We start from the raw sequence: 56293 nt of genomic DNA, 5'->3' as shown, positions 1-56293 counted from the left end.
TGCACGGCCACGAGGGCGCCCTCCCTGCCGAGCCGTTCGGCGGTGGCCCGCCCGATGCCGCGGCTGCCGCCGGTCACCAGAGCCGTCTTGCCCGTGAGTGAACGCATGACCTTCCAATCTGTAGCGATGGCTATGGAAAAAGCTTACACGCAATACGTAGCGATCGCTGTAAAATTCATGCCATGACGACGACGAGGCGGGGACGACCGCGAAGTTTCGACCGCGAGGCGGCGCTCGTGCAGGCCACTCGGCTGTTCTGGGAGCACGGCTACGAAGGCACGTCCATCGCCGATCTGACCCGGGGCATGGGGATCTCTCCGCCCAGCCTGTACGCGGCCTTCGGCGACAAGCGCACCCTGTTCACCGAGGTCGTCGACCGCTACGGCGGAACGTTCGGCGCCTTCATGGGCAGGGCGCTGGAGGAGGAGAGCGACGCCCGTGCGGGGTTCGCCAGAATGCTGCGCGAGGCGGCGACGTCGTACACCGATCCCGACCACCCGGCAGGCTGTCTGGTCATCACGGCGGCGATCAACTACTCGGCGCAGACGGCCGATGTCGAGCGGGACCTGCGGGAACGCAGGGTGGCGAACGTCCGCGACTTCGAGGAGCGACTGGCCGACGCCGAGAAGGTCGGGGCGCTGCCCGAAGGTGTCGAACCGCGCGCCCTGGCCGTCTACTTCGCGGCGGTGGTCCAGGGCATGTCCCAACAGGCGCGGGACGGGGCGAGCGCGGGGGAACTGGAGCGGGTGGCCGAGCTCGCCATGTCGGTGTGGCCCGTGCAGAAGGGGGCGTGAGCACATCTGCTCACGCCCCCTTCTGTACGGGCCGTTGGATCCCCGGCGAGGGTTCACGCATGGCGCCCTGCGGGTTCTCACGAAGAGGCCGGCTCCTCTTCGCGTGGAACGGCTTCGGTGCCCCGGCACAGCCGGGCCACGACGTGGGCGTACCTCTCGTCGAAGGCCAGCACGTTGAAGGCCGCGTCCAATTCGCGATCGAGCGTGGGACTGGCCTGTTCCCAGAAGGCGTGGCCCGCTTCGGTCATCCGGATACGGCTGACCCGCCGGTCGCCGGACCAGGAGCCGCGGCTCACCCAGCCCGAGCGCTCCAGCTGTGCGAGCATTCGGCTCGCCGAGGAAGCCGTCACGCCCAGCCGCCGGGCCACGGCCCCGACCGTCATCGGCTCCGGATGCCCACCGGCCACCGCACCGAGTGCCATGAGCGAGGCCAGGCTGACGTCATGACTGCGCTGGAGCGTGCGGTCCAGTTGGTACCCGATGGTGGTGAACAGGGGAAGGACTCTTTCCCAGAGCCGGGAGCCTGCGTTGGTGACGGTTTCGGGACTTTCGCCGCCGTACGGCTCGGCCACAGGCTGCTTCCTCGTTCGTTCTGGCACGGGTCCGGCGCTCGGTGACGGTTCGGCGCGGGCGGGTCACGGCACGAGCAGGAGCTTGCCCCGCACGCCGCCCTCGGCCAGCGACCGATGAGCCTCGGCCGCGTCGTCGAAGCCGTACTCCCTGGCGGACCGCAGCCGAAGGGCGCCGCGGTCGACGGCTTCGGTGAGCCCGGCGAGACCCGCGCCGTCCTGTTCGACGTGGTTCACCGTCACCGTGATGCCGCGTTCCGCGACCGGACGCCTGGTCGGCACGATGGAGACGACGCGCCCGCCGTCTCGTACGGCACCGATCGCCTGCGGCAGACCCGCGGTTTCCAGCAGCCCGTCGACGTCGGGTTCGCCGGCGGTGGGTGGCTCGGTCGCCCCGACCCTCACCTCCGTCGCGCCCAGCGCCAGCGCCTCCTCGGCGTCGGCCGCGTGGCGGACCTGCGCCACGACCCGCCATCCCCGCAGCCGCGCCAGCTGCACCGCAAGCCCGCCGACCGAGCCGACGGCGCCGGTGACCAGCAGCGTGGCACCCTCCGGCAGGCCGAGGGCGTCGAGTGCCTGCTGCGCGGTGAGTCCGGCGAGCGGCAGTCCCGCGGCCGTGGTGAGCGGGACGGAGGCGGGGGCGGGCGCGGCGATGTCCGCGGGCAGGGCCACCATCTCGGCGTACGTCCCCCGTCCCGTCGCCATTTGTGCCGACATCGCGATGACACGGTCGCCCGGGTGGAAAGCGGTGACGTCATCGCCCACGGCCGTGACGGTCCCCGCCACGTCCCAGCCGAGGACCATGGGCGGTTGAAGGGCGCTGTGTCCCGCGTGCCGTCCGGCCCGCGTCTGGAGGTCGACCGGGTTGACCCCGGCCGCCGAGACGCGGATCAGGACCGCGGACGCATCCGGTGCGGCGGGCTCCGGAAGGTGCGACACGGTGAGCTTTTCCGGACCGCCGTACGCGGAGAGGACGACAGCACGCATGGTGCTCCCTTCTGTAGGTGGGCTTCGAGGCCGCGGTCAGGGCGTGAGCAGTTCGGGGATGCGGGGCGGCAACCGGTCCGACACGGCGGCGGCCAGAGTGCGGACGGTGATGAGGCGCACCGGATCGTCGCCCGCTCGGACCCGTCCTTCGGCCCCGTGCGGCACCAGTGCGATCTGACCGGCTCGTACAGGCCGGTCGCCGGTGGCCGCGGCGACGACGAGTTCCCCGTCGAGGACCAGCAGTGCCTCCTCCACACCGTGGCCGGAGGTCAACTCCAGGGTGGCGCCCGGGGGCAGCGTCCAGTGTTCGACCGCCTCGCACTCGCTGTGCAGCATGCCCCTGCGGACCAGGCACTGCCAGTCGGCCGTGGTGGCGGCGGGAGTGGTGCCTGTCGCCGCCCGGACCGTCGCGTCCAGCGCCGAGATGATCACTTCGCCTCCGACACGTGCTGTGGCACGGCCAGCGTCACGATCAGCAGCCGCAGCGCGCTGTCCGCCTCGACCGTGGTCGTCGTACCGGCGCCGAGGGTGACGCAGGTGTCCGCCGCCAGCTCGGCCGACGTGCTGTCCGCGGCCGTGGCCCGGCCCCGGCCGCTGTGCACGAACACCGCCAACTCGGCGTCCGGGCGGCCCAGTACGCACTGTTCGCCGGCGTCGAGGTCGGTGACGTCGACGCTCCTCAGCGGGCCGTTGAAGACACCCGCGGTCGATACCGTGCGTTCCTCGAAGAGGTCGTGGATGGCGATCTCGCCCATGGCGGGAACCTCCGGTGTGTGATCGGCTCCGGACAGAACGGCGCCTGTGCCCGGCGCGAGGGTTTCGATCACCCACCAGTCGAGGTCGGTGTCGGAGGAGTTGCGCAGCCCGTGCACATTGCCCACGGCCGTCAGGGCGAGTGAGCCCGGGGCGACCGGGTGGGGCCGGCCGTTGAACAGGAACTCCCCGTGGCCGCGCAGGATGAGATAGATCTCCTCGGTCCTGGTGTGCCGGTGCTCACCGCTGACCCCACCGGGAGGGATGGACGCCCATTCGACCGCCTCCGTGGGAGACGCGAGCTGGCGTCGGCCGGCGAAGCACTTCCAGCGGGTGCGCCCGGCCGCACCGTGCACGCCGTAGACCGTCGCCGCATCGGTCACCGTCCCGACCGATGAGAAGGCGGGCGCGTCCCACGCAGTGCCCGCGGGAGCGCGGGGCGGCTGCGGGCGGGCCACACCGGTCGAGCGGCTCAACGGGCCACTCCTACCGACAGCTTGGCGAGCTGCTCCGCTGCCGCGGCGAGCTCGTCCTCGGTGACGTCGTTGACGAAGACCGCGCTGCCGATCCCGACGGGCAGCGGCAGCCGCTGCTTTCCGTCGCGGTGGCGGACGGTGTCACGCAGCGCGGGCACCAGCACCTCCGACGTGCACAGCGGGTGCCAGGCCGGCAGTCCGAGCCGGTCCATCACGCCCAGGATGCGCTCGCGCTGGTAGGCGCTGACCAGGCCGCGGCGCTCGGCCATCACCGTGGTCAGCGCCATGTCCACCGTCACGGCCTCGCCGTGCAGCAGGGCGGGCAGCGCGCGCATCTCGATGGTCGGGCTGAAGGTGTGGCCGTAGTCGACGACCCGTTCCAGCACCTTCTCCCACAGGTTCGGCTGGAGCTCCTCCAGCATTCCGTGGATGGCGCGCTCGACCACCTCGGTCGCGGGGTCGAGGTGCAGTCCGTGGGCCGCGAGCCGCTGGTCGACCGGGGCGTCCGCCGGGGTGAGCCCGATGCCGGACGCCGGGCTCTGCAGCTTGTCGCGCAGGAGATCGGTGCCGTGCTGCTCCAGCAGGTCGAAGAGCCGGGCGTCCTTGATCAGGGCGATCTTGAGTATCTCGGCGAGGCCGTTGCTGATGTGCCGGTCGCCGAGGGTGGTGAGGAACGTGCGGTCCAGCAGGGTGCGGTCGGCCGGGAAGTACGTGCCGAGCCGGTTCTTGTGCCCGTTGTGGTTGACGCCGGTCTTCGCGCCGACGCCCGCGTCGACGAGGCCGATCAGCGTGGTGGGAATCCGGATGAACGGAGTGGAGCGACGGTAGAGGCTGGCCGCGAAGCCGACGGTGTCCATGAGGACCCCGCCGCCGATGGCGATCACCGGCTCCCGCCTGCGGTCGATGCCGAAGTCGTCCAGGGCCTCGGTGACGCGCAGCACCGCGTCCACCGACTTGTGCGTCTCGCCGTCGTCCAGGACCAGGATCCGGTGCTCGACCGCGTGGTGTGCGAAGTACGTGCGTATGCGCTCGCCGTAGAGCGCATCGACCACGGAGTCGGTGACGACGAAGCGGCGCAGGCCGGTCGTGCCCACGGCGTCTTCCAGAATCGTGGGGTTCTGCGGATCCAGGAGGTTCTCGCTGGCCCGGATCTCGTACTGAACCGGATTGCTGGTCTGCACCGACCAGTGCGTCACCGGGCTGCCCACCGCGAAGAGGCCGTCGTTGCCGCGGGTGGTCTGAGTGTCTTGCTGCATCAGGCGTCTGTCCTTCGACGAAGAGTTTCGGTTCTTGTCCGTCGTGGATCGATTCGGGGCAGCACGAATGAATGTCGCATGGCGAAGGCCGAAGCCTTCGGCTGCTGGACCTGGCCACTGTCCGTGGCGCGGTCCCCCCGTTGCGGATGACCCTGCCACAAGGTTCATTGCGCACGCAAGCACCATCATGATCTGTTGACGCTTCAAGTCACGGAAAGCGCCAGCTGGTTCGCCCAGGGGAGGCTGGGTCAGGAAGCATGCTTCCGCAAGGAGTCGCGTTCCTTGCGGGTTGCGCTCCGAGGAGGGTCACGGCACGCGAAAGCCCCTGCCGGTCACGGCAGAGGCTTCGGGGGGAGGGGGTCAGTGGTCGAGTGTCGGGGCGTAGCGCAACCGGGCCACCACCGAACTGGTCCTGCTGTCCAGAGCCGCCACTTCGAGGGCCAGGCCCACCTCCTCGCGGAAGAGCCTGCCTATGTCCGCGACGATCGCGCGACCGGCGTCGGTGATGCGTACGACCACGCCTCGGCGGTCCGTCTCGTGGGCGACGCGTTCCGCGAGCTCGCGCTTCTCCAGGCGTGCCACGGCCCGGGTGGCCGACGACTGGTTGAGCCCGAGCTGCTGGGCCAGTTCGTTCATGCGTATGCCGGCCGGGTCGCCCGTGCTCATGGCCTGAAGGGACAGAAAGTCCGTAAGCCCCAGCCCGAAGTCCTCGGACAACCTTCTGTCCAGCTGGGTCCCGACTTCCGCGACCAGTACCGACAACTGGCTCCAGAGCTCGATGCTGTCTTCTTTGCGCGATCGCATGACTGCTGCCTTCTTCATGTGCCCGAAGGGCATCGGCGTCTGCTCCGGGAGCGGAGGGTGTGAGGGGAGGAGGCAGGTCGGGGCTTTCCCGTGGCAACCGGGGCGGCCGAACCTCGCGGACAGGATACGAGTTGCAGCTTCTCGAGAAAACCCGCGGTAAACCTGATTTTTTCCATGCCCACACAATGAACTTGGCGGTTCCTTGATGGCGGGATGGCTTTGGATCACTCGGTGTGAAGCTTGAATATGCAGGTCAGCAGCTATGTGTAGGTGTGCTGGCGCATCGGTCCTGTCGGCTTTTTCCTTGCGCGCGCAATGATGGTGCTCTACTGTCGCCATCGGTCGGACGCCCTGCCCCAGCTGTGGGCAGCGGGCGGCCCGCCGAGGGCACTCGTCGTGCCCGCGCCGGGGCCACGGGCACCCGGCGCACTTTCGAAGGGGGACTGCATGCTCAGTACTGCGACGACGTCATCTTCCGTACCGGTGCTCGCCGGTCTGCCGACGGCGCGTGCGGTGGACCACTACGCGTTCACCGTGCCCGACCTGAACGAGGCAGTCGGCTTCTTCACCGAGGTGTTCGGCGGTGAACTCTGTTACCGGGAGGGGCCGGTCGAGGACCCGTCCGGCGACTGGATGACACGCAAACTGGGCGTGCACCCGCAGGCCCGGGCCCATGTCGCCGTGGTCCGGCTCGGCCCCTACAGCAATCTGGAACTCTTCGAGTACACGGCACCCGGTCAGGTCACCTCGCTGCCCGGCCCGAACGACGTGGGGGGTCACCACCTGACCCTGCGGGTGGCGGACCTGGACACCGCCGAGGAGCAGCTGCGGGCGAGCAACGTGGTCCGCCTCGGTCCCACCGGCCATGACGGACGCCCGGAAGAGGAACGCCGCTGGTTCCTCAGCCCCTGGGGCATGATGCTCGCCCTGTGCGGACCTGCGCGTCCCGAGACCCGCGAGGGCGCGCGCACGACGGGCCGATTCGTACCCGAGCCGCTGTCGCACACCACCCAGGGGCGAGGGCCGCTGGGCTTGCTGGGCGTCGACTCCGTCGGATACACAGTGGCCGATCTGGACGCGGCGACGGCGTTCTTCACCCACGTCCTGGGCGCCGAGGTCGTCGAGACGTCCGACGAGACCTCGGCGGACCACACCGGCCACTGGCCGCCCGGGGCCGAGCGGACCCGACGGGTGGTGCTGCGCACCGGCCCCACGGCCAACTGCGAACTGTCGCAGTGCGGAACGAACGCCCTCCACCGGCGCCCGCCCCTCAACAGCGACATCGGTGGCCACCATCTCGCCTTCTACGTCGACGACGTGGACACGGCCGCCGCCTACCTGAGCCGGCAGCCCGGCGTGACGTTGATGGGGGAACCGGAAACGATCACCGCCGGGCCGATCGCCGGGGACCGCTGGCTGTACTTCGGCACGCCCATCGGCATCCAGATGGAGCTGATCCACATGCCGGACGGGTCACTGCCCTACGAGGCGCAAACGGCGGCCCGCCGTGCCGCACCCGGACATCTGCGCTGGCACGACCGTCCCTGAAGCGGACGGCCGTCGGCACGCACACCACATCACGGGGGACTTTCTTGAGCACGCTCACACAGTTACCGACCCGCCCCGCCGACGCGCTTCGCAAGGCCGACGAAGCGGGAGTGGCCGTCTGGCTCGACTGCCGCCACAGCGCACCGTCCGAGCCTGTGCCGCAGGCAGGTAAAAGGCCCGACGAGTACGTCCATGGCCTGCTTGCCCCGGGCGCACCCGCGGTGCGGCTCGGCGCCGACCCGGTGGAGATCGTCGCCGCCATGGCCGACAGGCGTAACGCCGTCACAGTCGGCCCCGTGCATTCCGTGACCGGCTACCGACGGGCCATGGACACGATGCTGACCGCGCTGGAGACAGCGGTCGCCGAGGGCGCTGCGCGGCCGGCGCACCCCATGGCGATCGAGTACTCGCTCCCGGGCGTCGACGCCGCGGTGAACGCACGCCTCGATCTGGTCGGCAGCTGGGAGGCCAAGGCGATGCGGGGACGCGCCGGGCTCGCCGGGGCCCATCTGATGTACGCCGCCCTGCAGCGCGATCTCGCAACCGACCGCTGGGCACGCCTGTTGGCCGGCGGGGCCCGGGCCCCGTATCTCCTGTGGTCCACCGGCGGCCCCTCGGTCCCCGCGGACCGGAGTGTCGACTACGCCGAGAAGTGCCTGTTCCCCGGCACGGCCCTGGCCCTGTCACCCGCTGCCCTGCGGGAGTTCGACGAACGCGGTCTCGTCACGGGCCCGACCGCACTCGATGCCGCCGAGGCACGGCGCGTGGTCGCCACCATCGCCTGGTTCGGCGTACGCCTCGACGCCACCGTCGGCTGACGCGTTTCTCCGTCGCTCACGGTTCATTCGACCGCCTCCATTGCCGTCCCGCGGTGCCCGCTACGCCCTCGCCGCATCCCGGCGCGTTCGGCTGCCCCGAACCCGGCGCTTCGGGCGCGCCCCCTCACGATCACAAGGACTCACCCCATGAAGACCATGAAACGCCGCATATTCCTCTCCGGTACGGCCGCCGCGGGCGGCGCCCTCGCGGTCGGCACGGCCGGACAAGGCACCGCAGGAGCGGCCGAACTCCGGCAGGCACCCGCGGCCGCGCCCGCCGAACCGGTCCTGGTGGGCCCGGCGGACCGCCGCTATGCCGACCTGCGCCGCGGCACCAACCAGCGCTGGGTCGGCAGCCCGGAACAGATCCGCCTCGTCACCACCACCGAAGAGGTCGTGCGAGCCGTCCAGGACGCGGTGGACTCCGGACGCCGGCTGGCCGTACGCAGCGGCGGCCACTGCTACGAGGACTTCACCACCCACGAGGACATCGCCGTCGTCCTGGACCTGTCGCAGATGGCCGATGTCTCGTACGACGCACAGCGCCGCGCATTCGCCGTACAGCCCGGCGTGCCCCTGGGCCGTGTCTACGAGCGCCTCTACAAGGGCTGGGGCGTCTACCTCCCGGCCGGCAACTGCCCGAGCGTCGCGGCCGGCGGACACATCCAGGGCGGCGGCTACGGCTCGATGAGCCGACGGGACGGGCTCGCGGTCGACCATCTGTACGGCATCGAGATCGTCGTGGTCGGAGCGGACAAGAAGGCACGCGTGGTCACCGCCACCCGTGAGGCCGATGACCCCAACCGGGAACTGTGGTGGGCGCACACCGGCGGTGGCGGCGGCAACTTCGGTGTGGTGACCCGCTACTGGCTGCGCTCGCCCGACGCCGTCGGCACCGAACCGGCCGATCAGCTACCGGCCCCGCCCCGTGAGGTGTGGCTGAGCGAGGTCGCCTGGCCCTGGCAGGACCTGAACCAGAGCCGCTTCACCCGGCTGATGTGGAACCACGGCGACTGGCATGCCCGCAACAGCGCCCCCGACTCCCCGTACACCGCACTGTTCAGCCAGCTCAAGCCCTTCCACAAGTCGGCCGGGGCGGTGGTGCTCGACTCACTGGTCGATGCCGGCGCTCCAGGCGCCGAGCGCATGCTGCAGGGCTACATCGACGCGGTGTCGGCCGGTGTGGGGGTGAAGCCGCAGGTACGTCAGTACCGGCGTATGCCGTGGCTGCACGCGACCCAGTGGCCCGGCTTCACCGGCCCCGACCCCACCGTCAGGTTCAAGGGCAAGTCGGTCTACGCCAAACGCAACTACACGGACGCGCAGATCGCGGCCGCCTACCGGCATCTGACGCGTGACGACTTCGCCAACCCCGGCGCTCTGCTGATGATCGCGTCCTATGGAGGCGCGGTGAACAAGGTCGGCGCCCACGCCACCGCGGTGCCCCAGCGTGACTCCGTACTGAAGTACCAGGTCGTCTCCCTCTGGAACGACGCGGCCGACGACGCGGCCAACATCGGCTGGGTCCGCGAGTGCTACCGCGACATGTTCGCCTCGACCGGCGGTGTGCCGGTGCCGAACGACATCAACGACGGATGCTTCGTCAACTACGCCGACGTGGACCTCGGTGATCCCCGCTGGAACACCTCCGGCGTCCCCTGGCACGACCTCTACTACAAGAACGGCTACCGGCGGCTCCAGAAGGTCAAGGCCGCCTGGGATCCCACCGGCTTCTTCCGGCACGCCCAGTCGATCCGTCCTGCCTAGACCCGGCCCGGCACCACGCCGCCCGCCGTCTCCTCACGTATCCAGGTGGTCCTCGTGTCCCATGCCCGTTCCACGCCCGAGCCGGCTGCCCGGCTCTCGTCCCTCACCGGGATGCGGTTCCTCGCCGCCTTCCTCGTGTTCCTCTTCCATCTGTCACTGCTCGACGCCTATTCGGCCCCCGAAGGCGAGCACGGTCCGTTCGCCGCCGCGCTGAAGAACGGCGGCTGGGCGGGCGTCACCTTCTTCTTCATCCTCAGCGGCTTCGTCCTGACCTGGTCGGCCAGGGACAAGGACAACGCGCCCGCCTTCTGGGGCCGCCGGCTCGCGAAGATCTACCCCAACCACGTCGTCACCTTCGTGCTCGCCCTCGTCCTGTACGCGTCGGCTTCCGCGACCCTGGACCGGGCCGTGCCCAACTTCTTCCTGCTCCAGGCGTGGATACCGCGCGACGACGTGTTCTTCAGCATCAACAACCCCAGCTGGTCGCTCTCCTGCGAACTGGTCTTCTACCTGCTGTTCCCGGTACTTCACCGGAAGGCGTGCCGGATCGAAGCCCGTCGACTGTGGTGGTGGGCCACCGGTGTGGCCGCCACGATCGTGGTCCTTCCGCTGATCGCCCAACTCGTCCCCGCAGGCGTCGAGTTCGGGCCGAACCACGCCAACTCCCCGCTGTACGGCCACTCGATCAACCAGATGTGGTTCGTCTACATCCTCCCGCCCACCCGGGTCCTCGACTTCGCGCTCGGCATCCTGATGGCCCGGATCGTGCTCTCCGGCAAGTGGATCAAGCTGGGTGTCCTGCCGGCCCTGGCCCTCAGCGTGATCGGCTACGCGGTGAGCCTGAAGGTGCCTTTCCTGTTCTCCCTGAACGCGGTCGTCGTCATCCCGTTCGCCCTGCTCATCGCGGCGACCGCGGCGCGGGACGCACAGGGCGTGGGGACAGCGCTCGGCGGCCGCGTGTGGGTGTGGCTCGGTGAAGTGTCCTTCGCCTTCTACCTGGTACATCAGACGCTGCTGTCCTTCACACAGGAACGCCTTGGTTTCCGGGAGGCCGACTCCGCCGTCGAGGCGGTCGGGGTCGCCGCGCTCGTCGCCGCGGCGAGCCTGCTGCTGGCCTGGCTGCTGTACGTGGGAGTCGAGCGGCCGGCGATGCGCGCCTGGTCGCGCCGAGCGCGGGCCCGTGCCCGGGACCGGGAGGCGAAGGGCGCCGCCGCCCTGCCCGCCGAGCCGAAGACCCCGATCCGGGAGGACAGCGAGAAGGCCGTCACCGCCGACGTTTCCTGACCCCCTCGCCGTGTGCCCATGGCCAGAGACCCTCCGGGCCATGGGCACGCGCCCCGGCCAGAAGCCATTCGGGCTGTGGGCACGCGCTCCGGCGCTGCGACACGAACCCGCGTCGCGGCGCCGGCGCGTCCCGCGGCTCACCTCTGAGGAGCATCACCATGCCCTTGCCCGTCCTCGCGATGATGCTCTGCACCTTCTGTGTCGGCACCGCGGAAAGCGTCATCGCCGGAATCCTTCCCAACATCGCCGGCCACGTCGGCGTATCCCTGAGTGCCGTCGGCATGCTGATCAGCGTGTACGCGATGGTCGTGGTGATCGCCGGCCCGTGCCTGACGGCCCTCACCGTCCGGTTGCCCAGGGCCGTCCTGCTGCCCGGCATGATGGGCGTGTTCATCCTCGGCAATGTCATCGCCGCACTCGCCCCGGGTTTCGGGTGGCTGGTCGCGGGCCGGATCGTGAGCGCTCTGGCCCACTCCACCCTCATCGCCGTCTTTGTCGCGTCCGCGCGTGACATGGCGCCGCCTCACCGGCGGGCCGCGTCAGGAGCCAAGGTCACTCTCGGCATCGGCCTCGCGACTGTCGTCGGCGTGCCGGCGGGAACGCTGATCGGCGACAACTGGGGCTGGCGTGCCACGTTTTGGGCGTTGGCCGTACTCAGTCTGCTGTCGACGCTGCTGCTCATGCGCCACAACGTCCCCGAGCCGACACCGGCCGAGGACCTCGGCGCCCACCCCAAGGCCATGGACAGCCGCCGCGGCTTCACCATTCCGGTCCCCATGATCCTTGTCGCGTCGGCCATCGTGCTGGGCACCGGTGGTGTGTTCGCCCTGTACACGTACGCGTCTCCCTACCTGACGCACGTCGCCGGATTCGAGTCCTCCACCGTCACCGTCCTTCTCTGGCTCTACGGTTTGGGCGGTATCGCGGGCAACCTGCTCGGCGCCCGGGCGGCAGACCGTCATCTGACCGCCGCGGCACTCACGACCCTGGGCACCGCCGCGGCCGCCCTGCTCCTGCTCGTCCTGCTCGTCGACAACGCCTGGGCGGTGGCCGTCCTGTTCTGCGTTCTCGGTGCCGCGTACTTCGCCACCATCCCGGCGCTCAACTCTCAGATCGTCGCCTCCGCAGGCCCCACGTCGGCCGCGATGGCACTCACCGTCAACAATTCGGCCTTCTGCGTCGGAATCGCGCTCGGCAGCTGGCTCGGGGGCGCCATCCTGGCACGCGGGCACAGCGTGCTCCTGGTCCCGGCGGGAGGCGCCGTGCTGGCGGCCGCAGGGCTGCTGGTGAGTGGAGTCACCAGTTGGCTGCTGCGCACAAGGCCTGCGATGAGCGAGCCCCGGATCCCGGCCGAGGTATGAGAACGGCATTTGCCGGCGAAGCTGTCGGCCGGTGACGACGAGGCGTTCGCGGCTGCAGGTTGGGGCGTCGGTCATGCTGCGCTGCACACGAACGATGATCGATTGTTCACGCCGGTTACGCACTGTGTCTGGCGCTCTTGTCGTACGCCTCCTGGTGGCGTCGGACCTCGGTGTGATGCTCGGAGCTCCAGGCGGCCAGGTGCTCGATGGCGGAGAGCAGGGAGGCGCCGAGGCCGGTGAGGGAGTACTCGACCCGGGGCGGTACCTCCGCGTGGGCAGTGCGGTCGACCAGGCCGTCGCGCTGCAGGCGCTTGAGGGTGAGGGTGAGCATGCGACGGGAGATGGCGGGGATCGTGGTGTCGAGGTCCGAGTAGCGGGCCTCGCCGGCGGCCAGGGCGCCGATGACCAGCATGCTCCACTTGTCGCCCACCAGGTCGAGGATCTCGCGGATGAAGTCCGCGTCCTGCTCGTCCCAGCGCGCACACGGGCCCGAGAGGCGCAGTACGTTCGCCCGCGCCTCGCCGGTGGAGGCCGCCTGGCCCTCATCGCTGTTCACGGATGACGCCCTTCCGATGTTCCTCGGGAACATAAAAGTGCCTTTTGTAACGTTCTTTCCGTTCCTGCACAGTGGCCTACGCGCCAGGCGTCAACGCCCTGGTCGAAGCGGTCGTTCTGCGCCCAGGGCGGCAACCGTCGGGCACTTCCAGCGTATTCCCGCCTCGTCGTCCCCGGCACTGTTCCCCCCTGCCGCGCCGGCGCCGCACCCTCGCGAGCCGAAAGGATGTGCCCAGCCATGGAAGGGCTCAAGGACAAGGTCTTCATCGTCACCGGAGGCGGATCGGGCATCGGCGCGGCCACCGTGCGGCGGCTGCTGGCCGAAGGTGCCCGGGTGTCAGCGGCCGGTACCGACGCCGAGAAGCTCGCGCGGGCCCGCGAGCAGGCGGCGGAAGCGGCCGATCGGCTGCTCACGGTCCAGTTCGACCTTCGGGACGAGGCTTCCATCGCTTCCCTGGTCGCCCGGACCACCGACCACTTCGGCCGGCTCGACGGCGTCGCCAACGTGGCTGCCGCCGTCGGCGCGGACCTCCTGGCCCGTGACCAGGGCGTCGACACGATGGATCCCGAGGTGTGGGCCGAGATGATGCGGATCAACGTCACCGGCGCCGGGCTCGTGATCCGCGAGAGCCTGCCGGCGATGGTCGCCTCGGGCGGCGGCTCGATCGTCAACGTCTCCTCCCTGGCGGCGTGGCAGCCGGAATCGTCGCCCGCCGCATACGCCTCGTCCAAGATCGCCCTGCATGCCCTCACCCGCCACACCGCTCACGCGTGGGGCAAGAAGAACATCCGGGCCAACGCCGTCGCCCCCGGGGTCGTCCTCACGGAGAACGTCCGTGCCGGCACGCCCCCCGAGGTCCGCGAGGCCCTGCTGACGAAGACCGCGCTCCCGCGGCTCGGCGAGCCCGAGGACCTCGCCTCCATGATCGCCTTCCTGCTGTCCGCGGAGTCCGGCTGGATCACCGGCCAGATCCTGTCGGTGGACGGCGGCCTGACCATGCGCGAGTAGTTCGGCTCCATAAATGACCGGGGTTACCGCACTCAGCAGTCGGTGCGGGGTCACTTGGGAACATAAAAGTGCCTTTTGTAACCCTCGTCGCGCTCCTGCACAGTGGACTGCAGGCGGCGCATTCCCGCCTCATCGCCTCCGGCCTCAAGGAAACGGTGAGCCTCGCCGCCGTCGAATAAAGGGTCGGTCCTTATCAGGAAAGGATATTCACATGAAGAAGATCGCACTGGGATGCGAGGGGCTCCAGGTCTCACGTCTGGGCCTCGGCTGCATGGGCATGTCCGGGGGCTACACCGGCGCCGGCACCGACGACGCCGGGTCGATCGCCACGATCCACCGAGCCATGGAGCTGGGCGTCACCTATTTCGACACCGCTGAGATCTACGGTCCGTACACGAACGAGGAACTGCTGGCCAAGGCGTTCGCCGGTCATCGCGACGAGGTGGTCATCGCCACCAAGTTCGGTCAGATCAACCACCTCGTGCCCGAGGAGAACGGGCTGCCGGTCCTCGGGCTGAACGGCACTCCCGAGAATGTGCGGCGGGCGGTCGAGGGCTCGCTGCGACGTCTGAACACCGACTACATCGACCTCTACTACCAGCACCGGATAGACCCGGGAACGCCGATCGAGGACACGGTCGGGACGCTTTCCGAGCTGATCGAGGAAGGCAAGATCCGCCACTACGGGCTGTCGGAGGCGGCGCCCGCCACCATCCGGCGTGCGCACGCCGTGCACCCGGTGACCGCGATCCAGACCGAGTACTCGCTGTGGACGCGCGACCCCGAGGCCGAAGTGCTCCCCACCGTGCGTGAGCTCGGCATCGGCTTCGTGCCCTACTCGCCGCTCGGCCGCGGCTTCCTCACCGGCACGATCCGCTCGCTCGACCAGCTCGACGCCGAAGACTGGCGCCGGTCCAACCCGCGCTTCGAGGGGGACAACCTGGAGGCGAACATCCGGATCGTGGAGCAGGTGGACGACGTAGCCAGGCAGCTCGGCGCGACGCCCGCTCAGGTTGCGCTCGCGTGGCTGCTCGCGCAAGGCGACGACATCGTGCCCATTCCCGGCACGCGCCGGGTCGCCAACCTGGAGCAGAACGTGGTGGCGGACGAACTGGTGCTCTCGGCCGAGCAGCTGGAGCAGCTGTCCGAGGTGGCGGCGCCCGTCGGCGACCGGTACGCCGACATGAGCCGCATCAACCGGTAGTCCACGCCCGTTCGGAGGGGTCCCGGCTCGCGTGAGTCGAGATCACTCGGCAGATGCGCGATGGCCTGATGGCGCTCCTGGGGGCCGAAGAGGTTCTGTGCCTGCCTGGTGGGATCACCGATCCCGGCATCGGCCCGACGCCACGAGGCAGCACTCCCCAGAGCCGGCCTCAGCCAACAGCCAGGACCTCATTGATGAGCAGTGTGTTCTCCCGGTCCGCAGCGTCGCCGACGGCGAATTGGCCGCGGACGTAGGCGTACGCGATGCCGAGGCGTGGGCTCGCGAACGCGGCGGAGCCGGCTGCCCCCGAGTGGCCGAAAGCGTGGGAGCCGAGGGCAGGGTAGCGGACGTCGTAGAGCTGGAAGCCCAGCGTGAACCGGCTCTCGGCCTTGGTGACGAGGTCCGGCCCCACCGAGTGGGGCCGGGTGAACGTGGCGACCGTATCCGCCGTGAACAGCGGCGGAGTCCCGTCGAGACCGCCGAGGAGAGCCGCGTACGCTCCCGCCGCACCCCGTGCGGAGGCGACACCGCCCGCCGAGCCCTGGCCGAGTTCCCGGACGCGCCGGACGTTCGAGAAGGTGGCCAGGTCGGGCAGGTGCCGGGTGCTGAAGGCGATGGCGCCCAGGTCCTGGCCCTCCGGGGGTCCTCGGGGGCGGTGATCTGTCCGGGCTCCGGGGCGGCGGGTCGCATCGGCCGGTAGCGGGGTTCCAGATCCTGCGGCAGGCCCAGATGGAAGCCCAGCCCGTGCGGGCGGCGCACCCGGTGCTCCCACCAGTCGTGCAGGGTCCGGCCCGTGGCACGGCGTACGACCTCGCCGACGAGTGCGCCGATGACCAGGCCGTGGTAGCCGAAGGCCGTGCCGGGCTTCCAGTATGGCTTCTGTGCGGCGAGCCGCTCGGCGAGCACACGGTCGTCGGCCAGTTCCTCGACGGTGAAGTGCTCGTCGATGCCGATGACGCCGGCCTGGTGGGCCAGCAGTTGCCGCAGGGTGATGTCCTCCTTGCCGGCCTGCCCGAACTCCGGCCAGTACGCGGCCACTTCCCGGTTGAGGTCGAGGACTCCGTCCTGGACCAGCAGGGCGACGACCATGAACACCGCGCCCTTGCTCACCGAGTACACGCCGAAGAGCGAGTCGCCGTCCACCTCCGGACCCGCCCAGAGGTCCACCACCAGCCGTCCGTCCCGGTACACCGCCAGCTGTTGTCCAGGGGCCTCGGGCTGTGCGTCGATCACGTCGGCGAAGGCGGCGCGCACTCCTTCGTACCCGCTGTCCGTCCACCCGTGCACCGGGTGTGGCTCATAGGCGTTCAAGTCGGTATCTCCTCCTTGGTCGGCATCAGCGGGACCGGCCCCGGTCGATCCGCCGGGCGGGGGACTCACAAGGCCCTGACATGGCTGGTGACGCGTCCCTCCTCGTACAGGTGGAAGGTGAGCGCGAGTGGGGCTCTGCGCCTGGGCATGTCCGTTCGCACCTGCCGCCGACACATCGCGGACACCATGGTCGAACTGGGCGCCCAGAGCCGCTTCCAGGCGGGATACCTGTGGGCCATGCGCGCCCGACGGAACTCGGCGTAGCAGCGGGACGCCGGCCCGCTCCCGACGAGGGGACTTCACCAAGTCGCGGGCTGCGAGCGCTACGACGGCCTGCTGCGTCTGCACATCCTGCCGACGTTCGGCGGCAGAGACCTGGACGAGATCGCCCCGCCCTCCGTCCGCACGTGGCGAGCCGGGCGCCTGAAGGCGACCAGTACTTGTCGTTGGGCTGGTAGCGGCGAGACCAACGGTGAGCCGTGTCCAGTTCGTTGAGGATCATCGCGGCGCGTTCGGCGTCGAGCGGCTGTGCCGGGTGCTGGAGGTCTCCCGGTCCGGGTTCTACCAGTGGCTGAAGGCTGCCCAGGCCCGCCTGGCGCGGGCGAAGGTCCGCACCACCATCCGTGATCCAAACGACAGGCCCTGGGCCGGGCACCCTGACAGATGTCAGGTACCCGGGGCCGCCCCCCGTGCCCTTCACTAGGAACAGGTTCGCGAAGGTGTACCGCAGTCTCGGCGTGACCCGCTCGTGCGGAGCGGTCGGCACAAGCGCGGACAATGCCGCTGCGGAGAGCTTCAACGCCGGCCTGAAAGAGAGATCAAACGGTGTCCACGCTTCGGGGGAAGCCCTCCACGCCAGTTCGACCTTGCCCCGGGAGCATGCCGATGAAGCGGGCCGACGGCCCACGCCGGACGGTGGTATCGAGTGGACGCAGCACGCGACGCGCGACCACCACGGTGGGGGCGATCGCCGCGCTGGTCTCGCTCGTCCTGACCGGATGCACGGCGGGCACCGACGCGGCCCACCGCGCCTCGCCGGCCGGCGAGAAGCTCACCTACGCCCAGGACCTGCGGATCTCCGACGCCGAGCAGCACCTCGTCGCGCGCTGCATGAGGAAGCAGGGTTTCCGCTTCTGGGAGGAAAAGTCGCTGAGCCTGGAGGAGAGCCGGCCGGTCGGTTACGTCCAGGACGACGTCGACTGGGCGCGCAGCCACGGCTACGGCAGCCGGATCACGGCGAAGGAGGACCGCGCCCGCCTGCGCAACCCCAACATCGCCTACCGCAAGACCCTTTCCCGCCCGCGCCAGAAGGCGTACGACATCGCGATGGACGGCGGTCAGGACGCCGTACTGCTGACGTCGCGGACACCGTCCGGCGGCACCATCACCAAGCGGTCCGGCGGCTGCGCCGGCCAGGTCGAGAAGATGCTGTACGGCGATCCGGCGGCATGGTTCCGCTCCGACGCGACCGTCAGCAACCTGCGTCCCCTGTACGTGGGCAAGCTGCTGCGCGACAAGGAGTTCAAGAGCGCGGTGGGCGCCTGGTCGCGCTGTATGGGCAAGGCGGGCCACCCCTTCCCCGACCCTGCCGCGGCCCGCCGATCCGTGCGCGAGCACAGCGCGGAGCAGACCCGGGCCGAGGAGGCCAGGACCTTCGCGAACGAGACGCGGATCGCGGTCGCTGACGCCACCTGTGCCCGCTCCGTCTCCCTCCGCTCGATCGGCGAGCGGCGCGAGGCCCATTACGTCGGCGAACTGGCCGGAAAGTACGGCGACGTCCTCGACGCCCGCCTGCGGATGCAGCGGCGCGCCCTCGCGCGCGCTGAGCGCATGGTCCCCGCCCGCACCTGATCCGGGCCGCGCAGGCCCCGACTTCCGTGACCCCACGTCACGGACAGACCCGCGACGACGCTCGCGGATCGTCACCCCGCCCACGCCGCCCACGAGGCGGATGCAGAACAGGAATTCGTCATGCGCAAACTGACCGTCTCCGTCGCCACCCTGGGCATCGCGGCCCTCGGCATCGCCATACCGACCGCCGCCCACGCGGGCCCCGGCTGCAATGCCGACTGGAACTCGCACGGCCGTGACGGCAACGTCCGCGCCTGGGACGGCACCGACTGCGGCGGGACGCTCCTCGGCGTCACCCCCGGCAACGACCCCGCGTGGGGCGACGGCTCCGGGCCCTTCCAGGGCTCGGACGCGGACAGCGCCTCGTCGGTCATGAACAGCGGTTTCCTCGGCGGCAAGGACGTCGTGGCCTTCTACTGGCGCGAGCAGCCGGACGAAACGTCGTACGGCTGCCTCAGCCCGGGCGAGAAGTACGTGGACGACCTCAGCCGGAACCGCTTCACCAACGACGCGAACATGAACAACAACATCCGGTCGCACGTCTGGGTGACCGCGAGCGCCTGCGCCCCGGGCTCCTTCATCAGCTGAAGCCCCTTGTACCAGCCGTAGGGGGCGGGTTGGTGGCGTCGCACCGAAGTGGCCCGCCCCCTTCTCACAGGGGTGGCCCCTCCGGACCTCGGACCACGGCCGATCAATCGGTGACCCGGGCCTGCTGGTCCTCCGCCTTGTCGGGGAAGACCAGACGCACACCGCAGCCGATCACCCCGAGACAGCTCAGTATGACGACGAAGCGAGCGACCCTCGCGGCGCCGTCCCACTCGGTCGAGGGCCCGAGAGCCAACCAGAAATCGAGACCCATCGCCGCGATCACCAACACCACGCCAGTCAGCCGACGCACCCCGTGCTCCATTCCCCCGCGATCTCCGAGCAAACCAGCCGATAACTCTACCTGTCGGTAACTGCACCTGAAGCCAGGCCCGTTGGCGGTCGGCCGACAGTCCCGTCCTGCTCAAGCGCGTCCCGGGTTCAGAAGCGGCTGACCATGCCCGGGATACCGTGCGGCGTCGGCAACGGCAGCGCCGGCCGTGAAGCGGCTGTGGCCCCAGGGCGTGGTGTCAGTGCGAGGCAGGTCGGGTGGCGGGCTGGAGTCGGAACGAGACGGCTTCCATCAGGCGTTTGCGCTGCGTCTTCTGGACGGCGGCGATCCGCCAGCGGCCGTCGGACTCGCGGACGACCGTGTAGGTGGCGAGCTTGCCCAGGCGCTTCGGCCTGCGCTTGCCGACGTCGCCGTACGTGGTGACGACCGCGGTGTCGGCGCCGTAGAAGCGGATGTCGTTGATCTCGACGGTCAGTTCGGTGCCCTTGAGGAACCCGTCGAACAGGGCCTGATGGGCGCGGCCGATCTCGCTCCCGCCGCGGTAGACGGTGCCGGCGAAGGTCACGTCGGTCGCGTCGTGCGTGAAGCACCGGCCGTACGCGGGTCCGTCGCCGTGGTTCCAGGCCGCGCGGCTCTCCTCCAGGAGGGCGCGGATGGCGGTGGCGTCCGTTTCGCGTGCGAGGTGGGCGTTGTCGGTCATCACTTCTCGGCCTCCGGCTTGGTGGACGGGTCCCACAGGAACGAGATGCGCTCCATGACGGACTGGCGCTTGGTGTTGTGGAAGGCGGCGATCCGCCAGTCGCGGCCGCTCTGGCGGACCAGCGTGTAGGTCTGGGTCTTGGACAGTTCGCTCGCCTTCTTGGGCGTGCCCGTGTACGTGTCGCCGCGGGTGGTGACGATCGCCGTGTCGGGGCCGTAGAAGCGGATGCCGAGGAAGGAGTCGGCGAGCCTGGTGTCCTTGAGAAAGCCGTCGAACAGGGCGCGATGGGCCGCGGTGATGTCCTTGCGGCCCTGGTAGTGGGTGCCGACGTAGGTGGTGTAGGTGGCGTTGGGGGTGAAGCGCTCGCCGTACGCGGTGGCGTCGCCGCGGCCCCATGCGTCGGTCATCGAGCGCAGTGCGTCGCAGACCGCCCGGTGGTCGTCGGCCGTCGGTGCTCCGGCGGCGGTCGGGGTGATGTCCGGGGTCACCACGCCGCAGTCGCTCTGGCCGAGGTTGCGTACGTCGGAGGTGGCGTCCAGCCACAGGTACGCGGATCCGGCGGCGACGGTCAGGGCCAGCGCGGTCGCGCCCAGGACCCGTTTGACGGTACGGCGGCGGGAGCGGCGGGGCGGGGCCGGGGTGATGGTCGGCTCGGGCGGTGCGACGGTGGCGGTGGCGGTGCTCATGATGTTCCCCCTCGTGGTAACTTCATAGAAGAAGTAGCTGCGTTGCAGATTTATCTTCCTTGAGGAAGAGATTAGGGAGTGGAGAAGCCTGTGTCAACGTCGTCCATGCGATCCGACGCGAGCCAGGTCTATCGCCGGTACTTGAGTGCCGTGATGCTGCACGGCCACGCGAGTGCCAGAGCGTGCGGACTTGGCGCCACCGACCTCTACGCGCTGAACATCCTCCAGCTGTCAGGGGCGATGACTCCTGGCGAACTGGCCGAGCGCACCGGCCTGACGACGGGGCCGACCACTCGCCTGATCGACAGACTGGAGCAGGCGGGCTACGTCCGCCGCGTCCCCGATGCCGGAGACCGGCGCAAGATCATCGTCGAACCGGTCGGAAAGCCCCTCGAACTCGATCGGGTCATGACCCCCGCGCGGCAGAAAATCGGCGAGATCCTCGGCGGCTGCACGCCGGAGCAACTCGACGCCCTCTTCGACTACTTCACCCGCGCCGCCCAGGCTTACCAGGAAGCCGCCGAGCAACTGCGCGACGACACCGCCGGCCACTGAAGCCCGGCGCCCCCGGACCCACCCGGACCCACCCGGACAACGCACAAACCCCGGGTCGTTGACTGGCGGGCCCGTTGTCAGTGCCCGCGGCTATGGTCGCAAGCGCGCGGTCGGCTTCCGGGGGTTCCAGCTCTGAAGGGAATGGTTGCATCCCCGGCCTGTCTGGGGGCGGCCCGGAGATACGTCCGGGACCCAACCGACGGCCGGGCTTCGTCGATGGCCAGCGGATGACCTGCCAGCGCCGACCGCGCACCACTTCTCTCGCGGGCCGACCGGGGCCAGGGTCGGGGCGCATCCTCCTCGGAGGGCTGCGTAGAGTACCCGCGGTCATCGATGGGAGAAGACGGTGGACGCGGTCGAGTTCCCTCTCAGCGCTCGGGTGCGTGGGGCCCGGCGATGGCTCGTGGCCGCGAGCGCGGCGGGTGCCGTACTCGTGGCAGCCGCCGTGGCATCCGTGGTCGCCGACGCCGCCGGCTGGGCGTCGGTGCCGCGCGCGATTCAGGCGGGTTTGGTGCTGGTGACGCTGCTCGTGCTGCCCGTCGCCTGGGTGGGAGTGCACGCCGTGTGGGCGCTGCGCGGGCGGGCCGAGCTGTTCATCGCCGCCAAAGAGCACCCGCGGCGGCGTCCCACCGACCGACAGTTGGTCGACCACCTGCGCAACGAGCACCCGCTCACGCCACTGTGGTGGATGGTTGCCGTCCTCAGCAGCCTCGGCACGCTCTGCCTCGGGGTCGCGCTTCCGTTCGCCCTGGCGGACGGCGCCGTACTGGCCGGTGTACTCCTCGGGACCGGGCTCGCCGTGTCCCTGGCCGCCCTGACCTTGGCCGTGCCAGGTATCCGCCGCGCCGCCAGCCAGGGTTCCGAGGACCGAAGGCGGCGTACCGAGCTGTGGCACCTGCCCACCGCCGTCGAACGCCGGCTCACGATCCCCCTCCTGGGTGCCGGCGACGGGGCACACCCCGGAGCCTGAACACACGGCCACCGCTGCCCCGCGACGAATACGCAGTTTGCCGCCGGGGGGCGGAGGTGCGTCAGTAACCGGTGCCGCGCTTGACCTGGGCCCGCTCGGTCCCATGGGTCGCACCCTTGTCGTCCAACGTGCGACACGCGTCGGCAATGTCCTGGCTCAGGCGATCGATCTGCTCGCGGCTCAGGGTCTCCTTGACCAGGGCGCGCATGATCTTCACCCGCTCCGCGTTGGGCGGGAGCGTGTACGCCGGCACCATCCAGCCGCGCTCGGCCGAGAGTTGCCAGGCGACGTCGGACTCGTCGTAGGGGTGCTTGCCGGCGAGACGGAAAGCGACCAGCGGCAACTGCTCGAGGTCGCTTCCGATCACTTCGAAGCGGCCGCTGCTCCGCAGGTTGTCCGCCAACGCGTGGGCGTTCTCCTGCATCATCTTCATGACGTAGGTGTAGCCCTGGCGACCGAGCCGGACGAAGTTGTAGTACTGCGCGAGCACCATCGAAGCGCCGGTGGAGAAGTTCAGCGTGAACGTCGAGTCGGTCTTGCCCAAGTAGTTCTCCTGGAACACGAGGTCCTGGGGCAGGTCGGACTCTTCGCGGAAGACCAGCCAGCCGATGCCGGGGTAGACCAGGCCGTACTTGTGTCCCGAGACATTGATCGAACGGACCTGCTCGAGCCGGAAGTCCCATTTCGAGTCCGGGTAGAGGAAGGGCCACACGAATGCGCCGCTGGCTCCGTCCACGTGGATCGGGATGTCGAGGTCCCGCTCCTTGCGGACGTCCCGCAGGAGCTTGTCGATCCCGACGACGTCGTCCTTGTGGCCGGTGAACGTGGTGCCGAGGACGGCGACGACGCCGATCGTGTTCTCGTCGAGGTGGGGCTCCACGTCCTCCGGGCCGATCGTGTACTTGCCCTCGGCAAGCGGCACGATCCGCGGCTCGACGTCGAAGTAGCGGCAGAACTTCTCCCACACGACGTGGACGTCCCCGCCGAAGATCAAGTTCGGTCGGTCGACCGACAGCTTGGCCGCCTGGCGGCGCTGCCGCCACTTCCACTTCAGCGACAGCGCCCCGAGCATGATCGCCTCGGACGAGCCCTGGGTCCGGCATCCGGTCGTCTTGCCCGGCGCGTTGAAAAGGTCGGCGAGCATGCGTACGCAACGCTGCTCGATCTCGGCGGAAATCGGGTACTCCGCATGGTCGATGAAATTACGGTGGAGATTCTCGGCGATGATCCGTTGCGCCTCCGGCTCCATCCAAGTGGTGACAAACGTGGCGAGATTACGCTGCGGGTCACCCTCCATGGCGAGGTCCACATCCAGCAGCCTCATTGCGTCCGTCGCAGCCATGCCTTCCTCGGGGAAGGCCTCCGAGGGAGCGGGCATGGTCAAGAATCGGTTACCGAAAAGGGCTACATCGTCACGTTTAGTCATATGACGATTCAAACAGCGCCGGTGCCCGCCTCGGCGAGGGACACGCCGAGGCGACATAGCGAGGCTCTGAACCTCCCGGAGTTCGTCGGCTTGTCCTGGAGCGATGGCCGACGGGACGGCCACTCAAGTCGCGGCCTGGTATGGGGTTTCGCGGCAGTCGGTCAGGAGCCGAGAATTCTGCGCTTCTGCTCCTCGAACTCCGCTTCGGTGAGTATCCCTTGGGCCTTGAGTTCACCGAGCTCTTTCAACTGGGCGATCGTGTTGTCCGAGGTGTTGGCCGCCGGGGCCGACGGCGGTGCCGCCGGGGCTGGTGCGGGCTGCTCGGTGGGGGCCTGCTGGGCCCAGCGGCCCTGCTGGCGCCGTGACACTCGGTTGGAGACGGCGGTTGCCGTTCCGGCGACGACGGCGGTGCGCGCGACCCCGCGGATCAGACCTGGCATGTTTCTTCTCCCTGCAGTTTCCGGGTTCCGGTTCCGGTTCCGGCTCCGGGTTCCGGCTCTGTTTCCGGTTCCGGCTCTGGTCTCTCGTTCTGGTTCTGGTTCTGGTCTCTCGTTCTCGTTCTGGTTCTGGTTCTGGTTCAACGGTGGGCTCAGTGGCCCCGGTTCAGGAGGAAGAGCGCTCAGGAGGCAGAGCCCGGTTCGGCCGCGTCCAGCGCGGCCAGGACCGCTTCGACCGGGATGCGTCCGCTCGCCACCAGCTGCGCTCCACCGCGCCGGAGCGCCCCGGCAAGCGGCGCTGCCCACAGGTTCTCGTAGACCAGAATCCCCGCGGAGTCACCGGGCTGGAGAATCGCGGCCGCCTCCTCCATGTCGTCCCGGCCGAGCAGGCCGGAGGAAGCCCCCTCGAAGACGGCCAGGTCGGCCTTCGCTTCCCCGGTCAGGTCGGCGATCTCCACGGCGACGACGGAGTTGTCCAGCTCCTTCTTCACGAACGCCAGGTCCAAGATCCGGATAATGCCCCGGTCGACCAGATCGACCAGCAGGGGAAGGCCTTCGCCCGTCATGTGGCTGCCCGGGAACTCGACCACCAAGTAGTCGATCGGGCCTATCTCGTTCACAGCGTCGCCCATGTCCATCCCTCACTCACTGTCCGGTTCGAGGAAGTCCGTTTCGGTGCCGAGGCCCTCACTGTCGGGCCATGTGCATACGCATCTCGCTGTCCGCATCGGTGATGAGCTCGCCCGACAGGTCGATGGTCACCGTGTGGATCGTGCCGGTGAACCGGAAGGGCGACCGGTACTCGGACGTGACCGGCTGGCCGGGGTTGGCGCCGCAGGTCATCCCGCCGGGGTTGAACATGACCGGGGTGGTCAGCGGGAACTCGGACGCCCCGACCGGGCGGCGGTCGACGTACAGCTCGGCACGCCCCGGTGCGCCCTTGCCTGCGGCGAGGTCGGGCTTGCCCGTCGGCTGGAACTCGAAGCGCAGCTCGTGCCGGCCCGCGGGGAGGGGGTCGGTCGAAGACACCGTGTAGAGGGCGCGAGAGACGTAGTTGTGGACGTACGTCAGCTTGCCCTCCTTGATGTAGAGGCTCCAGCCGCCGGCCATCGAACCCTGGCACATCAGCACTCCCTCGGCGCCGTCGGCGGGGAGCTCCACGTCGGCGGTGATGCTGTGCGGACGGTTGAGCACCCGGGGGGCGACGGAGGGCGGCAGCGACTGGGTGCCGGGCCGGAAGGTGTAGCTGATCCGCTCCTTGCCGATCTGCGGACGTTCCGTGGACATCCGCGCCAGGGCGCTGCCGTCGATCGGCAGCACGCCGTACTTGCCGGCCTCCACGTACCACAGGGAGATCAGCTCGATGGTCTTGGCGCGGTGGTCGGCGGCGACATCGCGGGTCTCCGCGAAGTCCTCGTCGATGTGGTACAGCTCCCAGGCGTGGGCATCCAGTTCGGAAAGCTTCTCGGAGCTGATGGGGGTGCCGAACGGCTGGCGCGCCTCGGTGTAGGAGGGGCCGGGCCAGGGACATACGGCCCGCCAGCCGTCGTGGTCGATGGCACGGTGCCCGAGCATCTCGAAGTACTGGGTGCGGTGGCGCGTCGGCGCGGCCGGGTCGTCGAAGGTGTGGGCGAAGCTGACGCCGTGCATGGGGGACTGGGTGACGCCCTTGATGGTGTCGGGCGGCTCGATCCCGAGGATGTCGAGCACGGTGGGGACCATGTCCACGAGGTGGGCGTACTGGGTGCGCACCTCACCGCGCGCCTTGATGCCGCGCGGCCAGTGGACGAGGAACGGGTCGCTTGCGCCGCCGCGGTAGGTCTCCCGCTTCCAGCGCCGGAACGGCGTGTTGCCCGCCCACGTCCAGCCCCAGGGGTAGTGGTTGAACGTGGTGGGGCCGCCGAGCTCGTCGATCGCCTTCAGGCTCTCCTCGATCGGTTCGGGAGCGTTGTTGAAGAACTGCGCCTCGTTGGTCGTCCCGGTGACTCCGCCCTCGGCGCTCGCCCCGTTGTCGGAGACGACCATGATGAGCGTGTTGTCCAGTTCCCCGATCTCCTGGAGGAAGTCCAGCAACCGACCGATCTCGTGATCGGTGTGGGACAGGAACCCGGCGAAGACCTCCATCATGCGCGCGGCGAGCCGACGGGCGTCCGGGGACAGCGAGTCCCACTCCGGGACGTCCGGATCGTGGCGTGAGAGAACGGCGTCGGCGGGTACGACACCGAGCCGCTTCTGGTTGGCGAACGTCACCTCGCGGTAGGCGTCCCAGCCCTCGTCGAACTGCCCCCGGTAGCCGTCGGCCCACTCGCGCGGCACGTGGTGCGGCGCGTGGGTGGCGCCGGGGCAGAAATGGAGGAAGAACGGCTTGTCGGGGGCGACCTGCTTGGCGTCGGAGATGAAGAGCATCGCCTTGTCCGCCAGGTCCGGGGTGAGGTGGTAGCCCTGTTCCGGCGAGGCGGGGGGCTCGACCTGGTGGTTGTCGTACACGAGCTCCGGATACCACTGGTTCGTGTCGCCGCCGAGGAAGCCGTAGAACCGCTCGAAGCCGCGGCCGAGCGGCCAGCGGGTGTAGGGGCCGGTGGGGGACTCCTGTGCCGAGGGCATCAGGTGCCACTTGCCGAGCATGTACGTGTTGTATCCGTGCTCCAGCAGCATCTCGGACAGGAACCCGTTCTCGAACGGGATGTTGCCGTTGTAGCCGGGATAGCCGGTGGCCATCTCGGTGATCGCCGCCATGGCGTTGGCATGGTGATTGCGGCCGGTGATGATGCACGAGCGCGAGGGCGAGCACAGTGCCGTGGTGTGCATGTTGTTGTACAGCAGTCCGCCCGCGGCCAGCCCGTCGAGGCGGGGCGTCCGCATCGGACCGCCGTAGCAGCCCAGTTGTCCGTAACCCGTGTCGTCGAGCACGATCGTCAGCACGTTGGGCGAGCCCGGCACCGCCCCCGGCGACTCGGGCCACGCCGGGCTGGACAGGTCCGTGGTCCGCCCGATCACCCCCGGGAAGGCGCTCCCCGGCCTGTACTCGGTCACTGGCATCGTGCCCGTCCTCTCGTCCCGCCGAGCCGCTGGACGTTTCGGCGGATGGACCCGCGTGCGGCGCTTCTCACCACGTGACGTGTCCGGGTGTACGGCTGCGGCGGTTGGGGTCGTGCGCGACGCCGGCCGCGGGCCGGGCCCGCCCTGGCGGGACCGTCGCTTGGGCATGTTCCGGCGAACGCGAGACCCGGCCGGATGCGGGCCGCTCGGCAAGATCGCGGACCGCCGGGCGGTCGGAATTCCACCGGAACCATACGCACGGCGTGCGCCTGTTCCCGCCTGTTCGGTCCTGCGGCCGAGAGCAGTCCGGTTGCCGGCCCACTGCGCGGGCGTGGGCACTACGATATTTATGCTAGATCCGCGACAGGAAAGCTGCCACCGGGCCTCACGAAACCCGTCGGGGAATCAGCAAATCTCCGATTCCGTCCGCACGGCGCCTGTGCAACAGCCGTGCGCGGTGCCTCCTGGCCAAACACGACGGAAATGGTCGGGCACCGGGATACGGACTATGTATCGATGGCTTTTCCGCCGACGCCGACGCCGCCGACAAAGCGGCCGCGCTGATTCCGAATATGCTGGAACTCACCAGGTTCGCCGATTCCAGCTCTGCCCGACCAGGCATCGGCGATCCTGGTATTCGCCAAATACCGGGAATGCGATCTCGGTCCGTACATTCCATCAGCCAAGAGGCATGGGGTGGTTGACCAGCGCCAGGACCCTGGCTATTTCGACGGTGTCGTCATTCGTGGGTGGCACGAGCCCCCTCACCGGCCGCTCAGCAGGTCGAGGGTCTCGCTGAGGAAGTCCTCCACCGGCATGGAGGACGCGTCGTCCTCCTCGCCCGCCGCGCGGTGCTCTCACGCCCGGCACGGTCCTGATCTCCGGCACCATCCCCATGGCCCCCGGCGTCGACCAGTTCGCGGCAGTTCGCGGTGCGCGGTGCGTCGACAGGCCGATGCCCCGGCTTCCGCAATGGACTTGCGGAGGCCGGGGCATCGGTGGGTGGGGACGCGGTGGTGGGTACCCCGACGAGGACCTAACCGTGCCCCGGACAAATGGGACTGTGAGGGCGGCAGGGCCTGATCAACACTTTCGACCGACTGGTGCTTCACGCCGCGCACGACCGTCGGCCTGACCGTAGTCCGGTCAGAACCGCAGCACCTCGCGGTCGAGCGGATACCGTGCACGGTGAAAACCCGCGTACGGCGAGGGCGTGATCGGCAGCACGCCGGTCGGCTGCAGGCCCAGGTTGTCGTCCCAGAGCCGGGGTTCGACCTGTCCGAGGACGCGGAACTGCCGGAAGGTGTACGGCGGGCTGTCGGTCGGGAAGAACTCGGCTGTGGTCGTCACCTGGAAGTGCAGGTGCGGCGTGGCGGAGTTGCCGCTGTTGCCGATCAGTCCGAGGACCTGGCCGGATGCGACCCGGTCGCCCTCCCGGACTTTGAGCGAGCCGGGTTTCAGGTGGGCGTAGAGCAGATAGCGGCCCGGCGCGACTTGCAGGGTGACGTGGTTGCCGACAGTGTCCTCGATCGGCGGGGTGGGCGGCGTGAGTGGCGGCGGGTTGTCCGCGATTCCGTCCTGCACATCCACCACTCTGCCGCCGGCCGAGGCCAAGACCGGCTCACGGTAGCTCAGGTAGCTGGTGAGCTGTGTGGGGTCGCCTTGCCAGGTCTGCCCTTGCCTGCCGACCCGGTACCAGTCGATCGCGAAGCGCTGCGGTACGTCGAAGCGACCGTTGATCGGGCCGAGGCCGCGCCGGTGGTGGGTGTTGCCGCAGCACGACTCACTGGAGTACCAGGTGCCGGGGCGGACCGGCGGGCTCAGGTTCAACGGCGCGGTGCGGGCGGTCGGGGTGGCCTGCACCGTCTCCTCGAAAGCGGAGGAGCCGGAGGGGGTCAGGACGGCACCCGAGAGATGGTGTTCGAGGACCTCGGGCGCCCGCTGACCGCGGTCGAGGGTCAGGTCGAGCCAGATGATCCACTGCTGGGAGCCCTGGATGACGGTCGGCGTCGGCGCCGGGGGCGCCGGGGTGTAACCGTCCGCACCCGGCAGGGGGTCGCCCACCGGATTGGCGGCCTCGGCCAGCGCCTGCCCGCTCAGCGAGCCGATGACCCGGTGCGTGCGGGCGTCTCGGACGTCGACACGGTCGAGCCGCAACGGCGTGCTGCTGGGCAAGGAGCTCGTGGTGAGCAGTTCGTACGAGAGGTGCGTCTTGCCGTCCGTGGCGACGAACGGCGTCGGGTGGGTCATTACTGCCGCTGTCAACGGCGTGAACTGTGCGCCGGGCACCGGAGTGGCCGCGCCGGTTCCGTGCCCGGGTCCCGCTGAGGCCACCAGCATGCCGGCCGCGAGCACGGCAGCGGCGAGCCCGCGAAGTAGCGGGCTGCGGCCTGTGCGGTTGCGAGGGTCGCGCTTTGCCATTGCGCTCTTCCATTCGTCGGATCCGGGGCCGTGAAAGACGCCGGCACGCCCCGCGCCGAGGCGCAGGCCCATGTAATCCGGCGGCGCGCCGCTCCGGGCGGAGGGCGCCGGAGTCAGGTGCCGAACTGCACCCGTCCAGCCGCATCGACCACCGAGTCCTTGCCTCACGGCAGCTTCGGGGCGCTGCACGTACGGACGACGAGGTCTGAGAACGCCTCCGTGGCCCCGGCCCTCGCCGCGCAGGAGGACGCACCCCCAACGCCGACCTCGTCGAGGCCGTACGTCTGTCCCCCCTCGTCCTGCCTGCGCCGCACCAAGGCGCTGGAGGAGGACGGGGTCCTGGCCGGCTACCGGGCCGATCCGGGCCGCAAGCGCCTCGGCCTCGGGCTGACCGTGTTCCTCTCCCTCAAGGTCGAGTACTCCCGCACCAACTCCCAGGTGGTCGAAGAGGCACTGAAGGGGATCGACCACGTGGTCACCTGCCACGTGGTCTCCGGCGATGCCGACTTCATCGTCGAGCTCGCTGTACCCGACCTGCGCACCTTCGAGAAGGTGCTCGTTGAAGCGCCTGGCTCGCCTTCTCTGCCCCCCGGGCTGGTCGACGCGCGGGGCGAGTGAGCGGAGCCGGTGCGACTGCACACGAGTGTCATCTGCGGAGCGGCTGAGACCGGAAGGCTTCGCGCGGACAGCACATCACGAGCCCACGCCTCGGCCTCGGTGAGCTCGCGGACGCTGTGGTCAAGGGCTTGTCACTCCCTAGGCCGCGACCTGTCAGCGGCGGTCAGTACAGGGCCTTGTAGCCCTGCCACCCAATGGCGATCCCGCTGCGAGGACCGAAGGAGCCCTTGCCGTCGCCGTTGTTGCGCCACAGCTTGCCGGAGGTGTCGCGGGAGACGAGGTCCGCCCTCCCGTCCCCGGTGACGTCGCCGACGCCCACCACGACGTTGTAGGAGGCACCCCAGTTGTCGGCCACCTTGACCCGCGCCCTGAACCCGCCGGTCGCCGTGCCCACATACCGCCACAGCCTGTTCGACGTGTCCTGCGCCAGCAGGTCTCCGTACCCGTCACCGTTGAGGTCGCCGACGCCGATGATCTTCTTGTAACCGGACCACTTGGAGAAGATCTTCACTCGTGCCGAGAGCTTTCCGCTGCTTGTGGCCTTGTACAGGTAGATGTCACCGGTGGACGCCTGGCGGGCGATCAGGTCCGCCCGGCCATCACCGGTGATGTCGCCCGGTGAGGTCAGCACGTTGTACTGGTTCCAGCCCGAAGTGCCCAGTGTGGTGTACGGCGTGGATGTCGTCAGGGCTTTGCCGCACCCCGGGCGGTACGCCCGCAGTGCACCGCTGCTGAACCGCACGAGCACGTCATTGCAGCGGTCACCGTTCAGGTCTCCGAACGGCACCACCGTGATCGAGGCCGGCCATCCCGAAGCCGAGGTCTTCGTCGAGAACTTCCCGGCGCCGTCGCCGCGATGGAAGGAGAGTGCGCCCTGGGTGGTGAGCGTGAGCAGGTCACCGATGCCGTCGGACCCGACATGGTCGCGTCTCACCGCGGCACCACCGGTCAGCTTCAGCGTGCCGGACGCCGTCGCCGACGCACCGAGCTTGTCGGCCGGGGCCGCCGTCAGCGTCCAGCTGTACGTGCCGTTCGGCACATACGCGCCCGTCGACGTCCTGCCGTTCCAGGACGTACGGACCTCGTCGTGCGCGGCGCCACCGGACAGGGTGCGCACGGTGGCCCCGGTCGCCTTGTTCCTGAGCACCAGCGTCCAGGACGCGGCCGGTTTCGACAGCCACCACGTGCCGTCCCACGAGGACGACGAGTCCACCAGGCCGACCGAAGATTCCGTCCTCGCTCCCAGGACCGCGATGTCCGTGGCGGGGACGCCACTGCGTAGGACGTGGACGTCCTGGGAGGCCGGGTCCACGTAGGCGACCAGGCCGGTGTACGGATCGACGTCCCACCTTCCGGCCTTGGCCGCCAGGGTCCGGCTCACCGCGGAGCCGCTCGTGACGTCCGTGAGGGTCAGCGCTCCGGATGCGGAGTCACGGGTGACCAGGAAGCCGTCGCCCAGGCGCGGCTCTCCGCCCGTGGGCACGGTGATGAGCGTCTTCCTACGGGTGTCGTACACGAAGGCCTTCCACACGCTGCCCTGGGCAGAGTCGCACGAGCCGGACCAGAACACCCAGCGTCCCACCGCCTGGAAGCCGCCCACCGCGCAGCCGCTGCCGACCACCCGGAACGACGTGATCGTGTTGCCCGAACGCACCTCCGTGGCCGTGACGATGCCGTCCCTGGCCGCCGTCCACAGTGCCTCCCCCCACAGCACGGAGGGGACCGCACCGGCCGCGCCCGTACGGGTGAGCACGACCTTCCGTGTATCCAGATCCGCCACCGCCAGGCCCTCTCCCGCGGGCGTGGGCCCATACCAGGCCGCATACCGGCCCGCGACGTCCACGAGGCCATGGTCGTCCTGGAGGCCGGAGGTCACCACGGTGCCGGGAAGAGGCTGCCCCCGGTCCAGGACGGACACCTCCCCGGCCGTGTTCTTCATGACCGCCCGGCCGTCGCCCGTTCCCATCAGGTCGGGACAGCTCCCGTGGTCCCCGGCCATGACCCCGCACCTCGGGGTGGCCCCCCGGTCCGTGCGCGTGCCCACCGTCAGAGCGTCCGCCGTGGTCAGCGAGCGGCTGTACAGGTGTGTCGCCCCGTCGCCGGACTCGTAGGTCATCAGCTCACCGCCGCTCAGATCGAGCGACTCGATCCCGCTGGGCACGGGCGGAAGGTCCACGATCCGGCGGACCAGGGGCAGACCGTCGGCCCCCGCCTGGACCTTGGCGATGCCGTAGTCCAGCGAGGACTCTCCGCCGGCGAGGATCAGGCCGCCGTCGGGGGTCGTGACGGCAGCGGGATCGGACCGCTTGAACAGGGGCAGCTCCGCGGAGCCGTCGAAGGGCAGCGCTGACACACTCCAGACGGAGGAGTCGCTGCGCCGAGCGACCACGAGCGCGTCACCGACGACGCCGAGGATCTTGTTGTCAGAGGTGCGGGGGAACGCAACCTCGTGAGTGGGCGCTTCGTAGGCACCCTGGGCGTACACCCGCACCCGGGACGTGCCGTACCAGCTGACCAGGTAGTCGGATCCCACCACGGTGTCCGTGCCCGCCACCAGCGGTGGCAAGATCGTGGCGGCACCGGTCTCCGCGTCCACCCAGGCGTACTGGAGGCCCGGGTCCGGGCCGTAGTAGTTGACGAGGATGCCGGAGGCCGAACCCCTGGGATAGAAGGGGAAGACCACCCCGTCCGGGAGTCCGGTGACAGGCTTCTGCACCGTGCTGCCGTTCTCGTTGCGCAGCAGGAAGAGCCGAGTCCGTTCCCCACCTGTCGATGTGCTGGTCAGGACAGTACGTCCGTACGTCTGCAGATAGCTCTGGCCCGCCGGGATGGCCACGGTCTCCGTCGTACCGGTTCCCATGTCCCGCAGCAGGACTTGCGCACCGCTGCTCTGGGACGGGCGAAGGGCGACGACGTCCGAACCGGTGCCGTACACACCCGCGGTGCGCGGTTCGAGTCGCTCGCCGCCTTCCACGGGCTTGCGGCTGCCGTCGTAGCTGGTCCACCAGAGGCCGTGCCCCTCGGCGGTGGAGCGGTACTCCAGGAAACCGGCAGCCCCCGCGCTCTGCAGATACGCCGTGCGCGGAGTCGTGCGCATGGTGGCGGGAACGATGATCTCCGTTGCCGTCTCCGCGTGCGCGGGAGCCACCAGCGGCACGGCGGACACAGAGAGCGCCAACCCGATGAGCGTGACAAGGGAGCCACGCATGAAGGCATGACGAGTCACTTGCTTCCCCTCCCCGACGGAGGGCCCCATCCCCCCGAACAAGCGGGCGGATCCTAACACTTGTTCAAGGCGAATGACCTTGCCGAGCCGGTTGGCCGGCCCGTGTACGGACGGCGCGGCGCCCACGCGTACAAGCCGCGGAAGGTCCCCGCACTCAGAGTCGGCGATCGCCGCGTGTTCGCACCCCCAGCTCAAGCCAGGCTTCCGAGACTGGAGGCGTTGCGCGTACGGCTGCCGTCCGGAACCCGTGCCCTCAGAATCGAACTCGCGCTCTCAGCTTGGGAAGCGACGGCGCTTGAGTCGACATTATGGCTCTGACCTGGGCAGACGCCTTATGTGTGAGGTGGTCGTGCGGGTCGGATCGCACCGCTGTTGACCGTGGTTGCCCGACCCTACGGGCACGCTGTGGGCACGGCTTCGAATAGCGGCGGGCAGGAGACATGTGCGAGCGGGCTCTGGGTCTGACTCAGCCGGTTCGGAGATGCAGCCCGGAGGGCATTTCGCGAGTGCACAGGATGCCCGGCGAAGGGCATTCCAGTCAGGCTTGATCGTCCCGCTTCGGCGGAGCAACTGATGCCTGACCTGGCACACTTGCCGGGCTTCGGGCCCGTACCAGTGAAGTGCCTGGCCGGTTACGGCGGCGATGCACTGGAAGCCCCGGTGCGGTGGAGAAGCGTCAGTGCCTGCACCTCAGCCGTGGCGGTAATCACGAGATCGACGGCTCGGGCGCTGCGGTGCTGTCGTGCCAGCTCGGTGATGGGGTTGATGGCGATGAGCCCGGCTGCTGCCGCCTGGTCGCATCCGAACTGCTCGGAGTCGCCGCACAGCAGGAGGGCGAGCTGTCCCAGGCTGTGCGCGTCCGGCACTAAAGCGTGCAGCTCCTGGACAAGACGCCCACGGATCAGCTTCGACCTGACCGCGTTCCGTGCGACATCGGGGCCTCTCAGAGCATCGCTTCACAGTCGTAACCAACTGCCCGCCGAAGCCGCAACTCCGCACCACTCCGATAACATGTTCGAACTCGCGATGGTTGCCCCTATCGCATTTCATCTATCCAGTCATTCGAATAAATCGGCCAAAGATTGATATCTAGAGCATCGCAGGCGTTTTCGCGGATAAGTGGCATAACTTCGCTGGTCGCATGGCGTCATTGGCGCGCGACGCTGTGGGGCGCGGCGGGCGTGGTGGCTCTTGGATTCCTCATCACGCTGGAGATCGCCGCACGCCGCTACGGTCAACCGGGGCCGATTGCCAACCAGGTGAAAGCCCTGATCTTTGCCCCGAAACCGGGACCGCTGTACGGCGGTATGGCGTTGATGATGACGGTGCTCCCTTGGCGGCAGCGGTTCATCGCGGCTGGTGCCGCAATCGGTATCGACCTCGCCTTCCTGCTGGCGCGGTGGGCATGCGACGCCAAGATGAACGACGGCCATTCCTTCGGCACCGGTGCGTTGTGGGTGATGTTGGGCTATGCGGTCATCGCTGTCACGCGCCGCACCGGCCGAGAACGCGTCGTGCTGCTGAAGGGCGTCGGGCTGGGCCTGTTGCTCGTGGCCGGCCGCAAGACCGGCGATACCTGGCTACTCATCACGTCGAAGACTCGCCCGGCGGTGCTCGACCAGTACGTGGCAACCGCCGATCATGCGCTGGGCAACCCGTCATGGCTGGTCGGCCGGATTGTCAAGGCCACCAGCCCGATCAGTACCCACCTTCTCCACTTGGTCTACGGTCAGCTCGCGGCGGCCGCGGTTGTCGTCGCGCTCTACCAGCTGCGTAACGTGGCGGTCGAGCGCCGCTTCCCGAGCCATCATCTGGTGCGCACCTTCCTGGTGATCGGCCTGCTCGGGCCGGGCGTCTACATGCTCTTCCCGGTGGTCGGACCGGTCTTCGCCTACGGCCCGGGCGCCTCCGGCACCGGCGGAGTGCACTGGGCGATGGCCAACCTGTGGCCGGACATGCCGCCGCCGATCAACACCCCACACCCGATCCCGTACGACGAGATCACCCCTCGCAACTGCATGCCCAGCCTGCATACGGCGTGGGCTGTCGCGATCTTCGTTCATTCCCGCGGCGCCCCCCGGGTTCTGCGGTTCGCGGGCACGTTCTGGCTGATTGCCACGCTCGCTGCGACGCTGGGATTCGGCTACCACTACGGCGTGGATCTCGTCGCCGGCGTGGTGTTCGCGCTCACCATCGAGGCAGCGCTGCGCTCGCTCGACCGTGGCTGGGACCGGCCAGGAATCCAGCTGGTCATCTACGGCGCCACGGTCTTTGCCGCGCTCCTGGTGTCGTACCGCTGGCTGCCGATGGAGATGGCAAGAAATCCGGGGATATTCGGGCCACTTCTCATTCTGGCAATGACCTCAGTGGTCTATGGATACGCACGGACCGCCAAACTACGGGAACCGACGGTCACACCGGCGCGGCAGCCCGAACTGCAACTTGAATCACTTTGAGCCACGCTGCACTACTGAGGTTGAAAGCGTGATGTGGTCGAACTCCGGGAGGGGCTCGCCCTCTACGCCGGGAGGAAAGACAACTGCCCCACCCTCGGSTCTTCGGCCTGGGGGTTTCGCATGGAGTGGGTGACGAGAATCGAACTCGGCCTCTCAGCTTGGGAAGCGACGGCGATGTTGTTTCGGTGGCCCGCCTGAGCCTTGTACATGTCCATGAAGCGCACCAACGTCTACGCCGACCCCGAGGACCTGGCCATCATCAAGGAGGCCGCCAAGCGCCGAGGTATAGGCGAGGCCGAGATCATCCGCCAGGGCATCCACCTCGCTGCCATGGCGAACCGGGTCTGGGAAGAGCCGATGTTCTCACGCACCTTCGAGGGACCGGTGATCATTGTCGTCGCCGATACGCCTGGCCTTCTGGCAGCCCTGGACTCGTCTCATTCGGAACACGGGGCGGCGAACGAGGCAATCATGGCGGCCGGCCTGCTGGTCATGTCCCCGCTCCTGCTGGCCGAACTGGATCACATGGCGACACGTGAGCTCGGCAGGGAATCCGCCCTCAGTGCGGTCGACGACCTGCGGCGCTGGATGAGCCGGGGTCGTGTCGTCATACCGGAGATCACGGAGGACCACCTGGGCGCCGCCCAGTCTGTCCGTGTCCGCTACCGCGCGCTGGACCTCGACCTCGCCGACGCGGTGAACGTGGCGCTTGCCTCCGACTACGACACGGACGCGATTCTCACCCTCGACCGACGGCACTTCCGGGCCGTACGCCCGTTGGGCCGATACAAGTCGTTCCGGGTACTCCCCGATGACCTCCTGATCTGACGCAGGGGCCTTCGGCGGTCAAGTGCTCGCTCCCGCAAGGGGCCTGAACACCGCCAGCCTGAATCGAGACTCAATTGATCGAAGGTTGGTCGATTGTGTAGAGGTGGCCTAGAGGGCGACCGATCGTCACAGCCACCGGATCCTCCGCGCCGCCCTGGTCACGACCGCCGCATAGCCGACGCCGACCGCGAGGGACGCGAACAGGGCGGTGAGCGGGAAGTCCTCCTGGAGGTAGGGGTAGACCTGGTAGTGCGTCAGGTAGATGTACAGGGAACCGCTCGCCAGGATGCCCGCCAGCGCGCTGACCGGTCCGATGCTGGGCAGGGTCGGCACCCAGATCAGCAGCCCCAGCCCGGCGATGACGAGGGCCGTGCGCAGGGGCTGGTCCTGGAACAGGCCGGGCAGGGTGAGCAGCAGCACGGCCGTGAGCAGGACCCGTTGCCGCACGGTGCCGGCCCGCGCGGCGGCCCACCCCAGCGTGAACAGCCAGAAGACCACTGAGGGGCTCAGCTGGGGGCGGGCGGATGCCAGGCCCAGCAGGTCGTAGCGGCCGACCAGGCCGACGGCCATGAGCGCCAGCGGCACCCCGAACACATACCGCCGCTCCAGCCGGTCCAGCAGCGGTACGGCCATGAGGGCGGCGAGGAAGACGAGGTAGTAGATCAGGGCCTCCACGAACCAGTAGGCCCAGTCGAAGCGGTCGTTCCCCTGGGAGAGCAGGCTGTTGAGCAGCACGGCGTTGGCCGGGTCGTAGAAGTCGGTCAGGACCACCGCGCCGGTGATCCACACCATGCTCGGTATCGCGATGCGGGCGATGCTGCGCCCCATGTGCCGTACGCGCTCGCGGCGTGCGGCGTCGGTCAGCTGGAAGCGGGCGAAGTTGTAGCCGGCGACGCCGATGAGGATGTGGGCGAAGCCCTTGATGCTGAAGACCTGGACGTGTGAGCCGACGATGAGGACGATCCCGACCGCGCGCAGGGCGATGCCGGTCTCCAGGGTGCGGCGGGTCCGCCAGGCCTGTGGGGTCGACCAGGAGCGCAGCGCTCTGCGGACTCCCGGTGCCGGCCGGGCCCGCCGCGGTTGCGGCCCGACCTGTTCGTGAGGTCCTTTCGCCACGGGTGCTGCCATCGTGCGCAGTTCGCGGATCGTCCTCGTGTGCCAGTCGGTGGGCAGGTGACCCAGCGCCTCCTCCAGGCGCAGGGACATCTCGACGTAGCAGAGGGAGTCGCCGCCCAGGCCGGAGAAGCTGCTGTCCTGGGTGACGTCGGTGCGGTCGAGGATCGCCGTGTAGAGAAGGAGGAGATCCTCACCGGTGCCGGGCGCCGCCTCCTGGTCCGGGCGCGTCAGGTGCCGTACGGCCTCGTAGTCGGGCTTTCCCGAGGCCAGGCGGGGGAGTTCGGCGAGCACGCGGACCCGTATCGCACGGGCCGGGAGCCCGCACGCCTTCGCGACCAGTCGCCGGATCCGCGCATCGTCACCGGCGCCTTCGCGTGCGGCCACCGCCAGCGCCTCGCCGTCCCCCGCGCAGTACGCGGTGACCCCATGAGCAGCCAGCAGGCTCTCCACCTGCTGTGGGTCTATCCGCAGCCCGAGGATCTTCGCGAAGCGGCTGCGGCGGCCCACGATCTCGTACAGCCCGTCGGACGCGCGCCGGGCGAGGTCGCCGGTGTGCAGTTCCTCCACCGTCCGGCCCAGGGCGAGGTCGGCCGGGTTCTCTGCGTAACCGAGCATCACGTTCGGGCCCGAGTAGAGCAGTTCGCCCACGTCCGGGCCATGGCCGTCGACCGGTTGCAGCCGGAAGGAACCGCCGGGTATCGGCACACCGATGGCTTCGGGGCGTTCGGCTGCGAGATGCGGAGGGAGATAGGCCATGCGGGCCGTGGCCTCGGTCTGGCCGTACATCACGAAGAACTGCCAGCCGGAGCGGCGCCCCGACTCGGCGTAGCGCGCCACGCGTTCCGGTGCCAGCCTGCCCCCGGCCTGGGTGACGCGGCGCAGGTGCGGCAGCTCCATCCGCGCGAAGCCGATCCGGTCGAGCAGGTCGAACGTGTACGGCACCCCGGCGAGCGAGGTGCCGCGAGTGGCACGGAACTCCTCCCAGAAGGCGGCCTCGGACACCGACCGTTCGGTGAGGATCAGGCCGGCGCCGCGCAGCAGGTGGCTGTGGATGACGGAGAGGCCGTAGCAGTAGTGCATGGGCAGCGTGGTGGCCGCGCGGTCGGTGTCGTCGATGCCGAGATACATGGCGATGGACTCGGCGTTCGCCTGAAGGTTCTTGTGGGACAGCCGCACCAGCTTGGGCGAGCCGGTCGAGCCGGAGGTGCTCAGCAGCAGGGCGAGGTCCGGGTGGAGGGTGTGGGCGCTGGAGGGGTGACGTTCGTCGAGGCTCCAGGTCCCGTCGGTGTGCGGGCGGGCCACGACGTCGGGGGCGTACGCCTCGGTCAGCGAGCGGATCGTGCTCTCGCTGTCGCCGGGGACGAGCAGGACGGGGTGGCCTGCGGAGAGGGCGGCCAGGTGCGTGACCAGCGCGTCGGTGCGGTTGGCGCCGGCCAGCAGCACCAGCCGCCGTACCGGCCCGAGGCGCTCGGCGGTGGCGGTCACTCGTTCGGCCAGTTCGCGATACGACAGATCCCCGTCCGGCGTGATGAGCGCGACGCGGTCCCCGTAGGCCGCGAGTGCACGCGTGAAGGGCACGGTTTTCGGCCATGGTGCTGGATGCGACTTCGGGACGGTGGGTGCCGGGAGGGATCCGGAGAGGTGGATCACGGGGGCGCGCCCTTTCCGCGGCAACGTCCGCTGCTAGCACAGAACCCTTGACGGTTAGGTGAGCTTTACCTTATTCATGGCATGGCCATAATCAAGCCACAGGGAAGTCACAGATCGCTTCGCCCCAGGCGAGCCCCGTAGGAAGGCACACACCATGCGACGCCCCTCGGTTCGCCGGATCACTGCGCTGGTCGCGGCCGGCCTGTTGCTCCCCGCCCTCGCGGCGTGCGGCTCCGACGACAAGGACAGCGGCGGCAAGGGCGGCGACTCCTCCCTCGTCATCTACTCCGGCCGCAACGAGAAGCTGGTCAAGCCCCTGCTGGACAAGCTGGAGAAGGCCGTCGGCAGCAAGGTCGAGGTGCGCTACGGCGACAGTGCGGAACTGGCCGCGCAGATCCTGGAGGAGGGCGACCGCACCAAGGCCGGGCTGTTCTTCTCGCAGGACGCGGGCGCGCTGGGAGCGCTGTCCAGGGAGGGCATGCTGCAGAAGCTTCCCGCGGCCACGCTCGACAAGGTCGACGAGGCGTACCGCGGCTCCGACGGCGACTGGGTCGGCCTGTCGGGGCGCGTCCGCGTCATCGCCTACAACCCGGACGAGGTCGCCGAGGACAAGGTTCCGGACAGCGTCTTCGACGTCGTCAAGCCGGAGTGGAAGGGCAAGGTCGGCTTCGCGCCCACCAACGCCTCCTTCCAGGCCTTCGTCACCGGCATGCGCGTGCTCAAGGGCGACGACGTCACCCGCAAGTGGCTCGAGGACCTGAAGGCGAACGGCGCCAAGACCTACGCCCACAACCTCGCCACCCTGGACGCCGTCGAGGCCGGCGAGGTCTCCCTCGGCCTGGTCAACCACTACTACTGGTACGAGCGCGTCGCCGAGAAGGGCGAGGACAGGGTCGACTCCAGGCTGCACTTCCTGCCTGGCGAGGACCCCGGCGCGCTGATCAACGTCGCCGGCGCCGGCATCCTCAAGGACAGCGGGCAGAGCGCGACCGCCCAGAAGGCCGTGGACTACCTGCTGTCGAAGGAGGCACAGACCTACTTCGCGGACACGACGAAGGAGTACCCGCTGGCCGCGGGCGTCACCAGCACCGTCGAGGACCTGCCGCCGTTCGACTCCCTGCAGTCCCCCGACATCGACCTCGCCAAGCTGGAGTCCCTCCAGGAGACACTGGCCATGCTCCAGGACGTCGGGCTGGTCTGACCCGTCGTGCCCACATCGCCATCCAGCTCGCGCCCGACCGGAGCCCCGGCCCCGGCCGGGCGCGAGCACGTGCGTGAGGCAAGCGGGGGCCGTACGTCTCGCTGGTTCCGTACGCCGGTCAGGGCATTGCGTACGCCGGTCAGGGCATTTGGTACGTCGCTCAAGGCCCGCAGGCCCGATCGCCGGCCGCCCCTGATCCTGCTGGTCCCCGCCTGTGTCGCCGCCCTGTTCGCCCTGTTGCCCCTGGGCTACCTCGCCGTCCGCGCCCTGGAACGCGGCCCGGCGTTCGCCTGGGACGTCGTCGCCGACGAGCGCACGCTCGACCTCCTCGGCCGCAGCCTCGGCCTGACCGCCGTGGTCGTGGCGGCGTCCCTGGTACTGGGAGTCTCCCTGGCCTGGCTGACCGTGCGCACCGCACTGCCCGGGGCCCGCGCCTGGTCGGTGCTGGCCACGCTGCCGCTGGCGGTGCCGAGTTACGTGGCCGCGTTCGCCTGGCTGTCGGCCGAGCCGGGACTGGCCGGCTTCGGCGGTGCCGCCCTCACCCTGACGTTGGTCAGCTTCCCGTATGTCCATCTGCCGGTCGCCGCCGCGCTACGGGGCATCGACCCGGCGCAGGAGGAGGCCGCGCGCTCCCTCGGCCACGGCCCGCTGCGGACGTTCGTCCGGGTCACGCTCCCGCAGCTGCGACCGGCGGCCGCGGGCGGGGCACTGCTCGTCGCGCTGTACGTGCTCTCCGACTTCGGCGCGGTCTCCCTGATGCGCTACGACACCTTCACCCGGGCCATCCACACCTCCTACCGCGCCTCCTTCGACCGCACCCCCGCCGCCGCCCTCAGCGTCGTCCTGGTCGTCATGACCGTCGCCCTGGTCGCAGCCGAGGCGCGTACACGGGGCCGCGCCGGGCACGCCAGGACCGGAACAGGCGCCGCTCGTCCGGCGGTTCCGGTGGCTCTCGGCCGGTGGCGGCCACTCGCCCTGCTGTGGTGCGGGGCGGTCACGGCCGTCGCCGTGGCCTTCCCGCTGGGCACCCTCGGGTACTGGCTGGCCGTCGGCAGCTCGGCCACCCGGGACCTGGGCGGACTCGCGGAGACGGCTTGGGGCACGTTCGGGGTCGCGGCAGCGGGCGCGGGTCTCACGACACTCCTCGCCCTGCCGGTCGGGGTGATCGCGGCCCGGCACCGGGGCCGCGGCGCCCGGCTGCTGGAGCAGGCGGCGTACGCGGGCCACGCGCTGCCCGGCATCACGGTCGCCCTCGCGCTGGTGTTCTTCGCCGTGCGCTACGCCTACCCCCTCTACCAGCAACTCCCGCTGCTGGTCTGCGCGTACGCGGTCCTCTTCCTGCCGGTCGCGGTGGCCGCCACCCGCGCGGCCGTGCTCCAGGCACCGCCCGTCCTGGAGGACATGGCCCGCTCGCTCGGACGACGGCCGTGGCAGGTACTGCGCGAAGTGACCGTCCCGCTGGCCGCACCCGGGGTAGCCGCAGGGGCCGCGCTCACCTTCGTGGTCTGCATGAAGGAACTCCCCGCGACCTTGCTGCTGCGCCCCACCGGCATGGACACCCTCGCCACCCGGCTGTGGACCGAGACCGGCGCCGGCTCTTTCGCGGCGGCCGCCCCCTACGCCGCCGCGCTGATCCTGCTGGCCGCCGTCCCCTCGTACCTCCTAGGCAGGCACCGGACATGAACGAACTGCACGTCGCAGGACTCACCAAGTCCTACGGAGCCGGAGAACCGGTCCTGCGAGGCCTGGAACTCACCGTCCCGGCAGGCGCGTTGGCCGCCGTGCTCGGCCCCTCCGGCTGCGGCAAGACCACGATGCTGCGGATCGTCGCAGGGTTCCTGCGCGCCGACGCGGGCACGGTCCGGCTCGGCGACCGCCTGCTCGCCGGCCCCGGCGTCCACCTCCCGCCGGAGCGCCGCCGCATCGGCATCGTGCCCCAGGAGGGCGCCCTCTTCCCGCACCTGAGCGTGGCCCGCAACGTCGCCTTCGGACTGAGGGGCACCGACCGGGCCGAACGCCGTCGCCGTACCGAGGAGTTGCTGGACCTGGTAGGCCTCGCCGGATACGGCGACCGCATGCCGCACGAACTCTCCGGCGGCCAGCAACAGCGCGTCGCCCTGGCCCGGGCACTCGCCCCGCGCCCTCAACTCGTGCTCCTGGACGAGCCGTTCAACGCCCTCGACAGCGCGCTGCGGACGGGAGTGCGCTCCGACGTACGGGCCGCGCTGCGGGCAACGGGCGCCACGGCGATCCTCGTCACCCACGACCAGCAGGAGGCCCTGTCCACGGCCGACCTCGTCGCCGTCGTACGGGACGGCCGGGTCGCCCAGTGCGCCACCCCACAGGACCTCTATCGCCGCCCCGCCGACCCCTGGATCGCGGACTTCGTCGGCGACGCCGTCATGCTCCCCGGCACCGTCGACAGCGACGGCACCGCCCGGACCGCCCTGGGCCCCGTACCCCTCGCCACCCCGCCGGGCGACTTGCGCGCCGGCACGGTTCTACTCCGCCCGGAGCAGCTCCGGCTGACGGACGTGGACTCCGAGGACGCGGTCAGGGGCACGGTCACCGACGTCCGCTACTACGGCCACGACGCCATGGTCACCGTGACCGTCGAGGGCCACGACACCCCGGTCGGCATCCGCGTCGCGGGTCTGCTCGCGGTCCGCCTCGGGGAGAAGGCGGGCATCCGTGTCGTGGGGGAGGCGGGCTTCCACCCGTAGGAGCGGTTCGCCATGCCCGTATCGGTCTGGACAATGAACAAACCCCAGGCCGTTGACCTGGGGTTTCTCTCTGGAGCGGGTGACGAGAATCGAACTCGCGCTCTCAGCTTGGGAAGCTGCGGGCATCGAGGGCCCGTCGTCGGCGTTGACCTGCTCGAACGGCAGGTTCGCCACCTCTGTGGGCTCGGCTGCTTTCACCGTGATTCCCCGCTGTTCCCCGCTCGATCTGGTGCCCTTGTGGTGCGGTCACTGTCGGCGTGGGGCACTACGAGCCGGCGCGTCTGCAAGTGCCTCATAGGTGTTGCTTGGCTGCTCTGACGAGTCGGCTGATGTCGTCACGGGTTCGTACCCTGGCATCGTCGAGTTCTGTTCTGCTGGCTGTCTTGGACAGCGTCGTAATGTCTGCGAGCACGTTCTCCGCGGCCTGGCTCAGCGTTTCGTCATCGGTGAGCATCTGTGCCCGGAACAGTGTCTCTTGGGCGTTGGAGCGTAGGTCGTAGGCGCGGATCCGTACTGTGTCGGGGTCCTCCGGTGGTGGCTGTTCGTGCTCGCAGAACCAGAGGTGAACCAGGCAGCGGCGGTAGTTGACCAATGCGCCGGCGTAGGCGGAGAAGGCATCGAGTCGTTCCTGTCGCAGCTTCTCCTGGCGGGTGAACTGGTGGCTCTTGTCGGCGGTGCGCTGCTGGAACGCCAGGGTTATCCCCGAACCAAGCAGCGTTCCCAGGACGGCTATGCCGCTGGCGATGATGGTCTCCACACTCCAAGCTGATCACGCCTTGCCGTCCTCCGTGGGCTGTGAGCGGACTCCGATGGCAACACGATTTCCAACTGTGGGAGTGGGATGGTGGGCTGAGTGTCTAGGCGTTCACCTGCGGTCATGGGCGTTCGGTCGTGGGAGCCGCCACCAGAGATAGTCCTGCCTGAACGGCCGTGAACGAAGCTGAATGAGACGGAAACTGAGACGGTGAACCGGCGGAGGCTGTTTCACTCCTCACCAGGTGGGATGAGGCGATCGGCGCTCTCAGCGTCGTCCACATGCCCATGGGCGTCGACGGTAATGGGGGTGGCTCCGCCCTTGGACGTGACCAGCCATGCGAGCACCTGCTCGGTCAACGGGCTGTCGTCGGGCCCTTCATCCTTCCAGTACGCGCGCCAGCCGCCTCCTGGGATGGCTGCCACCACCTGGCCGGCCTGCTCGAGGTGGGAGAAGTCCGGGTAGTCCGTCACGGGACGGCGAGTACCGCGTTTGGGATCGACTACAAGGGCAACGCCGGTCGCCTCCTCCCAGGCGTCCACGTGCACTGTCCGGCCGATCATTGTCTCCGTGCCGGTGAAGATCGCGAGCCAGCCTGTCCCGTTGAAGTAGCGCATGCGGTCATCGTCCATGACGGGCGCCGACCTTGACGTGCGTGACCAACTTCTGTGCCCCGGCTGAACCTCAGCTTGGGAAGCTTGGGTTCTGTACGGGCGGTTACACGGCTGACCTGTGGCGGAGACGCGTTGGACTCTGGGCGTCTCCGGTGTCAGTCACCGCCGTTCCCCGTGGTTCCCCACTCGATCTGGCACGCGAATGGCACGGCCGTCGCTTTGCGCCGGCCGGGAGTCAGCCCACCACCGATCCCCTCCGCTACCGTGGCAGCCCATGACGGTCCTGATTATCGGTGGCAGTGGCTTTCTGGGAACTGAACTGGTCCGTCAGGCCGTCGCGGCCGGGCACCAAACGGCCGCGACGTTCGCCTCCCGTGCCGGCAGGTGCTCGGGTGTCGCCTGGCATCCGCTTGACGTCCGGGACCCTGCGCGCGTCGCCAGGGTGATCGCCGACGTTGAGCCCTCGGTCGTCCTCAACGTGTCAAGTGGCCAGTCTGACTGGGCAGTCACCGCCGACGGCGCGATCCGCGTGGCGCTGGCTGCCGCCGAGCAAGGCTGCCGCCTGGCCCACGTCTCCAGTGACGCGGTGTTCTCCGGTGCGCACGTCCGCTACGACGAGAGCAGTCTGCCCGATCCGGTCACTCCCTACGGCGCCGCAAAGGCCGCAGCCGAGACGGCGGTGCGGCTGTTGGTGCCGGGTGCCGTTGTCGCCCGCACCTCGCTGATCCTCGGACGCGGCCAGTCCGGGCACGAGCGCATGGTGCATGACTTGGCGGCCGGCACCCGTGGCGGGGTCCTGTTCACCGACGACATCCGTTGCCCGGTACATGTCGAAGATCTGGCCGCCGCCCTGTGGGAGCTCGCGCTGTCCGACGCGGCCGGGGTGTTCCACCTCGCCGGGCGGGATGCCCTGAGCCGTCACGACCTCGGTGTGCTCATCGCCCGGCACCAAGGACTTGACGGTGCGCACCTGCCCGCCGGGCGACGAGCCGATTCCAACCTGCCCGGGGCCCTCGACGTACGCCTCGACAGCCGTGCAACGCAGGAGCGATTGCGGACCAGACTCCGCGGCGCCCAAGAGTTCCTCCGTGAAGACGACCGCAGCCTTCAGGAGCCGCTCGTGGCCAACGAAGCAGAACGAGGCGGATAGGGCGGGTCAAGCCCAGGGCTGGCTGAGCACCGCTTTAGGAGAGAGGCTGGGGTGTTGTGCCGGTGACCTGGGGCTTCGATGACTGGTGAGGTACCGGACAACCTAACCGCCAGACCGCCTCGTTGACCGTGGCTGACCGCTGCATCTGGCACGGCAGTGGCACGAACCTCAGCCGACGACAGCCAGCCACGACGGCGGGTGCGCCGCCCGACCAGGCGCGCGTGTGCCTCGCTGTACCCCACCGGCCTCAACCACGCTGTCGGCTTATGCCTCAACCAGAACTGAACGTGACGGCCGGCCCAGACCAGGGTGCCTAGCTGGTTTGCCAGCGGGTGCTTGAAAGGGTGCTGCATGGTGTTCTCCCATGCGGGATGTCCGGCGGGCGCCGTCTGACAGGTACCGGAGACGTTGAATATGAAATACCTGACGGTGCAACGACCCTGCCATATAGGGGAATTGCTGGAATGCCGGTAGCGGCGTAGCGTGGATATGGCAATGACCTCTGCACCTTCAGGTGCTACCGAGTGGCGTCTGTTGCGTTCGGGGGCGGTGGTCGAGGCCGTAACAGCTGGTCATTCGTATGAGGCTATGAGCGGACGATGGAAGAAGGCGAGCAACCGTGGCGCTGCAAGTGCATTTCGCGATACTCGGCTGCGTAGAGCAAGAGGATACTTTCGGCGATGACACCCCTGTCATCAGGTGGAATGGCCAGGAGACTTGGTCGGGCGAGCTGGATTCTGGTGAGGAGGTAGACACGAATCACTTCGTGCTCTTCGGTGACTCAGATCCAGGCATCGTCTCGCTGACCGAGAGGGACTGGCCGGACGCAGACGACCATCTCGGGCACCATACAATTAGAAAGGATGAGGTAGGCCAGGATTGGCGTCGAGCGATCTTCCGATCTGACGAGGCGAGTTACTACCTGGACTACCAAGTATTCGAGGGATAAGGAACGGCCCTTCACGGACGAGGCTGTAGGCAGGGCTCTAGAGCTAGAGCCGTGGAGTCGACCGCCCCAGCCACGATGTACCCCCTTCTCTGACGCCAGGCGACTGATTGCCATGAGCGCGGCCCGGACGCCGGCCGGGCTGGAGCGGGGCGGAGACAGGAGCGCAGGCCCGGCCGGGGGTCGGGCCGCGCGCGGGGAGCGGAGCGAGCCGCCTTGAAACCAGTAGAGAAAGTTGTAACTCAGTCGGGCGAGTGGGCTGTGTCTTGTCTCGGTTGATGCTTGACGCAGTGGCCTCACCTGATACTTGACACCGCATGTCTCGGCTTGGCTGCATGTGCGCCCGGCGTAGATCCCTTGGCCTACGCTTCGGTTCATGGGGGCGATGAACTGGAGCGGCGTCCGAGAGCGGGTGGAGGCTCTGGCCCGTGCTGACAAGGCGCGGGAGGTCTTCGGCGCGTGGGACATGTACGGGGGAACGGGGCACCACTTTCGGCTTGCTGATCCGCTGTCAGAGGCGGGTGTCGCCGAGGCAGAGGCTCAGTGGGGTGTCTCGCTGCCTGCGGACTACCGGGCCTTCCTCCTCGAAGTCGGCGCCGGCGGTGCCGGACCCTTCTACGGGCTCACGACCCTGTCCCGCACAGATGCCGGGTGGCTGTGGAGTGACCCCGGTGGCGGTACCGTCCACGAGCGACTGCGCTTGCCCTTCCCGGATGTGGAAGAGAGTGTGCGTGCTCAGGTCGAGCATGAGCGCAAGGAGCCCGTGGAGTCCGACTTTGAGGATGAAGCCGCCTTCGAGGTTGCGTACCGCGCCTGGCTGGAGGAGGACGAGAGGCTGTCCGACTGGTTCTTGTCCGGCGCTGTGTGCCTGAGCCACGAGGGGTGCGGCTACTTCGACTGGCTGGTCGTGTCTGGCCCACAGCGCGGGCAAGTGTGGGTCGATGAGCGTCCAGGGGACGGGCGGTTCAGTCCCCTTGGGCAGGTCGGATTCGCGGAGTGGTACCTCGGCTGGGTCGAGAAGACTGAGGCTGTCGTGCGGCGTGGCCGCTAGGACGGGTAGTCAGGTGCTCCAGGCCTGAAGGCGTATGCGCAGGCTGGGAGTTCGACACCTTGGCGGTGGGCCAACGGTACGAAGAGCACGGGGCGGATCGTCCATGTCACGCGGATGCGATCTTGGGTGATCGATACGGCGCAGGGCTCCGACCGTAGGAGGGCTCGCCGCGTCTCTATGCGCCCCTCGTACAGCCAGTCCCACGCCTCGTCGGACGCTTCGGAATCCAGCGCCGGAGTGATCGCACGCAGGGCGATCGCAACCCATCTGTCGGCCTGTGCCGCCGAGTACGCGTCGATTGATGCCAGAAGTGCCGGCCGCCGTTGCTGGTCCAGGTCCTCGGTCCAGCACTCGCACCAGTAGCCCCACTGCGGCTTGTCCATCAGCATGGGTGGCCTCCACAGCGTGGGTGGGCGAAGAGTTCCGCGGTGACGGTGTGGCCGCCGTCGGTCTCGTGGACCACGACCCGGTGCGCGATGACGCTGACCATGCCCAGGCCTCGGCCGTGCTCAGCGTCCTGGTCCTGGTGCTCGACCTTCGGGGCCGCGCCGGTACCGCCGTCGTCCGTGACCGACAGTGCGATCACCTGTGGGGAGACCGCGAGCYCCAGGTGGAAGCTGCCGGATTCCTTGCCGCTGGCCGTGTGGAGGATCGCGTTCGCGCTCAGTTCGCTGACGATCAGTTCCGCGTCCTCTGCTAACGGTGATCCGCGCAGGATGTCGCGGGTCCATCGGCGGGCCCGGCTCACCTCTTCCGGAAATCCTGGGCAAGTGAGCCCCCAGACCCGGGCGCTACTCGTATACTCGTGCATACAAGTTCCTTCGTGCTGGTAGGCCGCCATGTGCAGCGGGTTCGGGCTAGACGAGTTTCACGCCGTCATGGGCGCGAATGGCAGGCGGAGACGCCGCGTCCATCGCGTCCAGGACGCGGATCGCGTACGCCTCGTCGGCGAGTTCGGACACTTCTTCTCGGGTGGCCCAGCGCAAGGCGCGAGTCTCGCTTCCGGTGGTGGGCGTGCCGTCGGCGGCTTCGCAGCGGAAGACCAGGGAGACGATCAAGCCTGTCATGTTCTTGTAGACGCCAGTCAGGGTCGCGGGAAGCGTGATCTTGATGCCGGTTTCTTCGACGACTTCGCGCTGGAGGGCCTCGGGGATGGTCTCCTCGCGTTCGAGGACACCGCCCGGTGGTTCCCACTTGCCGTTGTCGCGGCGCTGGATCAAGAGGGCACGGCCGTGGGTGTCGATGACGACCCCGGCGACGCTCACGGAGTGCGGGCGTTCAGTGCTCACGTTCCTCGGCCCTCTCGGCTGGCTAGGCTCTCCACCGTAGCAACAAGACTCGCCCACACGTCTAGATACCTAAAGGAGTACACGTGAGCGCTCTTCCTTCCGGCCTCCTCGGCGATCTCGACCCCACGAGTGATCGTGCGGTCTTCCGGCAGATTGCTGATCAGCTGCGTGAGGCCATCGACCGTGGGCGATTCAGAGAGGGTGACAAGCTGCCCTCCGAGGCTGACCTTGTCGAGCATTACGGGGTATCCCGGATGACGGTCCGGAACTCCTTCTCCATCCTCCAGGGCGAAGGGCTCGTGCACGCCGAGCACGGCAAGGGCGTATTCGTCCGGCCCCGGCCACCCGTGCGGCGCCTCGCCTCCGACCGGTTCGCCCGGCGCCACCGGGAGCAGGGCAAGTCCGCGTTCATCGTCGAGGCGAATGCGGCCGGCAGTCACCCCCAGGTCGACAGCCTGGAGGTCAAGGAGGAGAAGGCCAGTCAGGATGTCTCTGCCCGGCTCGGGTCCGTGCGGCGCGTGCTGGCCCGCCGGCGTCGGTATCTGCTCGACGGACGGCCCGTGGAGTTCGCTACCTCCTACCTGCCGCTCGACATCGCACGCGGTACGCCCATCGCCGAGCCGAACCCCGGGCCCGGCGGCATCTACGCCCGCCTCGAAGAGCTGGGTCACCGCCTCGACCACTTCGAGGAGGAGATCCGGGCCCGGATGCCTTCGCCTGTCGAGGTGAAGACGCTCCGGCTGGCCTCCGGTGTGCCGGTCATTCATCTGATCCGGACCGCCTTCGACACGGAGGGGCGGGCCGTGGAGGTCTGCGACACGGTGATGGCGGCTGACGCGTACGTGCTGTCGTACCAGCTTCCGGCGACCTGATCGTCATGGTTTGAGGTGGCGCGCGGGGGCGATTTCCGGACTCGTACACCCCAACAGGCATACTCGTATAGACGAGTGGGCAAGTTGTGTGGCAACGTGGTTTGCGCGATCCCGTCGATCGGGTTCGTAGACCGCATCATGTATAGACGAGTAGATAGGGGAACTCCCTTGCGTACCATCCGTGTTGAGACCTCCGGCTCCACGATCCTGCTGACCGAGGCTCCTGAGCCCAAGGTTCGCGACCGCCAAACCGGAGAGATCGCCAAGGACGCGACCAGCGGTGAGGCGCTGATGACGATCGGCGTCGTCTACATCGAGGACGGCGAGTCGTCGCTGATCAAGGTCACCGTCCCCGAGGGCGGTATCTCCGAAGGGCTGACCCTTGGGGCGCCTGTCTCGCTGCCGGGACTGGTGGCCCGTCCGTGGGAGAGCGTCTTCAACGGGCAGCAGCGCCACGGCATCGCCTACCGCGCCGCCGCCGTCACCCCGGCAGCGTTCCCGGCCTCCACGGGGGCCGCTGCCTGATGGCCGACATAGCAACGCTCCTGGAGGTGGGTGGTCCTGTCGCCGCACTTGGCGGCGGGGCCGCCTACGCCCGGGCCAAGCACCCGGCGGCGTATTGGTCCACGGTCGGCCTGCCGGTATCCACAGTCCGGCTGCTCAGCTCGTACGGCTCGGTCATGGAAGCGTGCGGCCTGACCGTCGCACCGTCCCGGCTTCGAGTCCTCGCCGTCAAGGCCACCACCCGGCGTGAGGTCCGGCCCGTTCCGCCGCGTCGGGGGATCATCCGGCCGACTTCGACCGGTCTGCGGCTTCGTCTCCGGCTCGCCCCGGGGCAGGAACCCGCCGACGTCGCCGCCTCAGCCGAACGGCTCCGGCATGCCTGGGGCGTTCACGGCGTCTACGTCACCACGCTCAAGCCGGGTGTGGTTGAGCTCCGGGTGGTCGGCTACGACGTGCTGCGGCGGGTGCGGATGCCCCACAAGGTCGTGGGCGGGTTCCTCAAGGTGCCGGTGGCACTGCGAGAGGACGCCACCCAGTTCGTACGCGACTACCGCACCATCCCGCACCAACTCACCCTCGGCGCCACGCTGTCCGGCAAGTCCATGTACCTGCGCCACCTGATCGCCGGGCTGGCCCGTCAGCACGTCGCCCTGGTCGGCATCGACTGCAAGCGGGGTGTGGAGCTGGCTCCCTTCGCTTCACGGCTTTCGGCACTCGCCACCGACCCGGAGCAGGCGGCTGACCTCCTGCCCGTACTCGTTGAGGAAATGGAGGATCGCTACGACCTGATCAAGGCTCGGCAAGGCATGGCACGCAGCACTCCGGACGAGGAGATCACCTCTGACATCTGGGGCCTGCCTGAGCACGAAAGGCCCGTGCCCATCGTTCTGTTCGTTGACGAAGTGGCCGAACTCTTCCTGGTCGCCACGAAGAAGGACGAGCAACGCCGCGATGAGATGGTCACCCAGCTGATCCGGCTCGCCCAGCTCGGCCGTGCCGCCGGTATCTACCTGGAGGTCTGCGGGCAGCGCTTCGGCGCCGAACTCGGCAAGGGTGCCACCATGCTGCGAGCCCAGCTCACGGGCCGCGTCTGCCACCGCGTCAACGACGAAGCCTCCGCCAAGATGGCCCTCGGCGACATCGCCCCCAAGGCGGTCTTGGCCGCCTGCGCCATCGCCCCCGAGCGTCCCGGCCTGGCCGTCGCCGGTGACACCTCCGGCGGCTGGTCCCGCATCCGCACGCCGTACCTCTCCCTCGGCGACGCCGCCGAGACTTGCCGGGACTCAGCGCACATGGTGCCCGACCTGCCCGCGCTCAAGCGCTTCCAGCCATAACTGACTGGCCTTCCCAACCCGGTCGGCGTGACCACCTCACGCCAACTCCCTACCCCTCCCATGCCTGAACCCGAAAAGGAGCCGCATCATGCGCGCCCACATGGCCCGTGTCGACGCGGTACTCGTCCAGGCGCTCATCGCTGCCGCGCTGTCCTTCGCCCACCTGCACGACATCGCCTCGGCGGCCGGACAGGACGGATGGAAAGCATGGGCCTACCCGATCAGCGMCGACCTGCTGCTCGTCGCTGCCTGGCGTCGGCTGCGCTCGGGTGACGCGAAAGCGGCTGGGTGGTGCTGGTTCGTCATCGCGCTCACCGCATCCCTCGGCGCCAATGTCGCCACCGCCGGACTGCTCGACATGAACGAGGTGCCGGCCTGGCTGCGCATCCTCGTCGCGGGCTGGCCCGCCGTTGCCTTCCTGGGCGGAACCCTCCTCGCCCACTCCGCCCCGCCGACGGCACCGGACACCGAAACCGAGCTCGACGTCGAGGCCACCGAGGACCAGGAAGACGGGCCCGAACTCGCCCCAGGGCCAACCCAACCAGCCCTCGGAGTGCAACCCGAGCACCCCACTGTCCCGGCCCCAACTGCCCTGGTCGACCACGCCCGCAAGGTCGCCGCTGAGCACCACACCCGCACCGGAAAGCCCATCGACACCCCAACCCTGCGCGCCCGTCTCGGCGTCCCGGCGCCCATGGCCGAAGCCATCGCCGCACAGCTCTGAAAGGAGACCCACGTGACTGCCAACCGCCGTTTCCGCAACGTCGTACGCATCGGCCCCGTCCAGGTCGGCACTTCGTACGACGGCCAGGGCCGAGAGAAGCACACCGCTGCCTGTACGGCTCCGCGCTGCGGCTTCTCCTCCGACTACGACAGTCGGGCTGCCGCCGAGCTGGCCGCTCGCACCCACCGCTGCCCCGTCTGCTGAAAGGACCCCGCACCCGTGACTGTCAGCCTTCCGCTCGTCGTCGTCCTCGGCTTCTTCGCCTGGGGAGCGGTCAAGTTCCTCGGTGTCCGGACCTGGATCGTCGTCCTGATCGCCCTCTTCGGCTTCTGGCTCTCCCACACCTTCATGGCCCCAGCAATCGAGTCCGGCACGCGCTCCGGCGTGGACGTCATAAACGGCTCACATGACTAGACGAGTAGATGAGAAAGGGTTCGCTGTGCTCCTGCCCAAGTACCCCGACAACCCGACCCCGTCGCCCGCGCACGTCCACACGCCGACTACTCCGACGCCGGTCGGGCGCTCGCTCCCGCAGGTCTCGATCAGCACGGGAGCCGTCGTGGCCGTGATCACGGGTGGCGTGGTTCTCACCGCGCTCCTGGCGGCCGTCGCCGTCTCGGCCATCTCCGTGGCCATCGCCGCCGTGGTCCTGCGCTCCCTGCTTCGCGACCACCACAGGCGCTGAACGATGCATGACCTCCGGGGCGGCGCGACACGGCCAAGCATCCGCCGCCCCGGGGGCCCATTCCTCCCGACCGAGCCAGCCAGAAGGAGAATGCCATTTTCACCCGCACCTCTCCGCCCCCACTGCCGGAACTGATGAACCTGGCCTCGGACGGTGCACTGCCGGGTACCCTCCGCCAGCTCTCCGGCCTTGGCGGCTGCACTCACCCGATCCGCCTCGACGGCCACCGCACCGAGTACGCCATCGACACCACGACCGGTGAGATCGGCCGAGTCCTCCAGCACCTCGACTCGGCGGCGTTGCCAGCTGGTCAGCTCCTCGTCCGGTGCAACAACCGTCGTACGACTCGCTGCCCGGCCTGCGCGGAGGTCTACCGCCGCGACACCTTCCACCTGATCACCTCGGGGCTGCGCGGTGGCAAGGGCACCCCTGAAGACGTCGCCGCACACCCGCGCGTCTTCGCCACCTTCACGGCACCGAGCTTCGGCCCGGTCCACAACCGCCCCACCGGTCCCCCCGGAACAGTCCGCCCCTGCCGCTGCGGCGTCCTCCACGACCAGGACGACGACGCACTCGGCACGCCCCTCGACCCGCACACCTACGACTACGAAGCGGCAGTGCTCTGGAACGCGCACGCCGGCCAGCTCTGGCGGCGCTTCTCGACGTACCTGCGCCGAGAAGTCGCAAAGCGTGTGGGCCTGTCCCAGCGACGATTCCGCGAGCACGCCCGCGTTTCCTTCGCCAAAGTCGCTGAATACCAGAAGCGGGGCGCCGTCCATTTCCACGCCGTCATACGCATCGACGGCCCCGGCGGCGCTGACACCGCGCCCCCGGCCTGCGCGACTGCCGAGTTGCTCACCGATGCCATTCGCACCGCCACAAACAAGGTCCGCGTGGACGGTCCGGTTATCTCCGGACGAGCCCACACCTTCACCTTCGGCCGCCAACTCGACGTCCGCACCATCCGATCCGCCGACTTCAACGACGGCCAGGAGCTGACCGAGCGGGCCGTCGCCGCGTACATCGCCAAGTACGCCACCAAGGGCGCCGAAACGGCCACGGGAGCTCTCGACCGCCCCCTGAAGTTCGTGGCCGAACTCGCCCAACTCGACCTCAGCGACCACGCCCGCCGTCTGATCCGAACCGCGTGGACCCTCGGCGCGCGCAAGGAACTGGAACACCTCCGCCTGCGGGCCTGGGCCCACATGCTCGGCTTCCGCGGCCATTTCTCCACCAAGTCCCGGCGCTACTCCACCACCCTCGGTGCCCTCCGCGACGCCCGCGCCGAATGGCGCCGAGCGCAAGCAATGGCCAACAACCCCGAAGGCGAGCAGGGGACGACATACGTCCTCGCCCACTGGGTCTTCGCCGGTACCGGCCTCACCGACGCTGAAGCCTGGCTTGCTGCATCCCTTGAACCCGCCCCCGGAACGGAAGGAGAGCCCACCGCATGAACGACCGGTACCTGTCCGTCGACCAGGTCGCCGAGCTGCTCGGCACGACCGCCCGATTCCCTCGGCGGCTGATCGAGGAGCGGCGCATCCGGTACGTGAAGGTCGGCCGGCATGTCCGCATCCCGGAGAGCGCAGTCGAGGAGTTCATCAACTCCCGCACTGTCGAGCCGATCAGGCTCCGTCGCACCGGACTTCGGAGGGCTGCCTGATGGCCAACAAGAAGGGGAGACGCCGCAGGTTCGGTGCCGTGCGGCAGTATCGGTCCGGCCGTTGGACGGCGTCGTACCTCGGACCTGACGGTGAGCGCATCCGCGCGGAGGAGACGTTCGAGACCAAGAAGGACGCGGAAGTCTGGCTGTCCCAGGTCGAGGCAGACCTGACCCGAGGGGACTGGCGTGCTCCCGATGCTGGGGTGGTCAACTTCCGTGTCTACGCCGAGAAGTGGGTCGAGGAACGGGAGCTGGCCGTTCGTACCGACGACCTGTACAAGCACCTCCTCCGGCTGTACATCCTCCCGACCTTCGGCGCCCTGGACCTGGACGAGATCACGGCTCCGCGAGTGCGCGAGTGGTGGGCTGAACGCCTCCGCACCACCAAGGCGAAGACGACCGTCGCCAAGGCCTACCGCCTCCTCAAGGGCGTCATGGAGACCGCCGTCGACGACGACCTGGTCACCCGCAACCCATGCCGCATCAAGGGTGCGGGCAAGGAGTCAGCCACCGAACGTCGTATCGCCACCGTCGCCCAGGGCGACGCCCTCGCTGAAGCGATCGGTATCCGTTGGCGCCTCATGGTCTACCTCGGTGCGTATGGCCCGATGCGCCCCGAGGAGCTGGCGGGCCTGCGTCGCCGGGACGTCGACGTCGACAACCTGGTGCTCCGTGTCCGTGTCGCCGAGCCGGAGCGGACCAACGGCAAAAGGGCTCCCGGTGAGACCAAGTCCGACGCCGGCGTCCGGGCTGTCGTTCTCCCGGCCTTCCTCCACAAGGAGGTGAAGCAGCACGTCGCTTGGTTCGCTGAGAAGGGACCCGACGGTCTGGTGTTCGTGGGTGAGAAGGGAGCTCCGTTCCGCCGGACCTCCTTCGGCCGGAAGTGGCGGCGGGCTCGTGCTGCTGTCGGTCTCCCGGACGGCTTTCGCTTCTACGACCTTCGTCACACCGGGCACACCCTCTCGACCCGCTCTGGAGCCACCCTCAAGGACACGATGGTTCGCGCCGGCCAGTCCTCCGAGAAGGCCGCGTTGATCTATCAGCACTCCGACGAAGAGCGGCAGCGCGAGGTGGCCTCAGGGCTCGACGACCTGGTGCGTGCGGAGCGTGCGAAGCACCACAAGGACAACCCTGCGCACCACAGTGCGGAGGCCGCCGAAGGCTAATGGTGCGGTTGTGGTGCGCGCCCCGCGCACCGGTCTAGACAACAAAGAACCCCCGGGCCGCTGGCCTGGGGGTTTCGCATGGAGCGGGTGACGAGAATCGAACTCGCGCTCTCAGCTTGGGAAGCTGATGTTCTACCATTAAACTACACCCGCGTAAGACGCCCGCTTTGGGAAGATTCGAGATCATCCGGGCGGTGTCCGATCGCCTGGTCACTGTACCTCATCACCGGCCCCCGGCGCTGACGCCGTGGGGTCTGAGTGTGTT

55 protein-coding genes, 1 tRNA gene and 5 pseudogenes (1 of these 61 only partly in view) are annotated in these 56293 nt (G+C 69.0%); 35 read left to right on the top strand and 26 right to left on the bottom strand.

Translation table 11 applies throughout. The annotated features are described in order from the left end of the window. Positions 1-107, bottom strand: partial view of an SDR family oxidoreductase gene (locus EAO75_RS33465; RefSeq protein ID WP_147998917.1) — the 5' portion only. 661 nt of this gene lie to the left of the window's left edge; 107 of the gene's 768 nt are visible here — the first part of the coding sequence; its start codon is at positions 105-107; its stop codon lies beyond the left edge, outside the window. A gap of 75 nt (positions 108-182) precedes the next feature. On the opposite strand from EAO75_RS33465, the gene EAO75_RS33460 reads away from it, so the two are divergent. Then, the gene (locus EAO75_RS33460) at positions 183-794 is read left to right on the top strand and encodes a TetR/AcrR family transcriptional regulator (protein ID WP_147998916.1); all 612 of its coding nucleotides are present in this window, start codon (positions 183-185) and stop codon (positions 792-794) included. A gap of 77 nt (positions 795-871) precedes the next feature. On the opposite strand, the gene EAO75_RS33455 is transcribed toward EAO75_RS33460, so the two are convergent. From EAO75_RS33455 to EAO75_RS46160, 6 genes are all read right to left on the bottom strand, one after another. Next, positions 872-1366 carry a MarR family winged helix-turn-helix transcriptional regulator gene (locus tag EAO75_RS33455; protein WP_147998915.1) on the bottom strand — a complete coding sequence of 165 codons (495 nt, stop codon included), beginning with the start codon at positions 1364-1366 and terminating at the stop codon, positions 872-874. Between the two features lie 63 nt (positions 1367-1429). Then, positions 1430-2350: an NADP-dependent oxidoreductase gene (locus tag EAO75_RS33450; RefSeq protein WP_147998914.1), complete on the bottom strand. Its 921-nt coding sequence runs from the start codon at positions 2348-2350 to the stop codon at positions 1430-1432. 36 nt (positions 2351-2386) lie between these two features. After that, positions 2387-2782 (bottom strand): cupin domain-containing protein, encoded by a 396-nt coding sequence (locus EAO75_RS33445; protein ID WP_147998913.1) that lies wholly within the window; start codon positions 2780-2782, stop codon positions 2387-2389. Beyond that, the gene (locus tag EAO75_RS33440) at positions 2779-3579 is read right to left on the bottom strand and encodes a cupin domain-containing protein (RefSeq protein ID WP_147998912.1); all 801 of its coding nucleotides are present in this window, start codon (positions 3577-3579) and stop codon (positions 2779-2781) included. Before EAO75_RS33440 ends, EAO75_RS33445 begins: the two co-directional genes overlap by 4 nt. Next, complete coding sequence (locus tag EAO75_RS33435; RefSeq protein ID WP_147998911.1) at positions 3576-4835, bottom strand: sedoheptulose 7-phosphate cyclase; 1260 nt, start codon at positions 4833-4835, stop codon at positions 3576-3578. Before EAO75_RS33435 ends, EAO75_RS33440 begins: the two co-directional genes overlap by 4 nt. Positions 4836-5195: 360 nt before the next feature. Beyond that, on the bottom strand, positions 5196-5639 hold the full coding sequence (locus EAO75_RS46160) for a MarR family winged helix-turn-helix transcriptional regulator (RefSeq protein ID WP_187284685.1): 444 nt from the start codon (positions 5637-5639) through the stop codon (positions 5196-5198). A gap of 447 nt (positions 5640-6086) precedes the next feature. Between EAO75_RS46160 and EAO75_RS46750 the strand changes: the two genes are divergently transcribed. The 5 genes from EAO75_RS46750 to EAO75_RS33405 all read left to right on the top strand — a co-directional run bounded on the left by EAO75_RS46750 (position 6087) and on the right by EAO75_RS33405 (position 12417). Further along, positions 6087-7187 (top strand): VOC family protein, encoded by a 1101-nt coding sequence (locus tag EAO75_RS46750; protein ID WP_222724008.1) that lies wholly within the window; start codon positions 6087-6089, stop codon positions 7185-7187. Positions 7188-7231: 44 nt separating this feature from the next. Then, a complete protein-coding gene (locus tag EAO75_RS33420; RefSeq protein WP_147998909.1) occupies positions 7232-8005 on the top strand; it encodes a hypothetical protein in 774 nt (257 codons plus the stop codon). A 147-nt stretch (positions 8006-8152) separates the two neighbouring features. Then, complete coding sequence (locus EAO75_RS33415; RefSeq protein WP_147998908.1) at positions 8153-9772, top strand: FAD-binding oxidoreductase; 1620 nt, start codon at positions 8153-8155, stop codon at positions 9770-9772. A 54-nt stretch (positions 9773-9826) separates the two neighbouring features. Beyond that, positions 9827-11056 carry an acyltransferase family protein gene (locus EAO75_RS33410; protein WP_261989529.1) on the top strand — a complete coding sequence of 410 codons (1230 nt, stop codon included), beginning with the start codon at positions 9827-9829 and terminating at the stop codon, positions 11054-11056. Positions 11057-11214: 158 nt separating this feature from the next. Next, the gene (locus tag EAO75_RS33405; RefSeq protein ID WP_147998907.1) at positions 11215-12417 is read left to right on the top strand and encodes an MFS transporter; all 1203 of its coding nucleotides are present in this window, start codon (positions 11215-11217) and stop codon (positions 12415-12417) included. A gap of 115 nt (positions 12418-12532) precedes the next feature. On the opposite strand, the gene EAO75_RS33400 is transcribed toward EAO75_RS33405, so the two are convergent. After that, positions 12533-12973 (bottom strand): winged helix-turn-helix transcriptional regulator, encoded by a 441-nt coding sequence (locus EAO75_RS33400; protein WP_261989528.1) that lies wholly within the window; start codon positions 12971-12973, stop codon positions 12533-12535. A gap of 237 nt (positions 12974-13210) precedes the next feature. On the opposite strand from EAO75_RS33400, the gene EAO75_RS33395 reads away from it, so the two are divergent. Both EAO75_RS33395 and EAO75_RS33390 read left to right on the top strand, forming a co-directional pair. Beyond that, on the top strand, positions 13211-13981 hold the full coding sequence (locus EAO75_RS33395; RefSeq protein ID WP_187284684.1) for an SDR family NAD(P)-dependent oxidoreductase: 771 nt from the start codon (positions 13211-13213) through the stop codon (positions 13979-13981). A gap of 211 nt (positions 13982-14192) precedes the next feature. Next, positions 14193-15185, top strand: coding sequence for an aldo/keto reductase (locus tag EAO75_RS33390; protein ID WP_147998904.1), 993 nt, complete (start codon positions 14193-14195; stop codon positions 15183-15185). A gap of 114 nt (positions 15186-15299) precedes the next feature. Here the strand turns inward: EAO75_RS33390 and EAO75_RS48340 are convergent, their stop codons facing one another. Then, positions 15300-16496, bottom strand: a complete 1197-nt coding sequence (locus tag EAO75_RS48340; RefSeq protein ID WP_315987535.1) for a serine hydrolase domain-containing protein — start codon at positions 16494-16496, stop codon at positions 15300-15302. Positions 16497-16613: 117 nt separating this feature from the next. Here EAO75_RS48340 and EAO75_RS33380 point away from each other — a divergent pair, with 117 nt between their 5' ends. From EAO75_RS33380 to EAO75_RS33360, 5 genes and pseudogenes are all read left to right on the top strand, one after another. After that, a complete protein-coding gene (locus EAO75_RS33380) occupies positions 16614-16760 on the top strand; it encodes a hypothetical protein (protein ID WP_410092509.1) in 147 nt (48 codons plus the stop codon). Positions 16761-16814: 54 nt separating this feature from the next. Next, positions 16815-16937, top strand: a pseudogene (locus EAO75_RS47740) (site-specific integrase); the annotation flags it as partial. Between the two features lie 275 nt (positions 16938-17212). Further along, a pseudogene (locus EAO75_RS33370) lies at positions 17213-17308 on the top strand (integrase); the annotation flags it as partial. Positions 17309-17381: 73 nt separating this feature from the next. Beyond that, on the top strand, positions 17382-18347 hold the full coding sequence (locus EAO75_RS33365; protein WP_187284683.1) for a hypothetical protein: 966 nt from the start codon (positions 17382-17384) through the stop codon (positions 18345-18347). Positions 18348-18467: 120 nt separating this feature from the next. Further along, a complete protein-coding gene (locus EAO75_RS33360; RefSeq protein ID WP_147998902.1) occupies positions 18468-18935 on the top strand; it encodes a hypothetical protein in 468 nt (155 codons plus the stop codon). A 103-nt stretch (positions 18936-19038) separates the two neighbouring features. Here the strand turns inward: EAO75_RS33360 and EAO75_RS33355 are convergent, their stop codons facing one another. From EAO75_RS33355 to EAO75_RS33345, 3 genes are all read right to left on the bottom strand, one after another. Further along, on the bottom strand, positions 19039-19245 hold the full coding sequence (locus EAO75_RS33355; RefSeq protein ID WP_261989527.1) for a hypothetical protein: 207 nt from the start codon (positions 19243-19245) through the stop codon (positions 19039-19041). 217 nt (positions 19246-19462) lie between these two features. After that, positions 19463-19924: an SgcJ/EcaC family oxidoreductase gene (locus tag EAO75_RS33350; protein WP_147998901.1), complete on the bottom strand. Its 462-nt coding sequence runs from the start codon at positions 19922-19924 to the stop codon at positions 19463-19465. After that, positions 19924-20610 carry an SgcJ/EcaC family oxidoreductase gene (locus EAO75_RS33345; RefSeq protein ID WP_147998900.1) on the bottom strand — a complete coding sequence of 229 codons (687 nt, stop codon included), beginning with the start codon at positions 20608-20610 and terminating at the stop codon, positions 19924-19926. The genes EAO75_RS33350 and EAO75_RS33345 overlap by 1 nt, the downstream gene beginning before the upstream one ends. Positions 20611-20715: 105 nt before the next feature. On the opposite strand from EAO75_RS33345, the gene EAO75_RS33340 reads away from it, so the two are divergent. Both EAO75_RS33340 and EAO75_RS33335 read left to right on the top strand, forming a co-directional pair. Next, positions 20716-21165 carry a MarR family winged helix-turn-helix transcriptional regulator gene (locus EAO75_RS33340; protein ID WP_147998899.1) on the top strand — a complete coding sequence of 150 codons (450 nt, stop codon included), beginning with the start codon at positions 20716-20718 and terminating at the stop codon, positions 21163-21165. Between the two features lie 433 nt (positions 21166-21598). Further along, entirely contained in the window at positions 21599-22135 is a 537-nt protein-coding gene (locus tag EAO75_RS33335; protein WP_187284682.1) for a hypothetical protein, read from the top strand. Between the two features lie 61 nt (positions 22136-22196). Here EAO75_RS33335 and EAO75_RS33330 read toward each other — a convergent pair whose 3' ends face one another. The 4 genes from EAO75_RS33330 to EAO75_RS33310 all read right to left on the bottom strand — a co-directional run bounded on the left by EAO75_RS33330 (position 22197) and on the right by EAO75_RS33310 (position 27037). Beyond that, on the bottom strand, positions 22197-23573 hold the full coding sequence (locus EAO75_RS33330; protein WP_261989526.1) for a glutamate decarboxylase: 1377 nt from the start codon (positions 23571-23573) through the stop codon (positions 22197-22199). A 149-nt stretch (positions 23574-23722) separates the two neighbouring features. After that, entirely contained in the window at positions 23723-24001 is a 279-nt protein-coding gene (locus EAO75_RS33325; RefSeq protein WP_147998897.1) for an SHOCT domain-containing protein, read from the bottom strand. Positions 24002-24180: 179 nt separating this feature from the next. Next, on the bottom strand, positions 24181-24630 hold the full coding sequence (locus EAO75_RS33315) for a DUF6325 family protein (protein ID WP_187284681.1): 450 nt from the start codon (positions 24628-24630) through the stop codon (positions 24181-24183). Between the two features lie 55 nt (positions 24631-24685). Then, a complete protein-coding gene (locus EAO75_RS33310) occupies positions 24686-27037 on the bottom strand; it encodes an arylsulfatase (RefSeq protein WP_147998896.1) in 2352 nt (783 codons plus the stop codon). 847 nt (positions 27038-27884) lie between these two features. Between EAO75_RS33310 and EAO75_RS48335 the strand changes: the two are divergent. Continuing rightward, positions 27885-27959: pseudogene (locus EAO75_RS48335) on the top strand (DUF2848 domain-containing protein); the annotation flags it as partial. A 224-nt stretch (positions 27960-28183) separates the two neighbouring features. On the opposite strand, the gene EAO75_RS33300 reads toward EAO75_RS48335, so the two are convergent. After that, entirely contained in the window at positions 28184-29287 is a 1104-nt protein-coding gene (locus tag EAO75_RS33300; protein ID WP_261989525.1) for a M23 family metallopeptidase, read from the bottom strand. Between the two features lie 330 nt (positions 29288-29617). Between EAO75_RS33300 and EAO75_RS33295 the strand changes: the two genes are divergently transcribed. Beyond that, positions 29618-30076, top strand: a complete 459-nt coding sequence (locus EAO75_RS33295; RefSeq protein ID WP_261989524.1) for an Lrp/AsnC family transcriptional regulator — start codon at positions 29618-29620, stop codon at positions 30074-30076. 163 nt (positions 30077-30239) lie between these two features. Here EAO75_RS33295 and EAO75_RS33290 read toward each other — a convergent pair whose 3' ends face one another. Continuing rightward, positions 30240-33284 (bottom strand): FG-GAP-like repeat-containing protein, encoded by a 3045-nt coding sequence (locus EAO75_RS33290; RefSeq protein WP_187284680.1) that lies wholly within the window; start codon positions 33282-33284, stop codon positions 30240-30242. A gap of 615 nt (positions 33285-33899) precedes the next feature. Next, positions 33900-34168, bottom strand: a pseudogene (locus EAO75_RS33285) (VapC toxin family PIN domain ribonuclease); the annotation flags it as partial. Between the two features lie 315 nt (positions 34169-34483). Between EAO75_RS33285 and EAO75_RS33280 the strand changes: the two are divergent. The 3 genes and pseudogenes from EAO75_RS33280 (at position 34484) to EAO75_RS33270 (ending at position 36586) form a co-directional block, all read left to right on the top strand. After that, complete coding sequence (locus tag EAO75_RS33280) at positions 34484-35758, top strand: phosphatase PAP2 family protein (RefSeq protein WP_261989523.1); 1275 nt, start codon at positions 34484-34486, stop codon at positions 35756-35758. Positions 35759-35965: 207 nt separating this feature from the next. Beyond that, positions 35966-36142 (top strand): annotated as a pseudogene (locus EAO75_RS33275) (CopG family transcriptional regulator); the annotation flags it as partial. Continuing rightward, positions 36143-36586 (top strand): PIN domain-containing protein, encoded by a 444-nt coding sequence (locus EAO75_RS33270; RefSeq protein ID WP_147998975.1) that lies wholly within the window; start codon positions 36143-36145, stop codon positions 36584-36586. It abuts the pseudogene before it with no gap. A 126-nt stretch (positions 36587-36712) separates the two neighbouring features. Here the strand turns inward: EAO75_RS33270 and EAO75_RS33265 are convergent, their stop codons facing one another. Then, positions 36713-39280: an AMP-binding protein gene (locus EAO75_RS33265; RefSeq protein ID WP_147998892.1), complete on the bottom strand. Its 2568-nt coding sequence runs from the start codon at positions 39278-39280 to the stop codon at positions 36713-36715. A 226-nt stretch (positions 39281-39506) separates the two neighbouring features. Between EAO75_RS33265 and EAO75_RS33260 the strand changes: the two genes are divergently transcribed. The 3 genes from EAO75_RS33260 to EAO75_RS33250 all read left to right on the top strand — a co-directional run bounded on the left by EAO75_RS33260 (position 39507) and on the right by EAO75_RS33250 (position 43276). Further along, positions 39507-40553, top strand: a complete 1047-nt coding sequence (locus tag EAO75_RS33260) for an iron ABC transporter substrate-binding protein (protein WP_147998891.1) — start codon at positions 39507-39509, stop codon at positions 40551-40553. Positions 40554-40679: 126 nt separating this feature from the next. After that, positions 40680-42236: an ABC transporter permease gene (locus tag EAO75_RS33255; protein ID WP_147998974.1), complete on the top strand. Its 1557-nt coding sequence runs from the start codon at positions 40680-40682 to the stop codon at positions 42234-42236. After that, the gene (locus EAO75_RS33250; RefSeq protein ID WP_147998890.1) at positions 42233-43276 is read left to right on the top strand and encodes an ABC transporter ATP-binding protein; all 1044 of its coding nucleotides are present in this window, start codon (positions 42233-42235) and stop codon (positions 43274-43276) included. Before EAO75_RS33255 ends, EAO75_RS33250 begins: the two co-directional genes overlap by 4 nt. Before the next feature lie 292 nt (positions 43277-43568). Here the strand turns inward: EAO75_RS33250 and EAO75_RS33245 are convergent, their stop codons facing one another. After that, complete coding sequence (locus tag EAO75_RS33245; protein ID WP_147998889.1) at positions 43569-44033, bottom strand: hypothetical protein; 465 nt, start codon at positions 44031-44033, stop codon at positions 43569-43571. A gap of 227 nt (positions 44034-44260) precedes the next feature. Next, the gene (locus EAO75_RS33240) at positions 44261-44647 is read right to left on the bottom strand and encodes a hypothetical protein (protein WP_261989522.1); all 387 of its coding nucleotides are present in this window, start codon (positions 44645-44647) and stop codon (positions 44261-44263) included. Between the two features lie 271 nt (positions 44648-44918). Between EAO75_RS33240 and EAO75_RS33235 the strand changes: the two genes are divergently transcribed. After that, positions 44919-45794, top strand: coding sequence for an SDR family oxidoreductase (locus EAO75_RS33235; protein WP_147998887.1), 876 nt, complete (start codon positions 44919-44921; stop codon positions 45792-45794). 1322 nt (positions 45795-47116) lie between these two features. After that, the gene (locus EAO75_RS33230; RefSeq protein WP_147998886.1) at positions 47117-47791 is read left to right on the top strand and encodes an SMI1/KNR4 family protein; all 675 of its coding nucleotides are present in this window, start codon (positions 47117-47119) and stop codon (positions 47789-47791) included. On the opposite strand, the gene EAO75_RS33225 is transcribed toward EAO75_RS33230, so the two are convergent. The 3 genes from EAO75_RS33225 to EAO75_RS33215 are packed head-to-tail and all read right to left on the bottom strand — an operon-like array spanning position 47788 to position 49056. Continuing rightward, entirely contained in the window at positions 47788-48180 is a 393-nt protein-coding gene (locus EAO75_RS33225; protein ID WP_147998885.1) for a hypothetical protein, read from the bottom strand. The two genes, EAO75_RS33230 and EAO75_RS33225, sit on opposite strands and share 4 nt — an antisense overlap. Beyond that, positions 48174-48602 carry an ATP-binding protein gene (locus tag EAO75_RS33220; RefSeq protein ID WP_147998884.1) on the bottom strand — a complete coding sequence of 143 codons (429 nt, stop codon included), beginning with the start codon at positions 48600-48602 and terminating at the stop codon, positions 48174-48176. The genes EAO75_RS33225 and EAO75_RS33220 overlap by 7 nt, the downstream gene beginning before the upstream one ends. A 46-nt stretch (positions 48603-48648) precedes the next feature. Next, a complete protein-coding gene (locus tag EAO75_RS33215) occupies positions 48649-49056 on the bottom strand; it encodes an NUDIX hydrolase (RefSeq protein WP_147998973.1) in 408 nt (135 codons plus the stop codon). Between the two features lie 107 nt (positions 49057-49163). Between EAO75_RS33215 and EAO75_RS33210 the strand changes: the two genes are divergently transcribed. The 10 genes from EAO75_RS33210 (at position 49164) to EAO75_RS33165 (ending at position 56028) form a co-directional block, all read left to right on the top strand. After that, on the top strand, positions 49164-49952 hold the full coding sequence (locus EAO75_RS33210) for a GntR family transcriptional regulator (RefSeq protein ID WP_147998883.1): 789 nt from the start codon (positions 49164-49166) through the stop codon (positions 49950-49952). Positions 49953-50120: 168 nt separating this feature from the next. Continuing rightward, positions 50121-50477, top strand: a complete 357-nt coding sequence (locus EAO75_RS33205) for a hypothetical protein (protein WP_147998882.1) — start codon at positions 50121-50123, stop codon at positions 50475-50477. Further along, complete coding sequence (locus EAO75_RS33200; RefSeq protein WP_147998881.1) at positions 50477-51790, top strand: FtsK/SpoIIIE domain-containing protein; 1314 nt, start codon at positions 50477-50479, stop codon at positions 51788-51790. The genes EAO75_RS33205 and EAO75_RS33200 overlap by 1 nt, the downstream gene beginning before the upstream one ends. An 88-nt stretch (positions 51791-51878) precedes the next feature. Continuing rightward, positions 51879-52514, top strand: a complete 636-nt coding sequence (locus tag EAO75_RS33195) for a DUF2637 domain-containing protein (protein ID WP_147998880.1) — start codon at positions 51879-51881, stop codon at positions 52512-52514. Between the two features lie 12 nt (positions 52515-52526). Next, positions 52527-52718, top strand: coding sequence for a mobile element transfer protein (locus EAO75_RS33190; protein ID WP_147998879.1), 192 nt, complete (start codon positions 52527-52529; stop codon positions 52716-52718). A gap of 15 nt (positions 52719-52733) precedes the next feature. Then, the gene (locus EAO75_RS33185; protein WP_147998878.1) at positions 52734-52928 is read left to right on the top strand and encodes a hypothetical protein; all 195 of its coding nucleotides are present in this window, start codon (positions 52734-52736) and stop codon (positions 52926-52928) included. A gap of 25 nt (positions 52929-52953) precedes the next feature. Then, a complete protein-coding gene (locus EAO75_RS33180) occupies positions 52954-53199 on the top strand; it encodes a SpdD protein (protein ID WP_147998877.1) in 246 nt (81 codons plus the stop codon). A 134-nt stretch (positions 53200-53333) separates the two neighbouring features. Beyond that, the gene (locus tag EAO75_RS33175) at positions 53334-54653 is read left to right on the top strand and encodes a replication initiator (protein WP_147998876.1); all 1320 of its coding nucleotides are present in this window, start codon (positions 53334-53336) and stop codon (positions 54651-54653) included. Continuing rightward, positions 54650-54862, top strand: a complete 213-nt coding sequence (locus tag EAO75_RS33170; protein ID WP_147998875.1) for an excisionase family DNA-binding protein — start codon at positions 54650-54652, stop codon at positions 54860-54862. The genes EAO75_RS33175 and EAO75_RS33170 overlap by 4 nt, the downstream gene beginning before the upstream one ends. Then, the gene (locus EAO75_RS33165) at positions 54862-56028 is read left to right on the top strand and encodes a tyrosine-type recombinase/integrase (protein WP_147998874.1); all 1167 of its coding nucleotides are present in this window, start codon (positions 54862-54864) and stop codon (positions 56026-56028) included. Before EAO75_RS33170 ends, EAO75_RS33165 begins: the two co-directional genes overlap by 1 nt. A 79-nt stretch (positions 56029-56107) precedes the next feature. On the opposite strand, the gene EAO75_RS33160 is transcribed toward EAO75_RS33165, so the two are convergent. Then, positions 56108-56181, bottom strand: a tRNA-Gly gene (locus tag EAO75_RS33160). Between the last annotated feature and the right edge of the window lie 112 nt (positions 56182-56293).

The organism is Streptomyces sp. UW30 (assembly GCF_008042075.1).
GTDB lineage: Bacteria > Actinomycetota > Actinomycetes > Streptomycetales > Streptomycetaceae > Streptomyces.
Note: the sequence above shows the minus strand (reverse complement) of the source record. Positions and strands in the feature narration are given on the sequence as shown.

Excerpts from the sequence above, each read along its gene's own strand:
- EAO75_RS33230 (WP_147998886.1), top strand. The coding sequence starts at position 47,117 with ATGGGGGCGATGAACTGGAGCGGCGTCCGAGAGCGGGTGGAGGCTCTG.
- EAO75_RS33260 (WP_147998891.1), top strand. The coding sequence starts at position 39,507 with ATGCGACGCCCCTCGGTTCGCCGGATCACTGCGCTGGTCGCGGCCGGC.
- EAO75_RS33460 (WP_147998916.1), top strand. The coding sequence starts at position 183 with ATGACGACGACGAGGCGGGGACGACCGCGAAGTTTCGACCGCGAGGCG.
- EAO75_RS33300 (WP_261989525.1), bottom strand. The coding sequence starts at position 29,287 with ATGACCCACCCGACGCCGTTCGTCGCCACGGACGGCAAGACGCACCTC.
- EAO75_RS33450 (WP_147998914.1), bottom strand. The coding sequence starts at position 2,350 with ATGCGTGCTGTCGTCCTCTCCGCGTACGGCGGTCCGGAAAAGCTCACC.
- EAO75_RS33240 (WP_261989522.1), bottom strand. The coding sequence starts at position 44,647 with ATGCGCTACTTCAACGGGACAGGCTGGCTCGCGATCTTCACCGGCACG.
- EAO75_RS33365 (WP_187284683.1), top strand. The coding sequence starts at position 17,382 with ATGAAGCGGGCCGACGGCCCACGCCGGACGGTGGTATCGAGTGGACGC.
- EAO75_RS33340 (WP_147998899.1), top strand. The coding sequence starts at position 20,716 with ATGCGATCCGACGCGAGCCAGGTCTATCGCCGGTACTTGAGTGCCGTG.
- EAO75_RS33395 (WP_187284684.1), top strand. The coding sequence starts at position 13,211 with ATGGAAGGGCTCAAGGACAAGGTCTTCATCGTCACCGGAGGCGGATCG.
- EAO75_RS33165 (WP_147998874.1), top strand. The coding sequence starts at position 54,862 with ATGGCCAACAAGAAGGGGAGACGCCGCAGGTTCGGTGCCGTGCGGCAG.
- EAO75_RS33435 (WP_147998911.1), bottom strand. The coding sequence starts at position 4,835 with ATGCAGCAAGACACTCAGACCACCCGCGGCAACGACGGCCTCTTCGCG.
- EAO75_RS33310 (WP_147998896.1), bottom strand. The coding sequence starts at position 27,037 with ATGCCAGTGACCGAGTACAGGCCGGGGAGCGCCTTCCCGGGGGTGATC.
- EAO75_RS33350 (WP_147998901.1), bottom strand. The coding sequence starts at position 19,924 with ATGACCGACAACGCCCACCTCGCACGCGAAACGGACGCCACCGCCATC.
- EAO75_RS33170 (WP_147998875.1), top strand. The coding sequence starts at position 54,650 with ATGAACGACCGGTACCTGTCCGTCGACCAGGTCGCCGAGCTGCTCGGC.
- EAO75_RS33405 (WP_147998907.1), top strand. The coding sequence starts at position 11,215 with ATGCCCTTGCCCGTCCTCGCGATGATGCTCTGCACCTTCTGTGTCGGC.
- EAO75_RS33345 (WP_147998900.1), bottom strand. The coding sequence starts at position 20,610 with ATGAGCACCGCCACCGCCACCGTCGCACCGCCCGAGCCGACCATCACC.
- EAO75_RS46750 (WP_222724008.1), top strand. The coding sequence starts at position 6,087 with ATGCTCAGTACTGCGACGACGTCATCTTCCGTACCGGTGCTCGCCGGT.
- EAO75_RS33315 (WP_187284681.1), bottom strand. The coding sequence starts at position 24,630 with ATGGGCGACGCTGTGAACGAGATAGGCCCGATCGACTACTTGGTGGTC.
- EAO75_RS33415 (WP_147998908.1), top strand. The coding sequence starts at position 8,153 with ATGAAGACCATGAAACGCCGCATATTCCTCTCCGGTACGGCCGCCGCG.
- EAO75_RS33200 (WP_147998881.1), top strand. The coding sequence starts at position 50,477 with ATGGCCGACATAGCAACGCTCCTGGAGGTGGGTGGTCCTGTCGCCGCA.
- EAO75_RS33325 (WP_147998897.1), bottom strand. The coding sequence starts at position 24,001 with ATGCCAGGTCTGATCCGCGGGGTCGCGCGCACCGCCGTCGTCGCCGGA.
- EAO75_RS33175 (WP_147998876.1), top strand. The coding sequence starts at position 53,334 with ATGAACCTGGCCTCGGACGGTGCACTGCCGGGTACCCTCCGCCAGCTC.
- EAO75_RS33250 (WP_147998890.1), top strand. The coding sequence starts at position 42,233 with ATGAACGAACTGCACGTCGCAGGACTCACCAAGTCCTACGGAGCCGGA.
- EAO75_RS46160 (WP_187284685.1), bottom strand. The coding sequence starts at position 5,639 with ATGCGATCGCGCAAAGAAGACAGCATCGAGCTCTGGAGCCAGTTGTCG.
- EAO75_RS33235 (WP_147998887.1), top strand. The coding sequence starts at position 44,919 with ATGACGGTCCTGATTATCGGTGGCAGTGGCTTTCTGGGAACTGAACTG.
- EAO75_RS33360 (WP_147998902.1), top strand. The coding sequence starts at position 18,468 with ATGCGCAAACTGACCGTCTCCGTCGCCACCCTGGGCATCGCGGCCCTC.
- EAO75_RS33390 (WP_147998904.1), top strand. The coding sequence starts at position 14,193 with ATGAAGAAGATCGCACTGGGATGCGAGGGGCTCCAGGTCTCACGTCTG.
- EAO75_RS33225 (WP_147998885.1), bottom strand. The coding sequence starts at position 48,180 with ATGCTGATGGACAAGCCGCAGTGGGGCTACTGGTGCGAGTGCTGGACC.
- EAO75_RS33290 (WP_187284680.1), bottom strand. The coding sequence starts at position 33,284 with ATGCGTGGCTCCCTTGTCACGCTCATCGGGTTGGCGCTCTCTGTGTCC.